At 72.9% G+C, this 57,671-nt stretch carries 51 protein-coding genes (1 of these 51 running past the window's edge); 31 read left to right on the top strand and 20 right to left on the bottom strand.

Annotated features, from left to right (window positions below; all coding sequences use genetic code 11):
• Both FB462_RS00260 and budC read left to right on the top strand, forming a co-directional pair.
• On the top strand, window positions 1–2,333 hold the 3' portion of the coding sequence (locus tag FB462_RS00260; RefSeq protein ID WP_141859403.1) for a glycoside hydrolase family 65 protein. 178 nt of this gene lie to the left of the window's left edge; the window shows 2,333 of its 2,511 coding nt (coding positions 179–2,511); the start codon falls outside the window, past its left edge; it ends in the stop codon at window positions 2,331–2,333.
• A 196-nt stretch (window positions 2,334–2,529) separates the two neighbouring features.
• Window positions 2,530–3,297 (top strand): meso-2,3-butanediol dehydrogenase, encoded by a 768-nt coding sequence (gene budC / locus FB462_RS00255; RefSeq protein WP_141859401.1) that lies wholly within the window; start codon window positions 2,530–2,532, stop codon window positions 3,295–3,297.
• Between the two features lie 10 nt (window positions 3,298–3,307).
• Here budC and FB462_RS00250 read toward each other — a convergent pair whose 3' ends face one another.
• Window positions 3,308–3,823, bottom strand: coding sequence for a DUF1697 domain-containing protein (locus FB462_RS00250; RefSeq protein ID WP_141859399.1), 516 nt, complete (start codon window positions 3,821–3,823; stop codon window positions 3,308–3,310).
• A gap of 97 nt (window positions 3,824–3,920) precedes the next feature.
• Here FB462_RS00250 and FB462_RS00245 point away from each other — a divergent pair, with 97 nt between their 5' ends.
• The 3 genes from FB462_RS00245 to FB462_RS00235 all read left to right on the top strand — a co-directional run bounded on the left by FB462_RS00245 (window position 3,921) and on the right by FB462_RS00235 (window position 6,395).
• On the top strand, window positions 3,921–4,493 hold the full coding sequence (locus FB462_RS00245) for an ArsR/SmtB family transcription factor (RefSeq protein WP_141859396.1): 573 nt from the start codon (window positions 3,921–3,923) through the stop codon (window positions 4,491–4,493).
• Window positions 4,490–5,764, top strand: coding sequence for an MFS transporter (locus FB462_RS00240; RefSeq protein WP_167509947.1), 1,275 nt, complete (start codon window positions 4,490–4,492; stop codon window positions 5,762–5,764). The genes FB462_RS00245 and FB462_RS00240 overlap by 4 nt, the downstream gene beginning before the upstream one ends.
• Before the next feature lie 166 nt (window positions 5,765–5,930).
• A complete protein-coding gene (locus FB462_RS00235) occupies window positions 5,931–6,395 on the top strand; it encodes a hypothetical protein (RefSeq protein ID WP_141859391.1) in 465 nt (154 codons plus the stop codon).
• 145 nt (window positions 6,396–6,540) lie between these two features.
• Here FB462_RS00235 and FB462_RS00230 read toward each other — a convergent pair whose 3' ends face one another.
• Window positions 6,541–8,013: an NCS2 family permease gene (locus FB462_RS00230; RefSeq protein WP_058740738.1), complete on the bottom strand. Its 1,473-nt coding sequence runs from the start codon at window positions 8,011–8,013 to the stop codon at window positions 6,541–6,543.
• Window positions 8,014–8,163: 150 nt separating this feature from the next.
• On the opposite strand from FB462_RS00230, the gene folE reads away from it, so the two are divergent.
• The 5 genes from folE (at window position 8,164) to FB462_RS00205 (ending at window position 11,906) form a co-directional block, all read left to right on the top strand.
• Window positions 8,164–8,787 (top strand): GTP cyclohydrolase I, encoded by a 624-nt coding sequence (gene folE / locus FB462_RS00225; protein WP_141859389.1) that lies wholly within the window; start codon window positions 8,164–8,166, stop codon window positions 8,785–8,787.
• Window positions 8,784–9,722, top strand: a complete 939-nt coding sequence (gene folP, locus FB462_RS00220; RefSeq protein ID WP_141859387.1) for a dihydropteroate synthase — start codon at window positions 8,784–8,786, stop codon at window positions 9,720–9,722. The genes folE and folP overlap by 4 nt, the downstream gene beginning before the upstream one ends.
• The gene (locus FB462_RS00215) at window positions 9,719–10,462 is read left to right on the top strand and encodes a pyrimidine reductase family protein (protein WP_229666842.1); all 744 of its coding nucleotides are present in this window, start codon (window positions 9,719–9,721) and stop codon (window positions 10,460–10,462) included. Before folP ends, FB462_RS00215 begins: the two co-directional genes overlap by 4 nt.
• A gap of 131 nt (window positions 10,463–10,593) precedes the next feature.
• Window positions 10,594–11,247 (top strand): HAD-IA family hydrolase, encoded by a 654-nt coding sequence (locus FB462_RS00210; RefSeq protein WP_141859385.1) that lies wholly within the window; start codon window positions 10,594–10,596, stop codon window positions 11,245–11,247.
• A gap of 113 nt (window positions 11,248–11,360) precedes the next feature.
• Window positions 11,361–11,906: a type 1 glutamine amidotransferase domain-containing protein gene (locus FB462_RS00205; protein ID WP_141859383.1), complete on the top strand. Its 546-nt coding sequence runs from the start codon at window positions 11,361–11,363 to the stop codon at window positions 11,904–11,906.
• Window positions 11,907–11,923: 17 nt separating this feature from the next.
• Here the strand turns inward: FB462_RS00205 and FB462_RS00200 are convergent, their stop codons facing one another.
• Window positions 11,924–12,463: an MOSC domain-containing protein gene (locus FB462_RS00200; protein WP_141859381.1), complete on the bottom strand. Its 540-nt coding sequence runs from the start codon at window positions 12,461–12,463 to the stop codon at window positions 11,924–11,926.
• Between the two features lie 104 nt (window positions 12,464–12,567).
• Here FB462_RS00200 and FB462_RS00195 point away from each other — a divergent pair, with 104 nt between their 5' ends.
• From FB462_RS00195 to FB462_RS00175, 5 genes are all read left to right on the top strand, one after another.
• Window positions 12,568–14,133, top strand: coding sequence for a DNA-3-methyladenine glycosylase 2 family protein (locus tag FB462_RS00195; RefSeq protein ID WP_141859379.1), 1,566 nt, complete (start codon window positions 12,568–12,570; stop codon window positions 14,131–14,133).
• Between the two features lie 19 nt (window positions 14,134–14,152).
• Window positions 14,153–14,665 (top strand): methylated-DNA--[protein]-cysteine S-methyltransferase, encoded by a 513-nt coding sequence (locus FB462_RS00190; RefSeq protein WP_141859376.1) that lies wholly within the window; start codon window positions 14,153–14,155, stop codon window positions 14,663–14,665.
• A gap of 135 nt (window positions 14,666–14,800) precedes the next feature.
• Window positions 14,801–15,796 (top strand): alpha/beta fold hydrolase, encoded by a 996-nt coding sequence (locus FB462_RS00185; RefSeq protein ID WP_141859374.1) that lies wholly within the window; start codon window positions 14,801–14,803, stop codon window positions 15,794–15,796.
• 29 nt (window positions 15,797–15,825) lie between these two features.
• Window positions 15,826–16,698 (top strand): HAD family hydrolase, encoded by an 873-nt coding sequence (locus FB462_RS00180; protein WP_141859372.1) that lies wholly within the window; start codon window positions 15,826–15,828, stop codon window positions 16,696–16,698.
• A 349-nt stretch (window positions 16,699–17,047) separates the two neighbouring features.
• Entirely contained in the window at window positions 17,048–18,517 is a 1,470-nt protein-coding gene (locus tag FB462_RS00175; protein WP_058740747.1) for an APC family permease, read from the top strand.
• A gap of 134 nt (window positions 18,518–18,651) precedes the next feature.
• Here the strand turns inward: FB462_RS00175 and FB462_RS00170 are convergent, their stop codons facing one another.
• Window positions 18,652–19,479 (bottom strand): LysE/ArgO family amino acid transporter, encoded by an 828-nt coding sequence (locus FB462_RS00170; protein WP_229666841.1) that lies wholly within the window; start codon window positions 19,477–19,479, stop codon window positions 18,652–18,654.
• Window positions 19,480–19,549: 70 nt separating this feature from the next.
• Between FB462_RS00170 and FB462_RS00165 the strand changes: the two genes are divergently transcribed.
• Window positions 19,550–20,476, top strand: coding sequence for a LysR family transcriptional regulator ArgP (locus FB462_RS00165; RefSeq protein ID WP_141859368.1), 927 nt, complete (start codon window positions 19,550–19,552; stop codon window positions 20,474–20,476).
• Window positions 20,477–20,482: 6 nt separating this feature from the next.
• Here FB462_RS00165 and FB462_RS00160 read toward each other — a convergent pair whose 3' ends face one another.
• Window positions 20,483–21,028: a TetR/AcrR family transcriptional regulator gene (locus FB462_RS00160; protein WP_141859366.1), complete on the bottom strand. Its 546-nt coding sequence runs from the start codon at window positions 21,026–21,028 to the stop codon at window positions 20,483–20,485.
• Between the two features lie 153 nt (window positions 21,029–21,181).
• Between FB462_RS00160 and FB462_RS00155 the strand changes: the two genes are divergently transcribed.
• From FB462_RS00155 to FB462_RS00140, 4 genes are all read left to right on the top strand, one after another.
• On the top strand, window positions 21,182–22,216 hold the full coding sequence (locus FB462_RS00155; protein WP_114849323.1) for an aldo/keto reductase: 1,035 nt from the start codon (window positions 21,182–21,184) through the stop codon (window positions 22,214–22,216).
• Between the two features lie 446 nt (window positions 22,217–22,662).
• Complete coding sequence (locus tag FB462_RS00150) at window positions 22,663–24,621, top strand: glycosyltransferase family 2 protein (RefSeq protein WP_229666840.1); 1,959 nt, start codon at window positions 22,663–22,665, stop codon at window positions 24,619–24,621.
• On the top strand, window positions 24,618–25,358 hold the full coding sequence (locus tag FB462_RS00145) for an efflux RND transporter periplasmic adaptor subunit (RefSeq protein WP_141859364.1): 741 nt from the start codon (window positions 24,618–24,620) through the stop codon (window positions 25,356–25,358). The genes FB462_RS00150 and FB462_RS00145 overlap by 4 nt, the downstream gene beginning before the upstream one ends.
• A gap of 75 nt (window positions 25,359–25,433) precedes the next feature.
• On the top strand, window positions 25,434–27,419 hold the full coding sequence (locus FB462_RS00140; RefSeq protein ID WP_141859362.1) for a glycosyl hydrolase: 1,986 nt from the start codon (window positions 25,434–25,436) through the stop codon (window positions 27,417–27,419).
• Window positions 27,420–27,476: 57 nt separating this feature from the next.
• On the opposite strand, the gene FB462_RS00135 is transcribed toward FB462_RS00140, so the two are convergent.
• Both FB462_RS00135 and FB462_RS00130 read right to left on the bottom strand, forming a co-directional pair.
• Window positions 27,477–28,256 carry an Fpg/Nei family DNA glycosylase gene (locus FB462_RS00135; protein WP_058742898.1) on the bottom strand — a complete coding sequence of 260 codons (780 nt, stop codon included), beginning with the start codon at window positions 28,254–28,256 and terminating at the stop codon, window positions 27,477–27,479.
• A gap of 41 nt (window positions 28,257–28,297) precedes the next feature.
• The gene (locus FB462_RS00130) at window positions 28,298–33,112 is read right to left on the bottom strand and encodes an ATP-dependent helicase (protein WP_141859360.1); all 4,815 of its coding nucleotides are present in this window, start codon (window positions 33,110–33,112) and stop codon (window positions 28,298–28,300) included.
• Between the two features lie 160 nt (window positions 33,113–33,272).
• Between FB462_RS00130 and FB462_RS00125 the strand changes: the two genes are divergently transcribed.
• Window positions 33,273–33,935 carry a PadR family transcriptional regulator gene (locus FB462_RS00125; RefSeq protein ID WP_373286855.1) on the top strand — a complete coding sequence of 221 codons (663 nt, stop codon included), beginning with the start codon at window positions 33,273–33,275 and terminating at the stop codon, window positions 33,933–33,935.
• Window positions 33,936–34,159: 224 nt separating this feature from the next.
• Here the strand turns inward: FB462_RS00125 and FB462_RS00120 are convergent, their stop codons facing one another.
• On the bottom strand, window positions 34,160–34,780 hold the full coding sequence (locus FB462_RS00120) for an alpha/beta hydrolase (protein ID WP_229666988.1): 621 nt from the start codon (window positions 34,778–34,780) through the stop codon (window positions 34,160–34,162).
• Between the two features lie 73 nt (window positions 34,781–34,853).
• Here FB462_RS00120 and FB462_RS00115 point away from each other — a divergent pair, with 73 nt between their 5' ends.
• Window positions 34,854–35,396: an NUDIX hydrolase family protein gene (locus tag FB462_RS00115; RefSeq protein ID WP_058742808.1), complete on the top strand. Its 543-nt coding sequence runs from the start codon at window positions 34,854–34,856 to the stop codon at window positions 35,394–35,396.
• 110 nt (window positions 35,397–35,506) lie between these two features.
• On the opposite strand, the gene FB462_RS00110 is transcribed toward FB462_RS00115, so the two are convergent.
• Both FB462_RS00110 and FB462_RS00105 read right to left on the bottom strand, forming a co-directional pair.
• Complete coding sequence (locus FB462_RS00110; protein ID WP_058742809.1) at window positions 35,507–35,710, bottom strand: CsbD family protein; 204 nt, start codon at window positions 35,708–35,710, stop codon at window positions 35,507–35,509.
• Between the two features lie 139 nt (window positions 35,711–35,849).
• Window positions 35,850–37,472, bottom strand: coding sequence for a DEAD/DEAH box helicase (locus FB462_RS00105; RefSeq protein WP_141859355.1), 1,623 nt, complete (start codon window positions 37,470–37,472; stop codon window positions 35,850–35,852).
• 271 nt (window positions 37,473–37,743) lie between these two features.
• Between FB462_RS00105 and FB462_RS00100 the strand changes: the two genes are divergently transcribed.
• Window positions 37,744–38,637, top strand: coding sequence for an endo alpha-1,4 polygalactosaminidase (locus FB462_RS00100; protein WP_141859353.1), 894 nt, complete (start codon window positions 37,744–37,746; stop codon window positions 38,635–38,637).
• 157 nt (window positions 38,638–38,794) lie between these two features.
• Here FB462_RS00100 and FB462_RS00095 read toward each other — a convergent pair whose 3' ends face one another.
• From FB462_RS00095 to FB462_RS00080, 4 genes are all read right to left on the bottom strand, one after another.
• The gene (locus FB462_RS00095; RefSeq protein ID WP_229666987.1) at window positions 38,795–39,154 is read right to left on the bottom strand and encodes a GntR family transcriptional regulator; all 360 of its coding nucleotides are present in this window, start codon (window positions 39,152–39,154) and stop codon (window positions 38,795–38,797) included.
• Between the two features lie 34 nt (window positions 39,155–39,188).
• Complete coding sequence (locus FB462_RS00090) at window positions 39,189–39,758, bottom strand: DUF1684 domain-containing protein (protein WP_058742824.1); 570 nt, start codon at window positions 39,756–39,758, stop codon at window positions 39,189–39,191.
• Window positions 39,759–39,915: 157 nt separating this feature from the next.
• The gene (locus tag FB462_RS00085) at window positions 39,916–40,383 is read right to left on the bottom strand and encodes a hypothetical protein (protein WP_141859349.1); all 468 of its coding nucleotides are present in this window, start codon (window positions 40,381–40,383) and stop codon (window positions 39,916–39,918) included.
• A 70-nt stretch (window positions 40,384–40,453) separates the two neighbouring features.
• Entirely contained in the window at window positions 40,454–41,086 is a 633-nt protein-coding gene (locus FB462_RS00080) for a GNAT family N-acetyltransferase (protein WP_141859347.1), read from the bottom strand.
• A 110-nt stretch (window positions 41,087–41,196) separates the two neighbouring features.
• On the opposite strand from FB462_RS00080, the gene FB462_RS00075 reads away from it, so the two are divergent.
• Complete coding sequence (locus FB462_RS00075) at window positions 41,197–41,817, top strand: hypothetical protein (protein ID WP_141859345.1); 621 nt, start codon at window positions 41,197–41,199, stop codon at window positions 41,815–41,817.
• 50 nt (window positions 41,818–41,867) lie between these two features.
• Complete coding sequence (locus FB462_RS00070) at window positions 41,868–42,170, top strand: DUF427 domain-containing protein (RefSeq protein WP_058742825.1); 303 nt, start codon at window positions 41,868–41,870, stop codon at window positions 42,168–42,170.
• A gap of 26 nt (window positions 42,171–42,196) precedes the next feature.
• Here the strand turns inward: FB462_RS00070 and FB462_RS00065 are convergent, their stop codons facing one another.
• The 6 genes from FB462_RS00065 to FB462_RS00035 all read right to left on the bottom strand — a co-directional run bounded on the left by FB462_RS00065 (window position 42,197) and on the right by FB462_RS00035 (window position 47,610).
• Window positions 42,197–43,450, bottom strand: coding sequence for an Nramp family divalent metal transporter (locus FB462_RS00065; protein ID WP_141859343.1), 1,254 nt, complete (start codon window positions 43,448–43,450; stop codon window positions 42,197–42,199).
• 73 nt (window positions 43,451–43,523) lie between these two features.
• Entirely contained in the window at window positions 43,524–44,219 is a 696-nt protein-coding gene (locus FB462_RS00060; RefSeq protein WP_058742815.1) for a CGNR zinc finger domain-containing protein, read from the bottom strand.
• 47 nt (window positions 44,220–44,266) lie between these two features.
• Window positions 44,267–44,728 (bottom strand): SprT-like domain-containing protein, encoded by a 462-nt coding sequence (locus FB462_RS00055; RefSeq protein ID WP_058742816.1) that lies wholly within the window; start codon window positions 44,726–44,728, stop codon window positions 44,267–44,269.
• Window positions 44,725–45,567 (bottom strand): hypothetical protein, encoded by an 843-nt coding sequence (locus tag FB462_RS00050; protein ID WP_058742817.1) that lies wholly within the window; start codon window positions 45,565–45,567, stop codon window positions 44,725–44,727. The genes FB462_RS00055 and FB462_RS00050 overlap by 4 nt, the downstream gene beginning before the upstream one ends.
• 168 nt (window positions 45,568–45,735) lie before the next feature.
• Window positions 45,736–46,473, bottom strand: coding sequence for a hypothetical protein (locus FB462_RS00045; protein WP_141859341.1), 738 nt, complete (start codon window positions 46,471–46,473; stop codon window positions 45,736–45,738).
• Between the two features lie 294 nt (window positions 46,474–46,767).
• The gene (locus tag FB462_RS00035) at window positions 46,768–47,610 is read right to left on the bottom strand and encodes a spermidine synthase (RefSeq protein ID WP_141859339.1); all 843 of its coding nucleotides are present in this window, start codon (window positions 47,608–47,610) and stop codon (window positions 46,768–46,770) included.
• A 132-nt stretch (window positions 47,611–47,742) separates the two neighbouring features.
• Here FB462_RS00035 and FB462_RS00030 point away from each other — a divergent pair, with 132 nt between their 5' ends.
• The 6 genes from FB462_RS00030 to rpoC all read left to right on the top strand — a co-directional run.
• Window positions 47,743–48,243, top strand: coding sequence for a hypothetical protein (locus FB462_RS00030; protein ID WP_114849334.1), 501 nt, complete (start codon window positions 47,743–47,745; stop codon window positions 48,241–48,243).
• Window positions 48,240–49,409 carry a sensor histidine kinase gene (locus tag FB462_RS00025; RefSeq protein ID WP_141859336.1) on the top strand — a complete coding sequence of 390 codons (1,170 nt, stop codon included), beginning with the start codon at window positions 48,240–48,242 and terminating at the stop codon, window positions 49,407–49,409. Before FB462_RS00030 ends, FB462_RS00025 begins: the two co-directional genes overlap by 4 nt.
• On the top strand, window positions 49,406–50,059 hold the full coding sequence (locus FB462_RS00020) for a response regulator transcription factor (protein WP_141859335.1): 654 nt from the start codon (window positions 49,406–49,408) through the stop codon (window positions 50,057–50,059). The genes FB462_RS00025 and FB462_RS00020 overlap by 4 nt, the downstream gene beginning before the upstream one ends.
• A gap of 296 nt (window positions 50,060–50,355) precedes the next feature.
• Window positions 50,356–50,901: a hypothetical protein gene (locus FB462_RS00015; protein ID WP_141859333.1), complete on the top strand. Its 546-nt coding sequence runs from the start codon at window positions 50,356–50,358 to the stop codon at window positions 50,899–50,901.
• Window positions 50,902–51,237: 336 nt separating this feature from the next.
• Complete coding sequence (rpoB, locus tag FB462_RS00010; RefSeq protein WP_058741132.1) at window positions 51,238–54,726, top strand: DNA-directed RNA polymerase subunit beta; 3,489 nt, start codon at window positions 51,238–51,240, stop codon at window positions 54,724–54,726.
• 47 nt (window positions 54,727–54,773) lie between these two features.
• The coding region (gene rpoC / locus FB462_RS00005; protein WP_141859331.1) for a DNA-directed RNA polymerase subunit beta' at window positions 54,774–57,671 on the top strand (2,898 nt) is incomplete at its 3' end.

The following is a 57,671-nucleotide window of genomic DNA, read 5'->3' as shown; positions in this document are numbered from 1 at the left end:
ACGGCACGTACGTCAACGGCTTCCACGAGACGTGGCCGATCCGACACGCCGAGGACGCGTTCGGCTTCGCCAAGACCGGGCAGACCATCATCAACGCGCCGGACGCCAAGGTGATCCGGCTCTACGTCGACGACGAGCCGCTCGTCCTGGCCGAGGCCGACATCCTGCGGCACACCCGGCGCCTCGACTTCCGCGGCGGGTACCTGTACCGCGAGACGGAGTGGTCGACGCCGTCCGGCAAGCGGGTGCTCATCCGCTCCCGCCGGCTGGTGTCCTTCACCGACCGGCACCTCGCCGTCATCGAGTACGAGGTGACCGTGCTCGACGCGGACGCCTCGCTCCTGCTGTCGAGCCAGATCCTGAACCGGCAGGACGTCCAGGACGAGTACCACGCGGGCATGCGCGCCGCGGCGAACGCCTTCGACCCGCGCAAGGCCGAGGCGTTCACCGAGCGGGTGCTCGAGCCGAAGCTCAAGCGCAGCACCGCCGGCCGATCCCTGTTGGGCTACCAGGCCGCGAGCTCGGGCATGACCATCTGCGTCGGGGTCGAGCACCACCTGGAGACCGACAACCACTGGGACGAGAGCTCCTCGATCGAGGACGACCTGGCCAAGCACGTCTACCGGGTGCAGGCCCGCCGTGGTGTCCCGACGCGGCTGGTGAAGCACCTCGTCTACCACACGTCCCGCGGCGTGCCGGCGCGTGAACTCGGCGACCGCTGCGACCGGACGCTCGACCGGGCGCGCGCCGAGACGGTCGACCAGACGTTCGACAAGCAGCGCGCCTGGATGGACGACTACTGGACCCGCAGCGACGTCGAGATCCCCGGGCAGCCGGAGATCCAGCAGGCCGTCCGCTGGAACCTGTTCATGCTCGCGCAGGCGACCGCTCGGACCGACGGGCACGGCATCGCGGCGAAGGGCGTCACCGGGTCCGGGTACGGCGGGCACTACTTCTGGGACATGGAGATCTACGTCCTGCCGTTCCTGTCGTACACGGCACCGATCGCCGCCCGGAACGCGCTGCGCTTCCGCTACAACATGCTCGACGCCGCCCGCTCCCGGGCCCGCGAGCTGAACCAGCGCGGGGCCCTGTTCCCGTGGCGGACGATCAACGGCGAAGAGTCCAGCGCGTACTACGCCGCGGGTACCGCGCAGTACCACATCGACGCGGACATCGCCCACGCGCTCATGCAGTACGTGCGCGCCTCGGGGGACCGCGACTTCCTCAAGCGCGGAGCGATCGACATCCTGGTCGAGACCGCACGGCTGTGGGCCGACCTGGGCTTCTGGCGTTCGAACGGCGACAAGAAGTTCCACATCGACGGCGTCACCGGGCCGGACGAGTACACGACGGTCGTCGACGACAACCTCTACACGAACGTCATGGCCCGGGCGAACCTGTGGTTCGCCGTCAACGCCTGCCACGAGCTCGCCGTCGACGACCCGGAGGAGTACGGCCGCATGGTCCGGCGCACCGGACTCGACCCGGCCGAGGTCGTCGAGTGGGAGCACGCCGCCGAGTCGATGGAGATCCCGTTCGACCCGCACCGCGGCATCCACCCCCAGGACGCCCAGTTCCTCGACAAGGAACTCTGGGACCTCGAGAACACGCCCGACTCCAAGCGCCCCCTGCTGCTGCACTACCACCCGCTGGTCATCTACCGGTTCCAGGTGCTCAAGCAGGCGGACGTCGTGCTCGCGCTGTTCCTGCAGGGCCACGAGTTCACCGCGGCCGAGAAGCGCCGGGACTTCGACTACTACGACGCCCTGACGACCGGCGACTCGACCCTGTCCGCGGTCGTCCAGTCGATCATGGCGGCCGAGGTCGGGTACCACGACCTGGCGGCGCAGTACTTCCAGACGGCGCTGTACGTCGACCTCGCCGACCTGCACGGCAACACCGCGGACGGCGTGCACATCGCCTCGACGGGTGGCATCTGGGGTGCGCTCGTCAACGGCTTCGGCGGTATGCGCGACCACGGCGGACGGATGTCGTTCAACCCGCGCCTGCCGAAGGACTGGGACCGCCTGACCTACCGCCTGACGGTGCACGGCTCGCGGATCCGCGTCGACCTCGAGGAAGAGCAGATGACCTTCACGGTCGAGACCGGCGACGGCTTCACCGCGTGGGTCCACAACCAGCAGTGGGAGGTCCCGGCCGGCGAGCCGACCGTCGTCCCGCTGCCGCACCACGGGCCGCGGATGAGCGGGCACGCGCCGACGACCAGCGACATCCAGGGCACGCTGCGGGCGGACGGCTCGGTCATCACCGCGTCGATCCCCACCATCTCGCTCGACCGCGCGTTCGAGATCGACGAGACCACCGCCTGACGACGGCCGGCGCGACGGCGGCCGGCACGACGGCGGCCGGACCGGAGGCACGGTGCGGGTCCGTCCCGCACCGCGCCTCGTCCGTCGTGTCCGGCTGGCAACGCCCCCAGCCGTGCCCGGGCACCGTGGTCCCCCGTGCCCGCCCGGGCCGACGGCGTCTCCTGCGGCACTGACCGTGCAACGAGAGGAGACACACATGGACGAGCGGTTCGCACGCAAGGTCGCGATCGTCACCGGAGCGGGATCGGGGATCGGGGAGGCCACCGCGCGCGCCTTCGTCGACGAGGGCGCCGCCGTGCTCCTGGTGGACAGCGTCGAGGAGAAGGTCCGGGCCGTCGCCGACTCGCTGCCGCCGGGCCGCGCGGTCGCCGTGCGCGCCGACGTGGCCGACCCGGCAGCGTGGGAGACGATCGTGTCCGCAGCGGTCGACCGCTGGGACCGGGTCGACGTCCTCGTGAACAACGCGGGGACCTTCACCTCGGGCGACATCACCGACATCGAGCCGGACGAGTGGCGCCGGGTCATCGACACGGACCTGTCGAGCGTGTTCTACGGCACCCGTGCGGCGCTGCCGTTCCTCCGCGAGACGAAGGGCTCCGTCGTCAACACCTCGTCGGTGTCCGGGATGGACGCGGACTGGCGGATGAGTCCGTACAACGCGGCGAAGGGCGGCGTGACGAACTTCACGAAGGCCGCGGCGCTCGACAACGGGCAGTTCGGCGTGCGGGTGAACGCCGTCGCGCCCGGGCTCGTCTGGACGGACATGACCCAGCAGCAGGCGGAGGACGAGGAACTCCAGCACGCGTTCGCCGAGCGGGTGTCGCTCGGTCGCGGTGGGCGGCCCGAGGAGGTCGCCGCCGTGATCCTGTTCCTGGCGAGCGACGCCGCGAGCTACGTCACGGGAGCCGTGCTGCCCGTCGACGGTGGCACGACCGCGAGCAACGGGCAGCCCGCGCAGTCCTGACCGCGGCGGGTCACAGGAGCTTCCGGAGGGTGTTCGTGTTGCGGGTCGTCGTCGTGCGCTTGAAGCGTGCGGCGGCGGCCCGCTTCGCGAACGCGGTGTCGGTGCTGGAGCCCTTCGGGCACGACCAGTACACGACGCCGTCACCCCGCGCGACCCGCTCCGTCGACTCGTCGACGATCAGGTCCACGAGCAGGGCGTCGAGCGCCGGGGCCGCTGAACCGAACACCACGTAGTCGTGCCGGTCGGGACCGGACGGGAACGGGAAGTCGTCGACGATCGCGGCGAGCCGACCGTGCGGGACGAGCACGATCCAGGCGTCGTAGCCGAACCGGTCGCGCAAGGCCTGCTCGACGGCGCCCGTGACCGTGGCAGCGTCCCCGTCCGCCGTGAACACGACGTTGCCCGACGCGAGCACGGTGCGCACATCCTCGTACCCGAGCTCGCGGAACAGCGCCGCGAGCTCCGCGCTCCGGATCGTGATCCCGTTGACGTTCACCCCGCGCAGCAGCGCGACCCACCTGGCCATGTCGGCACCGTAGCGCGCGCGACCGACGCGGGGCGATCCTCCTGTCCGATCCACAAGAAGTGTTGCGCAACGATTCTTGTGGATCTATCGTCGAGTCATGGACGTCCAGCGACTCGACGACGCAGCCCACATGCGGGCGCTCGCCCACCCGACCCGGCTGCGCATCGTCGGGCTGCTGCGCTCCGGCGGTCCGCAGACCGCCGCGATGCTCGGGGAGCAGGTGGACGAGGCGCCCGGGACGATCAGCTACCACTGCGGACGACTCGCGACCGCCGGCTTCATCGAGCCCGCTCCGGAACTCGGCACCGACCGACGTGAGCGTTGGTGGCGGGCCACGGCGCAGCACACGTCGTGGAACCTCGCCGACGCGTTCGACGACCCCGACCGGATGCTCGCGGCCACGGCGCTCGACCACACCGTCGCCCAGGCCTACGCCGACGAGTACCGGGCGTTCATCGACCACGTCCCGGCACTCGGCCGCGAGTGGGTCGCGGCCTCGAACAGCGGCGACCGGGTGCTCCGGCTGACGGTGGACGAACTGCGGGACCTCGGCGCCGAGCTGCAGGGCGTGCTCGACCGGTGGGAGGCCGTCAGTGTCGACCACGTGGCGGGCGACGGCTCCGAGCGTGTGACGGCGGTCGTGCAGAGCTACCGGTCGGCACGGCCGTGAACGCGCGGTGGCGGCTGCGGTCGCTCCTCGCGGTGCAGGTCGTCTCGCGCACGGGCAACGTCGCGACGACCATCGCGGTGCCGTTCGTGGTGCTCTCGCGCGGTGGGTCCGCGACCGACGTCGGCATCGCGGCGTTCGCGGCGACGGTGCCGATCGTGCTCGGCGGGGCGTTCGGCGGCGTGCTCGTGGAGCGGTTCGGGTTCGTCCGGTCGAGCGTGGTGTCGGACCTCGTCAGCGCGGTGACCCTCGCCGCGATCCCCCTCCTGGCCGGGACGGTCGGGCTGCCGTCATGGGGACTGCTCGTGCTCGTGTTCCTCGGCGGGTTGTTCGACACTCCGGGGGAGTCCGGGCGGCGGGTGCTCCTGCCGGGGCTCGCGACGGCCGCGGGCATCCCGCTCGAACGGGCGGTCGGGCACTTCGAGGCGTCCGTCCGGTTCTCCGTGCTGCTCGGTGCGCCCGCTGCCGGACTGCTCGTCGGCGCCGTCGGACCGCTGCCTGCGCTGGCGGTCACCGCGTCGGTCTTCGCGGCGGCGGCGGTGCTCGCGGTGCTGACGCTCCGCGGTGCGACGGTGCACCCGGCGCCGGACGCGGCGCCGGCCGAGCCGTCCGCGGGCTACTGGCGGGACCTCGGGGCCGGGCTGCGGTTCTGCGTGCGGGACCCGCTGTTCCGGCTCGTGATCGCGCTCGTGCTCGTGACGAACCTGCTCGACGCCGCGCGGTCCACGGCGCTGCTCCCGCTCTACGCCGACCGGGTGCTCGACGGCGCGCAGTCGCTCGGCATCGTCAGCGGGACCTTCGGCGGGGCGGCGTTCCTCGGGTCGCTCGCGTTCGGGTACGTGGCGCACCGGGTGCCGCGCCGGATCACCTTCGTGGTCTGCTTCGTGCTCGCCGGCGGTCCGTCGCTCGTGGTGCCGGCACTCGGGCTCGGGCTGCCGTGGGTGCTCGGTGCGTGCGTGCTGTCCGGGTTCGCGGCCGGGGCGCTGAACCCCATCCTCGGCGCGGTCGAGCTCGAGCGGATCCCGGCGCCGATGCGGGCCCGGGTGTTCGGGTTGCTGTCCGCGGGGTCGTGGGCGGGCATCCCCCTCGGCGGGCTCGTCGGCGGGATCGCGGCGGACGGCATCGGCGTGACGGCGACGTTCGGGATCGTGGCGGTGGTCTACACGGTGGTCACGCTGTCGCCGTTGCTCGGGGGGTCGTGGCGGTTGATGGAGCGGCGTGCGGCCGAGCCCCCAGCGCGGCTGCCGGTGCCGGTCTCGACTCCGTCGGCGTGAGGCGGAGCGGGGCTGTGCCGGGCCGGCTGCGCTCCGCACAACCGGAAGCACGGCGCACCACGGACTCCCGCGGCGCGGCGTGCTTCCGGTTGTGCGGGAGCACTCCGCACCACCGGGCGCCGACCCGCTCGGAGTGCCCCGAGCATCGCTCCGGTAGACGGGGTGCATGACTGACGAGCGATACGACGACGGCCAGGGTCCCGACGACGCGCACCAGGTACCGGAGGGGGTGTCCGAGGCGACCGTCGAGGCCCTCGGCACGCTGTCGGCCGCCCTCGAGGTGCTCGAGCACGCCCGTGGCCTGCTCTACGGGTTCCACCGCTTGACGGGGACGGCGGACCTCAACCTCGGGGACGCCGTCGAGCAGCTCCGGAAGGCGGGTCACACCGAGCTCGCGGAGCGGATCGACACCGAGCTGGTGGGGCGGAACGTCATCGACGGGCGGTGGACGTTCCAGATCGTCGAGGACTACGACGACAACTACTACGCGCTCGCCAAGGAGCTCGAGCAGACCGCCCGCGACCAGCTCGTCGGTGGGAAGCGCCACCTGTACGAGGCGAGCATGAAGGAGGACCGGCGCACGGACGGCCGTCGCCGCCACGAGGCCAAGCCGGCGGACCTGCGGGACTGATCCCGAGCCTCCAGGCCGGTCGGTCCCTTCGCGAAACGCAACGTGGGCGGCTCCGCACAGCGGAATGTCGCTGCGAGGAACCGCCCACGTTGCGTCTTGCGGGACGAGCGGGAACGAGCCGGGACGAACCGGTGAGCCGGCCCTGCTACCCCACCCCGAGCAGGGCCTCGAGCGGGCCGCGCGCGAAGTACAGCAGGAAGCCCGCGGCGACGACGTAGAGCAGCCACGAGACCTCGCGCCCGCGGCCGGACAGCAGCTTGATGAGCACCCAGCTGATGAAGCCCGCGCCGATGCCGTTCGCGATCGAGTACGTCAGCGGCATCACGACGATCGTCAGGAACGCCGGCAGCGCCGCCCCGAAGTCCGTCCACTCGATGTCCTTCACCTGCGCCACCATGAGCGCACCGACGACGACGAGTCCGGCGGCCGCGACCTCGAGCGGCACGACCTGCGTCAGCGGGGTCAGGAACATCGACGCCAGGAACAGCAGCCCCGTCACGACCGAGGCCATGCCCGTGCGGGCGCCCTCGCCGATGCCCGACGCGGAGTCGATGAACACCGTGTTCGACGACACCGAGGCACCACCGCCGGCGATCGCCCCGGCACCCTCGACGACGAGCGCGGACTTCAGGCGCGGGAAGGTCCCGTCGGGCTTCGCGACCCCGGCGGCCTTCGCCAGCCCGGTCATCGTGCCCATGGCGTCGAAGAAGTTCGTGAACACGAGCGTGAAGACGAGCATCGACGCGGCGACCGGACCGATGCGGGTGAACGCCCCGAACACGTCCGCGTGCCCGACGAGCGACAGGTCCGGCAGCGCGAAGAACGCACTCGGCAGCCCCGGTGCGTTGAGGTTCCACCCGGTCGGCGAGTCCACCGAGGTCGGGACCTTGAAGATCGCCTGCAGGATGATCGCGACGATCGTCGTGCCGATGATGCCGATGAGCAGCGCACCCTTGACCTTGCGCGCCATGAGCGTGCCGATGACGACCAGGCCGATCAGGAACACGATCGTCGGCAGGGCCGCGACGGAGCCGTCCTCGCCGAGCTGCAGCGGCGGCGACGCGTTCTTCGTGGTGCGCACGAAGCCCGAGTCGACGAGCCCGATGAAGGCGATGAACAGGCCGATGCCGACCGTGATCGCGGCCTTGAGCTGCGCGGGCACCGCCGTGAAGATCATCGTCCGGATGCCGGTCAGCGCCAGGATGACGATCACCACGCCGTTGATGACGACCAGGCCCATCGCCTCGGCCCACGTCACCTGGTGCACGACGCTCACGGCGAGGAACGAGTTGATCCCGAGCCCCGCTGCGATGCCGAACGGCAGATTCGCGACGAGTCCCATCGCGATCGTCATGACCCCGGCCACGAGGCCGGTGGCCGCGGCGACCTGGGCGTTCTGCAGCCAGCCACCGAGGACGTCGTGCGGTGCCTGGTCCTGGCTGAACCCACCGAGGATGAGCGGGTTGAGGATGACGATGTACGCCATCGTCACGAACGAGACGAGGCCACCACGGACCTCGCGGGGGATGCTCGACCCGCGCTGCGTGATCGAGAAGAAGCGGTCGAGGCCGGATGCGAAGCGGTTCCGGGGCGGGGTGTCGGTCTGCTGGGCGCTCACCGAAGGAGTTTACAGAACGCTGGGAGTGCGGCGGGTCGCGCTGGTACGGCGGTCACCGATCCGGTCGGGAGGCGCGCCCCACCTGGACGGGGTACGGCACCCCGGGTGCCGGGTCGCGTTCTGCGGCCAGACACGGTGTTGGATGAACAGGTGAACGAACGTCTGGACCGCGCGCGCATCGAAGCCGCCGTGCGCGAGCTCCTCCTCGCCGTGGGCGACGACCCCGACCGCCCCGAGCTCGAGCGGACGCCGGCCCGCGTCGCCGACTCCTACGCCGAGTTCTTCGCCGGCATCGGGGTCGACGCGACCGCGATCGCCCTGGACGGCGCCGTGCACTCCGAGGACGGCGAGCGCGGCCAGCTCGTGGTCGTCCGCGAGGTCCGGTTCCGCTCGATGTGCGAGCACCACCTGCTGCCCTTCATCGGGGTCGCGCACCTGGCGTACGCGCCGGGGGAGCAGCTCATCGGCCTCGGCACCCTGTCCCGCGTCCTCGACGCCGTGGCCTCGCGCCCGCAGCTGCAGGAGCGGCTCGGCGAGCAGGTCGCGGCGGCCGTGGCCGAGGGACTCGACGCCGCGGGCGTGCTCGTCGTGCTCGACGCCCGGCACCAGTGCGTCACCGCGCGGGGCGAACGGCAGTCGGGGTCGTCGACGGTGACCGTCGCGGCGACCGGCAGCCTCGCCGAGGCCGCGGGCCGTGCCGAGGCGATCGCGCTCATCGGCGCGGGCCTCGGCGCTGCCGCGGGTACCGGGAACGACCACGGGGCGGACGCATGACGACCGAGCAGCCGGCCACGAGCCTCCCGGCCGTGTCCACCGCACCCGGCTGGGTGGTGCCGGACCTGCGCGATCCGGTCCGCACCATCGGCCGCCGCGCCTTCGACTTCGACCACCGCGTCGCCGTCATGGCGATCGTCAACCGCACGCCGGACTCGTTCCACGACAAGGGTGCGACCTTCGCGCTCGACCGGGCCGTCGAGGCGGCGGTGCGCGCCGCCGACCAGGGTGCCGACTGGGTCGACATCGGCGGCGTGAAGTTCGCCCCCGGCCCGGAGCTGTCCGCCGCGGACGAGCTCGACCGCGTCCTGCCGGTCGTGTCCCAGCTCGCGCAGCAGTCCGACGTCGTCATCTCGGTCGACACCTTCCGACCCGAGGTCGCGGCGGCGACGATCGCGGCCGGCGCCAGCGTCGTCAACGACACCACCGGACTCTCCGACCCGCGGATGGCGTCCGTCGTCGCGGACTCCGACGCGACCATCGTCATCACGCACTCGACCGCCCCGCCCCGGCAGCACCTGCCGGAGCCGCCGACGTACGCGGACGTGACCGCCTCGGTGGTGACGTTCCTGCAGGAGCGCGTGGACCGGGCACTCGCCGCGGGCATCCCCGAGTCGCGGATCATCGTCGACCCGGGGCACGACCTCAACAAGAACACCGTGCACACGCTCGAGGTCACGCGGCGCCTGCCCGAGGTCGTCGCGCTCGGCTACCCGGTGCTCGCCGCGGTGTCGAACAAGGACTTCGTGGGCGAGTCCCTCGGACGCCCCCGTGGTGAGCGCCTGCCGGGGTCGCTCGCCGCGGCCACCGTCAGCGCGATGCTCGGCGCCCGGATCGTCCGGATGCACGACGTGGTCGAGAGCGTCGACGCCATGCGCATGGTCGAGGCGGTCCTCGGCTGGCGCGAACCCGTGGAAGCGAGGCACAACACGTGACCGTCCTGCCCCCGTCCGTCGCGGACCTGTCCGACGACGACCTGCTCGAGCTCTACACCGCCTCCGTGCCCGAGGGGCCGTGGCTGCGCGTGAACTTCGTGGCGACGCTCGACGGGTCGGCCTCCGCCTCGGGCCGCACCGCTTCGCTCGGCGGGGACGACGACCTGCGGGTGTTCGACCTGCTCCGCCGGACCGCCGACGTGGTGCTGGTCGCCGCGGGGACCGTGCGCGACGAGGAGTACGGCCCGATGGTGCTGCACGACGCCGATGTGGCGTGGCGCCGGGCGCACGGGATGCCCGACCACCCGGTCTTCGCGATCGTGACGAACTCGGCGTCGATGGACGCGTCGTCGCGGGTCTTCACCGAGGCGCCGGTGCGGCCGATCGTGCTGACCTCCGGATCGGGAGCCGCGTCGTCGTCCGGGAAGGCCCTGGCGTCCGTCGCGGACGTGGTGGAGTGCGGCTCCACCGCTGTGGACGTGGATGCGCTGCGGGACGCCCTGGCCGCGCGGGGGCTGGACCGGATCCACTGCGAGGGCGGGCCGTCGTTCCTCGGGGCGCTCGTGGCGGCCGACGCGGTGGACGAGCTGACGCTGACGATCGACCCGTCGCTCGAGGGCGGGGAGGGGCCGCGGATCGCCACCGGGTCCTCGCCGGAGCTGCGGCGGATGCGGCCGGCGCACGTGCTGCTCGGCGACGGCGGGGTGCTGCTGACGCGGTGGGTGCGGGCGCGGGGCTGACGCGGTGCGGCGCGCGGGTCGCGCGGGCGGGGCGGCGTGGTGCCGAGTCTCGCGCTGGCGGACACGACTCGCGCTCCGGGACGCGAGTCTCGTCCGCCAGGCCGAGTCTCGGCGCGGCTAGGGTCGACGGTGTGATCGACGTCGTGGTGTCCGGGGTCCTGTTCGACATGGACGGGACGCTCGTCGACTCGACCACGGTGGTCGAGGCCGCGTGGGGTCGCTTCGGCGCCGAGCACGGCATCGACCCGGCCGAGATCCTCGCCTTCTCGCACGGTCGGCAGACGATCGACACCGTGCAGCGCTTCCTGCCGCACCTGTCGCCGGAGGACCAGCGCGCGATCGTCGCGACGATGATCGCCGCCGAGATCGACTCCACCGACGGCATCGTCGAGGTCCCCGGCGCCGCCGCCTTCGTCCGGCGCCTGCTCGACGCGGGGGCCCCGATCGCGCTCGTGACGAGTGCCCCGCGGGACCTCGCCGTGAAGCGCATGGTCGCGGCCGGGGTCCCCGTGCCCGACGCCCTCGTGCCGTCGGAGGACGCTGAGCGGAGCAAGCCGCACCCCGAGGGGTACCTGCGCGGTGCCGCCCTGCTCGGGCTCCCCGCCGAGCGGTGCCTGGCGTTCGAGGACGCCCCCGCCGGGGTCGAGGCAGCGCTCGCGTCGGGCGCCACCACGGTCGTCGTCGGGACCCTCTCGGCGCCGGTGACCGAGGGGCTGCCGCGCATCGCGGGGTACGACGGGCTCACGGTCGAGCGCGAAGGGGCCGCTTTCCGCGTCCGCGGCTGAACGTCGGCTCCGGACTGCGAACGCGTCCAGCGCTCCCCGACGACGGTGGTCGTTGCGGTCAGGACCCTCGACCGCAGGTGTGGCCGGACGATCCCGGCCCGGAAGGAGCGACCATGGCAGCCCTCGACGGCAAGAAGATCCTCGTCATCGCGACGAACTACGGCGTGGAGCAGGACGAGATCGTCGTCCCCACCGACCAGCTCCGTGAGCGCGGTGCGGACGTGACCGTCGCCGCGCAGGAGTCGGGCTCGATCGAGACCCTCGTCGGCGACAAGGACCCGGGCAAGTCGGTGTCCGTCGACACCACCATCGGCAAGGTCAGCGGCGCGGGCGACTACGACGCGCTCGTCGTCCCCGGCGGCACGATCAACGCCGACACCATCCGCCAGGACAAGGACGCGGTCGCACTCGTCAAGGCGTTCGCCGAGGCCGGCAAGCCCGTCGCGGCGATCTGCCACGGCCCGTGGACGCTCATCGAGGCGGGCGTGGTCTCCGGCAAGACGATCACCTCGTTCCCGTCGCTCCAGACCGACGTGCGGAACGCCGGTGCGGAGTGGGTCGACCAGGAGGTCCAGGTCGACGGCGGCCTCATCACCTCGCGGAACCCCGACGACCTGCCCGCGTTCGTCGACGCGATCGAGCAGGCGCTCACCGCCTGACGCCGCCAGCACGCGGTTCAGGGCAGCGGCACGGGGCGGGTCGTCCGGAGCACCGCGGGTCCGAGGGTCAGCACCCCGTCGGACTCCGGGTCGCACCGGACCCCGCCCCGTCCCCGCATCGCACGGAACGCCCCCGGTGCGACCTCGTGGTCCATCCAGGCGCACGGGTTCGCCGGGCGGTACCCGCGGAACAGCACGGGCTCCTCGCCGGGGACCTGGAGCGAGAATGGCTCCCCGCGCAGCGCCTCCACGTCCGCGCCGCGGAGCACCACGTTCCGCCGGGTCGCCGCCGGGTCCACCGCCGCGCCGAGGGAGCGGGCGACCTCCTCGAGCCCCTCGACGCCGATGACCGTCACGGTGGCGTGCACGTGGGCCCGGGCGGCGAAGTACCGGTCGCCGACGATGCCGAGTCCCGCCCGGAGCTCGATCCGATCGCGGAGCTCGGGACCGTCGGCCGGCAGCGCCCCGTCCGCCGGGCGCCCCTCGTAGCGGTGCCGGGGTGACGCGAGGAGCAGGACGACCTCCACGGGTGTCTCGACGCGCAGGTCCTCGGCCACGCGCCCACCGTAGTCGTCGTGGCAGTGGCGAGCGCTCCAGCGGCCGTCGCTGCCGTGTCCGATTCCCGCCAGTCACTGTCGCCGGCCCGTGTCAGGGTTGCCGCATGACCAGCACCGCGGACAACACCCTGCACGCCGAGCGCTACCGCGTCGTCGCCTCCCGCGACGCGCGGTTCGACGGTCAGTTCGTCACCGCCGTGCACTCGACGGGCATCTACTGCCGACCGTCCTGCCCCGCCCGCACCCCGCGCGCGTCGGGGGTCACCTTCTTCCGCACCAGCGCTGCGGCGCACCTCGCCGGGTACCGCGCGTGCAAGCGGTGCCTGCCGGAGGCGACGCCGGGCAGCCCCGAGTGGGACCTGCGCGAAGACGTCGCCGGCCGGGCCATGCGGCTGGTGCTCGACGGGGTGGTGGAGCGCGAGGGCGTCCCCGGCCTCGCCGCTCGCGTCGGCTACTCGCAACGGCAGCTCGGTCGCATCATGACGACCGAGCTCGGTGCCGGACCGAAGGCGCTCAGCCGGGCGCACCGCGCGCAGACCGCCCGCGCGTTGCTCACCTCGTCCGACCTCTCCGTTGCGGACGTCGCCTTCGCGGCGGGCTTCGCGAGCGTCCGACAGTTCAACGACACCATCCGCGAGGTCTTCGCCGTCACCCCCTCGCAGCTCCGCGCTCGCCGCGTGCTCCGCCCGGTCGAGGACGGCTGGCTGCACGTGCACCTGCCGGCCCGTGCACCGTTCGACGCACAGGGCCTGCTCGACTGGCACGCGCTCCACGCGCTCGCCGGGCTCGAGCAGGTGGAGCGGGACGACACGGGGCGGGTCACCTCGTACGGGCGGCTGGTCGACCTGCCAGGAGGCCCGGCTCGCTTCACGGCGTCGGCCTCGGCCACGCGGACGGCCGGCCCCGCAGCGGGTCGGACCGGCATCGACCTGCGGGTGCGACTCACCACCCTGTCCGACCTGCCGACGCTCGTCGCGCGGGTGCGCTCGCTGTTCGACCTCGACGCCGATCCGGAGGCGGTGGACGCGGTCCTCGCGGCCGTCCCGGAGCTCGCACCGGCGGTGGCCCGTGTCCCGGGGATCCGGCTGCCGGGGCACGCCGACGCGGACGAGGTCCTGTTCCGCACCCTCATCGGCCAGCAGGTGTCGGTCGCCGCCGCACGCACGGCGCAGACCCGACTCGTGGCCGCGCTCGGCGCACCGGTGCCCGACGACCTGGTGCCGGGCGGTCGACTGTTCCCGACGGCTGCGGTGATCGCGGAGCACGGTCGCGAGGTCCTCCGGGGCCCGGCGGCGCGCGTGGACACCATCATCCGAGTGGCCGAGGCGCTCGCGGTCGGCACGCTCGTCGTCGACGCCGGGCAGTCCCTCGACGAGCTCCGGGGCGGGCTCCTCGCGGTGAAGGGCATCGGCCCCTGGACCGCCGACTACGTGGCACTGCGGGTCCGGCACCACCCCGACGTATTCCTCCACAGCGACCTCGCCGTGCGGAACGGTGCACAGGAACTCGGACTGCCCGGTGCGGCGCGCGAGCTCTCCGTACGGTCGGAGCAGGTGGCGCCGTGGCGGAGCTACCTGACGATGCACTGCTGGCGGCCGATCGTCGACCGGGCGGCCGCCGTCGCCGAGACGAGCGCGCGGGCCGCGGCGGCAGCCGCCCAACGAAGCTGATCAACGAGGAGGACGACCGATGACCGACGCCATCATCCAGACACTGGACACGCCAGACGGGCCCTTCACCGTGCTCGAGGACTCGGAGGGCCGCGTGCTCGCCTCGGGGTGGACCGACGACGCCGAGCGCATCGTCGCCCGGCTGGCCGACCGACACCGACCCGAGCGCGTGGTCGACGGCACCGTCCGCGCTGCCGAGGCGGTGGACGCCTTCTACGACGGGCAGGTCGAGCACGCCATGCAGGTGCCCGTGCGGCAGTTCGGCACGGACCTCTTCGCCGAGGGGTGGCGACAGCTCCGGGCGATCCCGTCCGGGTCCGTGCTCACCTACACCGAGCTCGCGAGTGCCATGGGCCGGCCCGACGCGATCCGAGCTGCCGCGAGCGTGTGCGCACGGAACGCCCCGGCGCTGTTCGTGCCGTGTCACCGGGTCCTCCGGTCGGACGGCACCCTCGGCGGGTTCGCGTGGGGCCTCGACGTCAAGCGGTCCCTGCTCGAGCGGGAGTCGGTGGGCGCGACGGCGCTGGTGTGACGGGTACTGGCCGTCCTCCCCCTGCTTGCGGGTGGTGACGCGGACCGGGGCGCCTGCCATGCTCTCGGTACCGACACCAGCACGGTCCGTCCCGAGGACCCGACGCAGCGCCGTCGCACCACCCCGAGGACACCCATGCACGACGACCGTTCCCGCACCCCCGAGCACGCGGTGGGGCCTCCCGGAGTGCCCGGCGCCCCGGAGAGCGCCATCGCGCCGGCCCCGCTCCCGGCCGGGCACCTCTCGGCCGGGCAGCCCTCGGCCGGGCAGCCCTCGGCCGGACACTTCTCGGTCGGGCACCTCGACCGGATCGTGCACTCGGCGGACGGCACGCCGCTCGCCGTCTCCGAGGCCGGCTCCGGTCCGACCCTGCTCGTCGTCGGCGGCGCCTTCGACCACCACGGCACGCCGACGGTGGACCGGCTCGTCCGGGCACTCCGCGACCGCTACCGGGTCGTCACGTACGACCGGCGCGGCCGGGGCGCGAGCGGGGACACCGCCCCGTGGTCGATCGAGCGCGAGATCGAGGACATGGCGGCGGTCGTCACCTCGGTCCCCGGTCCCGTCGACGCGCTCGGCACGTGTGTCGGTGCGGGCCTCGTCCTCCGTGGACTCGCGGCCGGCGTCCCGCTCCGGCGCGCGGTGCTCTGGGAACCGCCGTACCGCGCGACCGTCGACCCGCACGCCGACGACGTCCTGCTCGCGGACGTCCTCGACGAGCACGTCGCCGCGGGCCACCGCGGGCAGGCGGTGCGGGCGTTCCTCGCCCAGGTCCTCGGCCTGCCGATGGGCCAGGTCACCGCCGCGCGACTCCGACCGCGGCTGTGGCGGGCCCTCCTCGCCGACGCCCACGTGCTCTCCCGCGACGTCCGGGTCCTCGGCGGACTGGCGGTCCCGCAGCGCGTCGCCGAAGCGGTGGGCGTCCCGGTGCTCGTCGCCGCGGGGGACGCCGGGGTCGAGTGGATGCGTGCAGCGGCTGCGGCGCTCGCCGAGGCCGTGCCGGGTTCGCGGTCCCTCGTCGTCCCGGGACAGGGGCACGTGCCCGACCCCGTGGTCCTCGGGCACCTGGTCGACCGCTTCACGGGAGTCGACGCACCGAGCGTCGATCCAGGGGACACCGACGCGCACTGACCGACCGGCTGCTGCGAGAGGATGGTGCGGTGACTGCTCCCCGCCTCGGCCTGCTGCTCGACGTCGACGGACCGATCGCCAGCCCGGTGACCCGGACCATCGCGATCCCGTCCATCGTCGAGGACCTCGTCGCCCTCGCCGCCGAGGGCATCCCGATCGTCTTCAACACCGGTCGGAGCGACGCCTTCATCCGGCAGGAGGTCGTCGGTCCGCTGCTCGCCGGCGGTCTGGCCGAGGGCACCCGGGTGCACGCCGTGTGCGAGAAGGGCGCCGTCTGGTGCTCCATCGGACCGCAGTACGACGGCGGCACGGGTGAGCTGACGGTCGCCGAGGACCTCGCGCTCCCACGCGACTTCGCGGACGAGATGCGCGAGCTCGTCCGGGCCGAGTACGCCGACCTGGTGTTCTTCGACGAGACGAAGCGCGCGATGGTGTCGATCGAGCAGCGCGTCGAGGTGCCGAACGCGACCTACCTGGCACGCCAGGCCGACTTCGACGCGCAGGCGATGGCGGCGCTCGTGCGTCGGGGCCTCGGCGTGCGCCGCCTCGACGACGTCCGGCCGGACGCCGACGGTGCCGTGCAGTGGCGCATCGACCCGACGATCATCTCGACCGACGTCGAGTCGGACCGGTCCGGCAAGGACCTCGGCGCGGAGCGGTCGCTCGAGCTGCTGTCGGCGGACGGCGAGCTGCCGGTCACCTGGCGCACGGTCGGGGACTCGCGCAGCGACTACGCGATGGCGGACTGGCTGCACGCGAACGGCCACGACGTCGCCCACGTCGACGTCCGACCCGCTGACGGGGTCCTCGCGACGCCGTACCCGGTGCTCACCGCTCCGGACGGGATCATCCACGACGAGGCGGGCGCACGCTTCCTCACGGACTGGCGCCGCGCCGCCTGACCCGCTCCGCGACCGGCGCCGCGCCGCCTGACCCGCTCCGCGACCGGCGCCGCGCCGCCTGACCGGTCCCGCGTGGGGCCGCAGCCGACGCGCCCAACCGGCCCCGTGCCTCCCGTCCGAGACGCCATCGTCTCCGCGAGACGCCCCGCTCGAGCCGAGACGCCGCCCCGTCCCACGGCGTCTCGCCGGCTTGGCGGCGTCTCGCCGGCACGGCGGCGTCTCGCCGGCCGGGGGCGTCCCGCCGTTGCGGCCCGAGCCCCGCCCCGCGCCGCCCGCACCGTTTGCGGACCGGGGTGGTACACCAGTACCCTTCCGGGGTCCACCGCCAGACCGATGACGGGAACCCCCCATGGCACTCCGCACCAAGTCGATCGAGGCCTCGCTGGCCGACTCCGAGGAGCAGGGCCGGTCACTCAAACGGTCCCTCAAGACGTTCGACATCGCCGCGATGGGCATCGCGGTCGCGGTCGGCGCCGGCATCTTCTCCGTCGGCGCGAACGCCGCCGCCAACTTCGCCGGACCGAGCGTCATCATCTCGTTCCTGCTCGCCGCCGTCACGTGCGGCCTGGCGATCATGTGCTACGCCGAGTTCGCGTCGACGATCCCGGTCGCCGGCTCGGCCTACACGTTCACCTACGCGACGATGGGCGAGCTCCTCGCCTGGATCGTCGGGTGGGACCTGATCCTCGAGACCCTCACCGCGAGCGCCGTCATCGCGAAGTACTGGGGGATCTACCTCAGCACCGCGTTCGGGGTGTTCGGCATCGACCTGCCCGACACGATCCAGCTCGGCCCGATCGGCTTCACGTGGGGTCCGGTGCTCATCGTCGGCCTGTTCACCGTGCTGCTGGCGTTCGGCACGCGCCTGTCGAGTCGGGTGTCCGCCGTCATCACGGTCATCAAGGTCGCGATCGTCGTCTTCGTCATCGTCGCCGGGGCGTTCTTCGTCAAGGCCGCGAACTTCGCGCCCTTCGTCCCGCCGGCCGAGCCGACCAAGGGTGCCGAGGGCGGCGTCCTGACGCAGTCGCTCGTGTCCTTCGTCACGGGCTCCGCGCCCGCGCAGTACGGGGTGTTCGGCCTGCTCGCTGCGGCCTCGCTCGTGTTCTTCGCGTTCATCGGCTTCGACGTCGTCGCGACGAGCGCCGAGGAGACCGAGAACCCGCAGAAGACCCTGCCCCGCGGCATCTTCATCGGGCTCGGCATCGTCACGCTGCTCTACGTCGGCGTCAGCATCGTCATCACCGGCATGGTCTCGTACCGGCGCCTCGCGGAGGAGGACGCCCCGTCCCTCGCCTCGGCCTTCGACATCGTGGGCCTGCCGTGGGCGGCGGGGATCATCGCCATCGGTTCGCTGATCGGCCTCACCACCGTCGTGATGGTGCTGCTGCTCGGCCTGTCGCGCATCGTGTTCTCGATGAGCCGTGACGGCCTGCTGCCCCGCTGGTTCTCGAAGACGAACCCGAAGACGCAGACGCCGGTCCGGGTGCAGGTGGTCGCGGGTGTGGTCGTGGCCTTCATCGCCGGGTTCACCGCGGTCGAGCGCCTCGAGGGCATGATCAACATCGGCACGCTCTCCGCCTTCGTCCTCGTGTCGATCGGCATCGTGGTGCTCCGCAAGACCCGTCCGGACGCGCCCCGCGCCTTCCGGGTGCCGTGGTCGCCGGTGCTCCCGATCATCTCGGCGGTGCTGTGCTTCTGGCTCATGCTCAACCTCGAGGTCGAGACGTGGCTGCGGTTCATCGTGTGGCTGGCGATCGGCTTCGCGATCTACTTCGGGTACAGCCGTCGGCACAGCCGGGTGGGCAAGGGCCTGCAGTAGGCCCGACGGTCGGAGCGGCTGCGACTCGTCCTCGGCGCAACGCGAAGCACTCCGCGCCACGGGTTTCCGTGGCGCGGAGTGCTTTCGGTTGTGCGGGCGCACGACACGGCGTCACCGCGCCGCCCCGCCGCGCGCTACGCGCCGACGGCCAGCGCGACGCCGAACGACAGCATCACCACGGCGACCAGCCCGTCGAACACGCGCCAGGTGAGCGGCCGGGCGAACAGCGGCCGCAGCAGCCGCCCGCCGAACCCGAGCGCACCGAACCACAGGCAGCTCGCCGCCACGGCCCCGGCGGTCCACCACCAGCGGTCGTCGACGCCCTGCTGGTTCGCCACCGACCCGAGGAACACGAGCGTGTCGAGGTACACGTGCGGGTTCGCCCACGTGAACACGAGCATGGTCAGGACCGCGGCCCGCATCGTCGGTGCGGCCGGGCGCGTGGTCACCCCACCTCGGCCGGGAGGCACGACCTCCGTCCGCCCCGCCGGCCCGGCCGTCGTGCTGGGCGCAGTCGCGCTGGGCGCGGACGTGCTGGGCGCAGTCGTGCTGGGCGCCGGCGCGCTGGGCGCCGGGATGCTGGTCCGGGTCTGCCCGGCGGGTGCCGCTGCCGGTGCCGGCACCCCGTCGTCGTCCGCTGCCTGCTCGACGCGCATCGCGTCCGCGGACGGCCGCAGCGCCCGCTTCGCCGCGAGGACCCCGTAGGTCAGCAGGAACGCCGCCCCCACGAACCGGATCACGACGACCGCGAGCGGGAAGCGCTCGACGACCACCCCGACGCCGAGCACGCCCGCCAGGATGAGCACCGCGTCCGACGCCGCGCACACGACGACGGCTGCAACGACCACCCGGACCGACGCGGTCACCGCCAACCGGAGCAGGTACGTGTTCTGGACGCCGATCGCAACGATCAGCGCGAGTCCGGTGCCGAGGCCGGCGAGCAGGGGGAGGAGCGCGTCCACCCGTCCGACGCTAGGGCCGACACGACCTGCAGGCCAGCTCAGGTTCCTGCAGCACCGTAAGCTCAGCTGCATGCTCCGGCTGCAGCGCGACCACCTCGAGACCCTGCTCGCCGCGGTCGACCACGGCACCCTCGACGCCGCGGCCCGGGCGCTGTCGATCACGCCGTCCGCGGTGTCGCAGCGGATCAAGGCCATGGAGCAGCAGCTCGGCCGGGTCCTGCTGCAGCGGACGACCCCGGTGGCGCCGACCGCCGACGGCGAGGTGGTCCTCCGGCACGCGCGTCAGGCGCGGCTGCTCGACGACGAGACCGCACGGGCGCTCGGGGTGGGTCCCGGCGGGGACGCAGCGCTGCCGGCGGTGCCCTCCGTCGCCCTCGCCGTGAACGCCGACTCGCTCGGTACGTGGTTCCTCGACGCGCTCGCCCTCGTCCGGGCGGGAACCGAGGTGGTGTTCGACCTGCACCGCGAGGACCAGGACCGCACGGCCGAACTCCTGCGCGCCGGCACCGTGATGGCCGCGGTCACCGCCGAGGCCGACCCGGTCCAGGGCTGCTCGTCCGTGCTGCTCGGCGTCGACCGGTACCGCGCCGTGGCGTCCCCGGCCTTCGTCGCCCGGTACCTGGACGGCGCGGACACCGAGCGACGGATGACCGACCGGCTCGACCGGGTCCCGCTCGTCGACTACGACCGCGACGACGACCTGCAGCAGGGGTACCTCCGCCGGGTCCTCGGGCACGCCCCCGGCGGTCCGCGCCACTTCGTCCCGACCTCGGCCGACTTCGCCCGCGCGGTGACGCTCGGGTTCGGCTGGGGGATGCTCCCCGAGGCGCAGTGCCTGCATGGCCTGCGGGAGGGCTCGTTCGTCGAGCTCACCCCGGGCCGACGGGCCGACGTGGCGCTCTGGTGGCAGCGGTGGAACCTGACGTCCCCGTTGCTCGAGCGCGTGACGGACGCCGTGCGGACGACCGCGCGGGAGTGGCTGCACCAGCCCGCCTGACGGGGCTCAGGCGGTCGCGCGCCAGCGGAGCCCGTCGACGAGCAGGCCGACCAGGTTCTGGCTCTGCTCGACGGTGGGGGCGCCGTGGCACAGGTCGGCGACCGCGCGGAGCAGCTGGGTCGCGTCAAGGTCGCTCCGGATGGTTCCAGCGGCCGAGGCGGCGTCGAGCAGCCCGGTCAACGCGCCGCCGAGCCGGTCGATGAACCACGGGTGCAGGCCCTCGAACGCCGGGTCCCCGGACTGCAGGGCGGCCGCGAGTCCGCGCTTCGTGGCGACGAACCCGGTGAAGCGCAGCAGCCACCGGGCGAGCGCCTCGTCCGGCTCGTGCTCGGCGCTGAGTTCAGCAGCAGCGTCCGCGCAGTCCTCGACGGCCTGCCGGAACACCGCGACGACCAGGTCGGACCGCTGGGGGAAGTGCCGGTAGAGCGTGCCCACACCGACCCCGGCGCGTTCGGCGACCACCCGGGCGGGGGCGTCGACGCCCTGCTCGGCGAAGACCGCACGGGCGGTGTCCACGAGGGCGTCGAGGTTGCGACGGGCGTCGGCGCGCACGGGGCCTCCGGTCGGTGGGTGTCGGGGTGCGCGGTCCGACCGCGCGGGGCTTGCGGAAACGGAACAGCGTTCCGTATGGTTCCGGAAGAGCGTTCCGGTTCCGTCCACGATACGGCACGGGAGCACCGGGCGCCACGGACAGGAGGCACTCCCATGCAGTACCGCACCCTCGGCCGCACCGGCATCCAGGTCAGCCCCTTCGCACTCGGCGCGATGATGCTCGGCACGGACGGCCGGATCGGCAACGGCGACGAGCAGGACTCGATCCGCATCGTCCACCGCGCCCTCGACGCCGGCATCAACCTCATCGACACCGCGGACCGCTACTCACAGGGCGGGTCCGAGACGCTGATCGGCAAGGCGATCGCGGGCCGCCGGGACGACGTCGTGCTCGCGACGAAGTTCAACGGCCCCATGGGCGACGACCCCAACCGGCGCGGCAACTCCCGACGCTGGATCACCCGCGCGGTCGAGGACTCGCTCCGCCGACTGCAGACCGACCACATCGACCTGTACCAGGCGCACCGCCCGGACGACACGGTCGACCTCGAGGAGACCCTGTCCGCCCTCACCGACCTCGTGCGGAGCGGCAAGGTCCGGGCGATCGGCAGCTCGGACTTCCCGGCGTCGATGCAGGTCGAGGCACAGTGGACCTCGGAACGCCGCGGCCTCGAGCGCTTCCGCTCCGAGCAGCCGACCTACTCGATCCTCAACCGCGGCATCGAGCGCGAGGTGCTGCCCGTCGCCCAGCGGTACGGGATGGGCGCGCTGGTGTGGAGCCCGCTCGCCGGCGGCATGCTGACCGGACGCTTCCGGAAGGGGCAGCAGAGCGACCTCGCCCGCGTCGGGATGTTCCGGCACAACCAGGACGCGCGCCGGATCGACGCCGTGGAGCAGGTGGCGGCGCTGTCCGAGGACACCGGCATCCCGATGACGCACCTGGCGCTGGCGTTCGCGATCGCCCACCCCGGGGTGACGAGCGCGCTGATCGGCCCGCGCTCGACGGAGCAACTCGACGACCTGCTCGCCGCGGCCGACGTCGCACTGTCCGACGAGGTCCTCGACCGCATCGACGCGATCGTCCCGCCCGGAGCCGACGTCTCCCGGCTCGACCAGCAGTACGAGCCGCCGGCGATCACCCGGCAGGAGCTCCGGCGCCGCCCGCTCGCCGAACGCTCCGCCGCCTGACCCCTCCCTCCCCCCCTCGCAAGACGCAACGTCGGCGGATGCTCGCAGCGCGATACCGCTGCGAGGATCCGCCGACGTTGCGTTTCGCGGAACGCGCCGCCGCGGAACGCCGCCCCGCCCCGACACGCGCGCCCGGCGCCGGGGCGTGCGGGAATGCGGGAAACCGCAAGGATCGGCGCTCCGGTGCCGAGTTCACCCGCTGGACACACGGCGCGGCCGACCGGCTCGTAGTGTCGACCAGACCGACGGCGACGGGCCGTCGCCGCACGACCGCTCACGACACACCGAACAGCGCGTCCGCACCCTCGGACGCCGTCCCCCCGATGCCGGGTCCCTAGCCCCGGCACCGAACCCATGTCGCCACAGTCGCCGACGCCCGTCTCGCGTACCGTCGGCGTCCCCGCCTGCCGGTCGCGAGTCTCTCCCGACCCGACAGGAGAACCGCCATGTCCGCACCCACGGACCTCCGCCGCCCGCGCCCGGACGCGGTGCCGAACCCGCCGTACCGGCGGAACTCGCCCCCGCGATCGCCCGACGTCGGCGAACCCACGGACACGGCCGCGGCCCCGAGTGTGGGCGCGACCGCCGCGCCGAACCAGTCGCGCACGACGGGTGCTCCGTTCCTGTCCAGCACGCCCCGCGACCGGGTCCGCCGGCGCGCCCAGGGCGAAGCGGTCCCGCACGTGCGACCCCGCTCCGAGAGCCGCGCGCACAGCCCGGTCATGGTGCTCATCGTGCTCGTGGCGACGCTCGGCGTCATGGCGTACGCGGTGTTCCTGCTCGACCCCGCCAACCGCGGCGACTTCCTGCCGTACGGCCTGGTGATCGTCGCGGAGAGCGTCCTCGTCGGCCAGGCCCTGCTGTCGATGTGGACGATCCTGTCCGGCGGCGCCGACCCCCGCGACTTCGCGTTCCACCACACCCAGGACACGCTGTTCGACCGCGACGCCGTCGCCCGCGACGGCCTGACCGACCAGCCGCACCGCTGGCCGATGCACGTCCGCGGCCGCCGGGTCGAGGTCGACGTGTTCATCACGGTCTACGGCGAGGAGCTGTCGAAGATCGCCGCGACCGTGCAGGCCGCCCTCGCGATGCGCGGCGAGCACCGCACGTGGGTGCTCGACGACGGCCGGAGCGACGAGGTACAGGCGCTCGCCGCCGAGCTCGGCGCCCGCTACGTCCGCCGCCTGTCCTCGCACGGCGCGAAGGCCGGCAACATCAACCACGCCCTGACCCTCGCGAAGGGCGACTACTTCGCGGTGTTCGACGCCGACTTCGTGCCGAAGCCCGACTTCCTGTTCGAGACCGTCCCGTTCTTCGCGGACGACGGCATCGCGTTCGTGCAGACGCCGCAGACCTACGGCAACCTGCACAACCTGGTGTCCCGTGGCGCCGGCTACATGCAGACCGTGTTCTACAAGTTCATCCAGCCCGGTCGGAACCGCTTCAACGCGGCGTTCTGCGTCGGCACGAACGTCGTCTTCCGCCGCAGCGCGATCGACGAGGTCGGCGGCATCCACACCGACTCGAAGTCCGAGGACGTCTGGACCAGCCTGATGCTCCACGAGCGCGGGTGGAAGTCCGTCTTCATCCCGATGACCCTGGCCGTTGGTGACGCCCCGGAGACCATCGAGGGCTTCACGAAGCAGCAGCTCCGCTGGGCCACCGGCGGGTTCGAGATCCTGCTCACGCACTTCCCGTTCAACCCGAAGCACCGGCTGTCGATGGACCAGCGGCTGCAGTACCTGGTCACGGCGAGCTTCTACCTGACGGGCATCGTCCCCGGGCTGCTGCTCCTCGTGCCGCCGCTCGAGATCTTCTTCGACCTGCGCCCGATGAACCTGTCGATCGGCCCGGGCGAGTGGGTGCTGTTCTACCTCGGCTTCTACCTGATGCAGGTGCTGCTCGCGTTCTACGCCCTCGGGTCGTTCCGGTACGAGACGCTGCTGCTCGCGGCGGTGTCGTTCCCGATCTACGCGAGCGCGCTCTGGAACGTCCTCTGCGGCAAGGAGCAGGCCTGGCACGTCACGGGCGCGAACCGCGGCCGGACCCCGTCGCCGTTCAACTTCATCGTGCCGCAGGTCCTGGTGTTCGTCTTCCTCTCGCTGACGAGCGTGGTCGCCGTGTGGCGCGACCTGCACAACGGACAGCTCACGCTCGCCACGGCCTGGAACATCACGAACACCCTCGTGTTCCTCGCCTTCATCGTGGCCGCGTTCCGCGAGCAGGCCCGGAACCGCGTCGCCGACCGCGAGCGCGCCCGTGGCGGCGTCGCCCGCCCGGCCCTCCCGCTGGCGCAGGCACCCGCCAGCCCGATCCGGACGACCGTCGTCCGACCCGACACCCTCGAACCCCAGCGCGCCGCGATCGCCGGCGTCGCGACGCAGGACGGACACCGCGCATGACCTGGACCAACCGACTCCGACTCTTCGGCGGCCTGCTGGTCGTCCTGGTGGTCGTCGCCGCCTGCACGCTGGTGTTCAACCAGCGGCAGAGCGCCGTCGCCAGCACCTCCGCCGCGATCGCCGCGCAGGAGTACGCCGTGGGCACCGACTACGGCGGCACCGTGACGCAGGAGTACGTCGAGGAGGGCGACACCGTCCAGAAGGGTGCCAAGCTCATCCAGGTGCAGAGCCTGCAGCTCGCACAGGACATCCGGAAGGGCGTCGTCGGGGCGGACACCCAGACGAGCGCCTACGACATCGGCGAGGACGGGCTCATCACGTTCAAGGCCGAGGTCTCCGGCACGATCGCGAAGATCGACGTCAAGACGGGTGGGTACGTGCAGGCCGGTTCCGAGCTCGGCACGATCCACAAGGCGGACAGCCTGTTCGTGACGTCGAACTTCACCGTCACGCCCCGCGACTACGGCCGCATCCGCAACGGTGCCGAGGTCGAGCTCCGCCTGCCCGACGACCGCACCGTCACGGGTCGCGTCAAGAGCGTCAGCGTCGAGACGAACGCCGACGGCCAGGCGAAGACCACCGTCGACGTGGAGAGCCGCGAGCTGTCCGCCTCGCCGTCCTCGGGGATCACGAGCCCCGGCACGCCGGTCGACGCGACGCTGCACCTGCAGGACGACGGCGAGCTCGCCGGGGTCACGGACATGGTCCGGGACTTCTCACGCCAGATCGGGCTGTAGCCGGTGCGCCCCGCGTCCCGGACCGACGGGGCGGGCCCGACCCGTGCCTCCCGTCCGGTCCTGCTGGTCACCCTGGTGACGGCCGTCACCCTCCTGGTCACCGCGTGCACCGGGCCGGGAGGCACGGATCACCCGACCCCGTCCGCCTCTGCCACCGACGCGGCGGCCCAGGCGCGCGCGGTCGCCGCCCTGGGTGACGTCACGTCCTCCACCGCGGGGACGATGCGCCTGGCGGACGGGCTGTTGCCCCCGACGAACCGGTGGTTCTCCGGGCTCGTGTTCGGCGCGGCACCGCAGCCGGTGTTCCCGTCACCGATCTCGTGGCAGGTCACCAGCGGCGGGTTCGCCGCCGGGCTGCCGGACGTTACCGCGACCGAGAAGACCATCGCGGGCGGCGCCGTGCCGCAGGTCGGCTTCGACCTCGGCGCGACGAGCACCCTGGTGTCGGCGTACGACGCCGTGTCGGTGACCGTCGAACACCGCGACGGCGACACCGTGCTCGGCCACTCCGTCGTCGCCGAGGGCTCACCGCTCGTGTCCTACACGGCCGCACGCGACGAGCAGCTCCGCGCCACCACGCCGCTCACCCGCACCGGTGACGGCACCGCGACCATGACCGGCGGCGGCCGCACCTGGCAGGTCGTCGTCCGCGACGGCACCGTCGACGCCTCCGGGATCGCGCTGCGGGAGGGCGGCTCGGTCGTCCTGCTGCCGACCCCGGACGGGGCGAGCGCGTCCCAGGTCGCACGGCTCATCGCAGCCGCGCGACCCCTCGCCGGCACGACCCTCGAACGCAGCGCGACCCGGTCCACGCAGCGCACCACGCTCGGCTACGACTTCGGCGGCGGTGCGGGCGTCCTCGTCCCGCAGGCCGGTCAGGGCACGTCCGGTCTGTCCTGCACCGGGCTCGAGGTCGCGACCATCACCGGGCCCGCCTCGGTCTGCACCGGGACCGCCCTCCGGTTCGCAGCGAAGACCGTGCAACCCGACGACCGTCTCGACCTGTCCGGGCTCTCCGCGGCGGACCGCACCACGCTCTCCGAGCAGGTCCGCGAGGACGCCGCCGGGGTCGACCCGTCGTCGTACGCCGCCGACACCTACGGCGGCGGCAAGGACCTGTACCGCGTCGCGACGCTGTACCGGCTCGCGGTCGGGCTCGGTCTCGACGACCAGGCCGCCGCGCTGAAGTCGTCCATCGTCAGCGAGCTCGACCAGTGGTTCGACGCGTCCGGCTGCGGCGACCGCAGCGCCCGGTGCTTCCGGTACGACCCGACCGTGCACGGGCTCGTCGGGCAGCAGCCGTCCTTCGGGTCCGACGAGTTCAACGACCACCACTTCCACTACGGCTACCTGCTGTCCGCGGCGGCGATGGTCGCGGACAGGGACGACGCGCTCGTGTCCCGGTGGCGGACGGTCGCCGACCTGGTCGCGGCGGACATCGCCTCGCCGACGCAGACGACGTCCTTCCCGGCGCTCCGCGTCTACGACCCGTACGCGCAGCACTCGTGGGCGTCCGGGTACTCGCCCTTCGCGGACGGCAACAACCAGGAGTCCGCGTCCGAGGCGGTGTCCGCCTGGAACGGCGTCGCCCGCTGGGGCACGGTGTCCGGGTCGGCGCCCCTGCGCTCGGTCGGCACCTGGCTGCTGTCGAACGAGGCGGCGTCGGCGCAGCGCGACGTCCTCGACCCGGACCTGTCCGCGTTCCCGGGCTTCACGCACCGGGTGGTGTCCCTGAACTGGGGCGGCAAGCGCGACCACGCGACGTGGTTCAGCGCCGCGGCGGCGGCCCCAGCCGGGATCGAGCTCATCCCGATGCCGGCGATGGCGGGGGAGTACGCCGGCGCCGGTGGTCGGGCGCAGATCCAGCGGGTCCTCGACGAGGCGGTGCCGGACGGCCGCTACGACGTGCAGTTCGGCGACTACCTGCTCATGTACCGGGCGCTCGGCGGGAAGTCGGACGCGGCGGCGGCGCTCGCGGACGCGAAGCGGTTGCCGGACGCGGTCGTCGACGCGGCGAACTCGCGGTCGTACCTGTACGCGTGGATCATGATGCGGACGTGATGCGCGGACCCGCTCTGCGGGCGCTGCTGGCCGCTCCGGCGCTGCTGGCTGCTCCGGCTACGTCTGGCAGCGTGGGCACCAGTAGGTGTCGCGCAGGGTCAGCTCGGAGTCGCCGAGCTCACCGTGCCGGATCGGCGTCCCGCACCGCAGGCAGGGCTTGCCGGCCCGTCCGTACACCCAGAAGCGCCGACCCGGGCGGTCGACGCCCGTCGTCACGCGGGCGTTGCGGTCGCGGTTCGCCAGGATGAGCCGGCTCGCGAGCGCGATCGTCCGCGCCGGGTCCTGCACCTGCCCGACCGACCGCGTCGGCAGCACACCGCGCAGGAAGCACAGCTCGTTCCGGTACACGTTGCCCAGGCCCGCGAGCACCCGTTGGTCGAGCAACGCCAGTCCGACGGGGCGGTCCGGTTCGGCCGTGAGGTTCGCGAGCGCCCGGTCGGCGTCCCAGTCCGGGCCGAGCAGGTCCGGCCCCAGGTGTCCGACGACCTCGGACTCCTGCTCGCGCGGGACCACCTCGAGCACCCCGAGGGTGAAGCCCACGGTGGACACGTCCTCGGCGTCCAGCACCACGCGTGCCTGGTGCGCCGGCCGTCGCCAGCGCTCACCCGGGGCGTAGACGTCCCACCGGCCCTCCATCTTCAGGTGCGAGTGCACGGTCAGGTCGCCGATCCGGTGGAGCAGGTGCTTGCCGCGCGGGACGACCTCGTCGACCGTCCGACCGACCAGGTCGAGCGTCGCGAACGCGGGCACCCGGAAGTCGGAGCGGGTCAGGACCTTGCCGGCGAGGGCGGTGTGCAGGCGTCGGGCGGCCCGGAAGACGGTGTCACCCTCGGGCACGGCACACCGTCCCGCTCGGAGTCGCGCCGGTCGTGCTCGGTTCAGACACGGAGCCGCACCCCCTGCGGGGTCGCGGTGAAGCCCGCCTCGCGCAGGGCGCTGCCGAGCGGGCTCTCGAGGACGAACTCCCCGTCCACGCGTTCGACCGCGAGCTTCCGGAGCCCCGAGCGCACCACCGCGGCGATGGACCGGGCCGCCGCGAGCAGGTCCGCCGGGTCGTCGGTGAACGTCAGGACGGACTTCCCGCCCCGTTCGACGTAGACCACCAGGCGGCCGTCGACGGTCGTGACCAGCGCGCCGGCCTTCCGCCCGGGTCGGTGCCCGCGGGTCTTGGCCGTGCCGGTGGAGGCAGCTGCGGCTCGCACCGTGCTGGTGCTGGTGCTGGTGCTGGTGCTGGTGCTGGTGCCGGCGGCCGCGACGTCGGAGCCGTCGGCCGCGCCCGTGGTGTCCGCCGGGTCGCCGTCGGACGGCCACGGCAACGCCGCACCGTACGGGTTCGCGGGGTCGGTCGCGGCGAGGGTCAGCGCCTGGCGCTCCCGGTCGGCGTCGGCGCGCTCGTCGTCGTCCAGGTCCCGCGCGTACGTCCGGAGCCGGTCGACCGTGGGGCTCGTCGCGAACTGCGCCGCCCCGAGTCCCTCGACGAAGTACCCGCGGCGGGCCCGACCGGACTCCTCGAACCGGCTGAGCACCCGGTACACGCCGGTGAATCCGCCCCGCACGCCCTCGACCTGCACGGCACCCCGGGTCACGACGCCGTACCGCTCGAGCAGCTGCTCCGCGGTCGCGGCGGCGCGGACGGTGCCGTCGGACTCCGCGAGCGGCAGCAGCGACCACCGGCCGCCGACCGACGGCGGTCCGGACTGGGTCGGGAGCGTCGGTCGTCGCCGGCCGCGGTAGGGCCGGGAGCGCGGCGCACTCGTGCTCTTCGCCTTCCCGCCGAGCATCGCGCGGAGCGGGGCGAAGGTGTCGTTCGTGATCTGCCCGGCCCAGACGAGGTCCCACAGCGCCGTCGCCAGGGCGGTGTCGTCCGTGCTGCCGACCGCCTGGCCGAGCTGCCGGAAGAAGTACGCGCCGCCGCCGGCGAGTGCGCCGAGCACGTCGCGCTGGAGCTCGGTGGTCTCGTCGCCCGAGGGCTCGGCGAGCGTCGTCTCCGCCGTGTCCGCCAGGTGGAGTCGGACCCACCCGTCGTTGCCGGGGAGCGTGCCACCGCCGGACCACAGGACCTCGCCCGTGGCGGTGAGCTCGTCGAGCATGCTCGTCGAGTAGTCGCTGACCCGGGCGGGCAGCACGAGGGTCTCCCACGCGCTCGCGGGCAGGGCGACGCCGGCGAGCTGGTCGATCACCTGCAGGACACCGTCCACGCCGCGCAGCCCACCGCGGGTCCCCGGGGTGTGCACGTGCTGCCACGCGGGCAGGAAGCGCGCGAGGGTGTCCGGCGACACCGGCTCGACCTCGTGCCGCAGGGCCGCGAGCGACTTCGTGCGGATGCGGCGGAGCACCTCGGCCTCGCACCACTCCGCGCCCTGTCGGTCCGGCCGGAACTCGCCCTCGACGACCCGGCGGTCGGCGACGAGTCGGCGCAGGGTGTCCTGGACGACCGCGACGCCGAGCCCGAGGCGTCCGGCGGCGTCCTGCAGCGAGAACGGTCCGTGCGACCGCGCGTACCGGCCGACCAGGTCGCCGAGCGGGTCGGCGACGGGCTCGACGAACGCGGTCGGGACGCCGATCGGCAGCGGGACCCCGAGGGCGTCCCGCAGGCGCGAGGCGTCCTCGATCACCGCCCAGCGGGTCGTCCCGGCCTGGCTGAAGGAGAGCACCCGCCGGTCGCGCTCGAGTGACTCGAGGGCGGTCCGCACCGTGGCTTCCGCCGCCTGCTGGTCGGCCGCGTCGGCGAGCCAGCTGCGCGCCGTCAACTCCGGCAGGTCGAGCGCCCCGACGAGCCGGAGCACGTCGACGATGCCCTCGGCGTCCCGCGCACGGCGGTCGGGCGACAGCCGCTGCAGGTCGCGTTCGACGGAGGCGATCACCTCGGGGTCGAGCAGCTCCCGGAGCTCGGCGCGCCCGAGCAGCTCGCCGAGGAGCGTCGAGTCGAGCGACAGCGCCGCGGCCCGGCGCTCGGCGAGCGGGGAGTCGCCCTCGTACATGAACGCCGCGACGTACCCGAACAGGATCGACCGGGCGAACGGTGACGGCTGCTCGGTCTCACGCTCGACCAGGCGGATGCGGCGCTCGCCGATCTGGTCCGCGATGCCGAGCAGCGCGGGGACGTCGTACACGTCCTGCAGGACCTCGCGCACGGTCTCGAGGACGATCGGGAACGTCGGGTACTTCTGCGCGACCTCGAGCAGCTGCGAGGCGCGCTGCCGCTGCTGCCAGAGCGGTGACCGCTGCCCGGGGTTCCGGCGCGGCAGCAGCAGGGCGCGCGCCGCGCACTCGCGGAAGCGCGCGGCGAACAGCGCCGAGCCGCCGACCTCGTCCGTCACGACGGCCTCGAGGTCGTCGCGCTCGAACACGAACAGGTCGGCCCCCGGCGGCTCGGCGTCGGTCTCCGGGATCCGGACGACGATCCCGTCGTCGGCGGCCATCGCGTCGCCGTCGATCCCGTGTCGTTCGCGGAGCCGGGCGCCCACGGCCAGGGCCCACGGGGCGTGCACCTGCATCCCGTACGGCGAGTGCAGGATGAGCCGCCAGTCGCCGAGCTCGTCACGGAACCGCTCGACCACCAGGGTCGTGTCGTTCGGGACGTGTCCGGTGGCCTCGCGCTGCTCGCGGAGGAAGGTCAGCAGGTTCGTGACGGCGCGGTCGTCCAGCCCACCGGCGGCCACCCGTGCGCGGGCGTCCTCGTCAGAGGCGCCCTCGACCTCGCGGACGAACGCACCCGTCGCCTTGCCGAGCTCGGCGGGCCGGCCGATGCCGTCACCCTTCCAGAACGGGACGCGTCCCGGCTGCCCGAACGCCGGGCTGACGAGCACCCGGTCGTGGGTGATCTCCTCGATGCGCCAGCTGGTCGCGCCGAGGGCGAACACGTCGCCGACCCGGGACTCGTAGACCATCTCCTCGTCGAGCTCGCCGACGCGGGACGCCTTCTCGCCGACCATGAACACGCCGAACATGCCGCGGTCGGGGATCGTGCCACCGCTCGTGACCGCGAGCCGCTGCGCTCCCGGTCGCCCGGTCAGGGTGCCGTGCACGCGGTCCCACACCAGGCGCGGCCGGAGCTCGGCGAACTCGTCGCTCGGGTAGCGCCCCGTCACCAGGTCGAGCGTCGCCTCGAACGCGGAGCGCGGCAAGGAGCTGAAGGGGGCACTCCGCCGGACGAGCTCGAACCAGTGCTCGACGTCGACGGTGTCGATCGCACCGGCGGCGACGGTGTGCTGGGCGAGGACGTCGAGGGGGTTCGCGGGGACCGAGATCGACTCGATCTGCCCGGACACCATGCGCTCGACGGTGACCGCGCTGTTCACGAGGTCGGCGCGGTGCTTCGGGAACAGCACACCGCGGGAGATCTCGCCGACCTGGTGTCCCGCGCGGCCGACGCGCTGCAGGCCGCTCGCCACGGACGGCGGGGCCTCGACCTGCACGACGAGGTCGACCTCGCCCATGTCGATACCGAGCTCGAGCGAGCTCGTCGCGACGACGCAGCGCAGGCGCCCGGACTTCAGGTCGTCCTCGATGATCGCGCGCTGGTCCTTCGACACCGAGCCGTGGTGCGCCCGGGCGAGCACCGGGACCGCCGGGTCGGACCCGCCGCCGTCGGTCTGCCCGGACTGGCCGATCACCTGCGCCGGCGGCCGCTTCGGCTGGGCGACCGGAGCGTGCGCGGACGCGCGACCGGGCGACTGCCCGACCGGTCCGGCCCCAGCACCGCCCGGTCCGGACCCGGCACCGGCAGCACCGACGGCCGCCGGTTCTCGGACGTCCCGCGCCGCCAGCACCCGTTCCTCGTGGATCTCGTTCAACCGCGCGGTCAGGCGTTCGGCGAGTCGTCGGGAGTTCGCGAAAACGATCGTCGACCGGTGCTCCTCGACCAGGTCGACGACCCGTTCCTCGACGTGGGGCCAGATCGAGCCGTTGGTCGGCGACTCGGTGGCGTCGGCACCGACCGGGGGTGCGCCGAGCTCGGTCATGTCGTCGACCGGCACGACGACCCGTAGGTCGAAGGTCTTCTGCGCGGGCGGCGCGATGATCGTGACGGGTGCCCGGCCGCCGAGGAACCGAGCGACCTCCTCCGCGGGCCGCACGGTGGCGGAGAGACCGATGCGCTGCACGGGCGCGTCGAGCAGGTCGTCGAGCCGCTCGAGCGACACGGCGAGGTGCGCCCCGCGCTTCGAGGACGCGACCGCGTGCACCTCGTCCACGATCACGGTGTCGACGTTCACCAGGGTCTCGCGCGCCGCGGAGGTGAGCATGAGGTACAGCGACTCGGGCGTCGTGATGAGGATGTCGGGCGGCTGGCGGAGCAGGCGCTGCCGGTCGGCGGACGGGGTGTCCCCGCTCCGGACCCCGACGGTGACCTCGGGCGGCTCCGTGCCGAGCCGCCGGGCCGTCTGCGTGATGCCGACCAGCGGACTGCGGAGGTTCCGCTCGACGTCGACCCCGAGGGCCTTGAGCGGCGAGACGTAGAGCACCCGCGTGCGCTGCTTGGCGGGTGGACGGTCCGTCGCGCTGATGAGCCGGTCGATCGACCACAGGAACGACGCCAGGGTCTTGCCGGACCCGGTCGGGGCGATCACCAGCGCGTGCTGACCGGTCGACACGGCGTCCCAGGCGCCGGCCTGCGCGGCGGTCGGGGCGGCGAACGCGCCGCGGAACCACTCCGCGGTCGCGGGGGAGAAGCGCTCGAGGACGTCCGTCATGGTCCGTCCCATCCTGCCCGCGGCCACCGACAGCGGGCCAAGGAAGACCGATGCTTGACATCGCGATAGTTAGCGATCTATCGTTGACGCATCGCGACACGCACACAACAGGTCGCGAGCCCACTTCACCCGACACACAGAAGGAGTCCTCATGCACACCATGCACGACGACCAGATGCACGACCGCCGCGACCAGCGCGGCACCGGTCCGCGCGGCCCCCGCTTCGGCGGCGCGCGGCAGCACCACGGGCACGGCTTCCCCGGCCGCGACCGCGGTGACCACGACCACGGCGGACGCGGTGGCTTCGGTCCCGGGTTCGGCGGACGCGGCTTCGGCCCGGGCTTCGGTCCCGGGTTCGGCGGCGGCCCTGGCTTCGGCCGCGAACGCCGTCGTCGCGGCGACGTCCGTCTCGCGATCCTCGGCCTCCTCGCCGAGGGCCCGCAGAACGGCTACGCCGTGATCAAGACCATCGCCGAGCGCACCGGCGGCGCCTGGAAGCCGAGCCCCGGCTCGGTCTACCCGACGCTCCAGCAGCTCGTCGACGAGGACCTCGTCGTCTCGACCGGCGACGGGCGCAAGACGCTGTTCGAGCTCACCGAGGCGGGCAGGGCCGAGGCCGCGGCCAAGGCGGACGAGATCGCCGCGGCGTTCGACGCCGCCCCGGGCATGCCGGACACGCAGCGTGAGTTCGTCGAAGCACTCCGGAAGACCATGGGCGTGCTGCACGTGTACCGGTCGAGCGCGACCGACGAGCAGACGAAGGCGGCCACCGCGAAGATCGACCAGCTCCGCAAGGACCTGCTGCAGATCCTCGCGGACTAGCGGCTCACGTCCGACGCGACACGACGACGGCCGGGAGGCACGTGGCGGGCCCGCCACGTGCCTCCCGGCCGCTTTCCTGCCACCCCCGCAACCCGTCACCCCCTCGCCCCGTCACCCCCTCGCCCCGTCGATGGAGCAGAAGCCGTCGCGTGCACGGAGGCGACCCGACGTCGTCTGCTCCATCGACGGGGCGGACGGAGGGGCCGCGACCTCCGCTGCCCGCGTCAGTCGGCGTCGACGAAGGCGGCGACGTCGGCGAGCTCCGCGGACGACACCGCGTGTGCCAGTCCCGCGTACGTGCGGTCGGTGACGTCCGTGTGCGCGGCGGCCCACGCCTGCGTGCGTGCGGTCGCCTCCGCCGGGATCACCGGGTCCAGGTCGCCGTGCCCCAGGAACACCCGGGGGCGGATCGTCGCCACGGCCTCGTCGCGGGAGTCCGCGACCCCCGGCACGACGAAGCCGGACAGCGACACCGCGAACGCGAACGCCCCCGGTCGCGCGCGCAGGAGCTGCAGCGCCATCGAGCCACCCTGCGAGAACCCGAGCAGTCCGATACGGGGATGGTCGGCCGCGACGTCGTCGATCCACGCGAGGACCTCGTCGACGGCATCGTCCACCGGACCGACCGCGGGGGACCCCGGCGTCCCGAGCGGGTACCAGGAGAACCCGGGACCCCACGGCATCGGGGCGCGCAGCGACGCGGCCGTCCACGCGGGCGGGAGCGCGGGTGCGATCCCGAGCAGGTCCCGCTCGTTCGAGCCCACCCCGTGCAGCAGGACGAGCAGCGGCGTCCCCGCCCGCTCGTCGGCCGGCCGGGTCCACTGCACGACGTCCGCATCGATCACGTGGACGACGCTAGCCGTCCACGGCGACCGCGGCGTGCGCCGAACTCGCCGGGGCGACTGGTAGACACGGTGCATGGCCTCGCTGCGCACCCCCGACCCCGACTCCGGCTGGCTGTCCGACGAGGAGCTCGCGAACATCCGCCGGCGCCTGCCGATCTGCTACGTCGAGGCGCTGCCCGTCCGCACCGACGGCCTCGGCGTGGTGACCGAGGTGGGCGTGCTACTGCGCGTCTCGCCGAGCGGGTCGATCGCCCGGACGCTCGTCTCCGGCCGCGTGATGTTCGGCGAGTCGATCCGGACCGCGCTGTTCCGGCACCTCGAGAAGGACCTCGGTCCGATGGCGTTCCCGCAGCTCCCCGCGAGCCCGACGCCCTTCACGGTCGCCGAGTACTTCCCGCTCCCCGGCGCCTCGGTGTTCACCGACGAGCGGCAGCACGCGATCTCCCTCGCGTACGTCGTGCCCGTGACGGGGACGTGCGAGCCGCGTCAGGACGCCCTCGAGCTCACGTGGATGAGCCCGATCGAGGCGGCCTCCGACGCCGTCGCCGAGGAGATGGAGGGCGGTCGCGGCGCCCTGCTCCGTGCGGGCCTGGCGTCCGTCGGGGCCCTGCACTAGCGGGACCCGCCCGCTGCCCGCGCGGCCTCCGCCCGCCGCACCTGCACACGACGAAGCCCCCGGGACCGATCGGTTCCGGGGGCTTCGCAGCGCGGTCGCTGGGACCGGCTTCAGTGCTTGTCGTTGCGGAGGCTGTCCGCGACGCCGTGCGCCGCGTCCTTGACGTCGTCGACGCCCTGCTTGGCCGACGCCTTGGCCTGGTCGGTCTGACCCTCGGCCTTCAGCTTGTCGTTGCCGGTCAGGTTGCCGAGGCCCTCCTTGACCTTGCCGACGAGCTTCTCGCCGGTGTGGTTGTTGTCTTCGCTGCCAGCCATACGGTCTCCTTCCAACGACGGACGATTCCCCGTCAGCCGCTCGCGCGGCGTCCGGTGCAGGAGAACCTACGCCGCCGGACGACCAGGCTCGCACCCGGCGTCCAGGTTCGGACCGGACGGGCCGGTCAGCCCTGGCAGATCAGTGGCGGTCGGCCGACCCCGCCGGACGCGAGGCCCGACGCGAGCCGCTGCGACGCCGCGCGCCGCCCGACTCCGAACCGGCGCTGCGCCCGCCGACGTACCCGCCCTCGGACGACCACACGGCGCTCGACCCGCCGCGCACGACGTCGCTCGAGGCACGACGGCCGGAGCCGCCGCGACGCTGTCCACCGGTCGCCGGGGCCGCGGTCGCCGGAGCCGCGGCGGCACCGCGACCCGAGGTCGACCGGCCGCCGCGCCCGTTGCCGGACCGGGCCGACGTGCCGGACGCACCGGTCGAGGCGGGCTGGGCCGCGCCTCCCGACCGTCCGCCGCGACCACGGCGACGACCGCCGCCCTCGCTGCCGGAGCCGGCCGACTCGGCACGCGGCGCGCGCTGGCGCTGCTGCTGCTGGACCGGCTGCTCCTCGACGTGCCGGATCGGTGCGACCTCGCCGACGAGCTCGGTCACCGCCGGGGACGTCGCCGTCACCTGCTGCGGCTTCACCGAGATCGCGGCGGCGCGCATCATCTGCGCGACGTCGCGGCGCTCGGCCGGCAGGGTCACGGTCACGACGTCACCGGAGGAACCGGCACGCGCGGTGCGGCCCGAGCGGTGCAGGTACGCCTTGTGCTCGGTCGGCGGGTCGACGTGCACGACGAGCTCGACGTGGTCGACGTGCACGCCACGGGCGGCGACGTCGGTGGCGACGAGCACGAGGGCCTCGCCGGACGAGAACTTCGCGAGGTTCCGCTCCCGGGCGCCCTGCGACAGGTTGCCCTGCAGGTCGACGGCCGGGATGCCCTGGCTGGTCAGCTGCTTCGCGAGGCGCTTGGCGTGGTGCTTGGTGCGCATGAAGAGGATGCGGCGACCGGTGCCCGAGGCGAGCGTGCGGACGAGGTCCTTCTTCGCGTCGGCGTCGGCGACCTCGAACAGGTGGTGGGTCATCGCCTCGACCGGGCTGGTCTCGTCGTCGACGGAGTGCATGACCGGGCTGTGCAGGAACTTCTTGACGAGCTTGTCCACGCCGTTGTCGAGCGTCGCCGAGAACAGCAGGCGCTGCCCCTGCTCCGGCGTCGCCTGCATGATCTTCGTCACGCCGGGCAGGAAGCCCATGTCGGCCATGTGGTCGGCCTCGTCGAGGACGGTGACCTCGATGCCGTCCAGGTGCACGTGGCCCTGCTGCATGAGGTCGGCGAGGCGACCCGGGCAGGCGACGACGACGTCGACGCCACCGCGGAGCGCGTCGACCTGCCGGCCCTGGCCGACACCGCCGAAGATCGTGGTGGTGTTCAGGCCCATCGCCTTCGCCAGCGGTGCGAGGGTCGCGTCGATCTGCGTCGCGAGCTCCCGCGTCGGGGCGAGCACGAGCGCACGGGGGCGACCGGCGCGACGCTTGCGGGTCGAGGCCGCCAGACGCGCGGCGAGCGGGATCGCGAACGCGATCGTCTTGCCGGAACCGGTGCGGCCGCGGCCGAGCACGTCCTTGCCCCGCAGGGAGTCGGGGAGCGTGTCGACCTGGATCGGGAACGCCGTCTCCTTGCCCTGCTGGACGAGGACGTCGACCATCGGCGCCGGGACGCCCAGGTCGGAGAAACGGACGGAGGAGGGGGATGCGGTCATGGTGACCTTTCGGGCCGGCACGTGCCGGCCGTGGGCGCGCTCGTGGTCGGCGCGCGGGCGGGATCCCCGCATCAGCGTGGCTGACGCGGTCGCCGCAGCAGAGAGCCTGGCACCGGATGTGACGGTGCGTGATCATCGACCGGATGAGGGTCGGGAGTCCGGGGCGTCCGTACGACGCACGAGGCGATCGGCGCCTCGAGTACCCCCAGCATAGCGGGCGACCCGTGATCGCGGGGATGGCCGTTCGCCGAGCGCGTGCGATGATCCCGGAGTGCGCCCCCGCAGGACCCCGCTGACCCCGACCAAGGCCGCCGTCGCCGCGGTGGTGACTGCCGTCCTCGTCGCCCTCGGTGCGACGGCCTGTGCGGGCGGTGGTGCCCCGACCGCGACCGCGCCCGTCGGTCGGGCCCCGGCTCCCATCGGGTCCGCGGCGGTCCGGGCCTTCCCGGTGTCCGGCCTGCCGGACTACCAGCTCGGCGGTCCCTACGCGCCCCCGGCCGGCGTGACGATCGTCGAGCGCGACAGCACCGCGCACCCGGCGGCCGGCACGTACTCGATCTGCTACGTGAACGGCTTCCAGACCCAGCCCGACGAGACCGACGCCTGGCTGTCCGACCACCCGGACGCGGTCCTCCGCGACGACGACGGCGAGCCCGTGTCGGACCCCGGCTGGCCGGACGAGGTGCTCCTCGACACCACCACCGCCGCGAAGCGTGCCGAGGTCGTGGGCGTCCTGCGGCGTGACGTCGCGCGGTGTGCCGACCGCGGGTTCGACGCCGTCGAGTACGACAACCTCGACTCGTGGACCCGCTCCGGGAAGCGCCTGACGCGGGCGGACAACCTCGCGCTGGCGTCGGCGCTCGTGCGGCTCGGGCACGAGCACGGCCTGGCGGTCGGGCAGAAGAACACCCCGCAGCTCGGGACGTCTGGCCGCACGGCGACGGGCTTCGACTTCGTCGTCGCCGAGGAGTGCGTCCAGTACCAGGAGTGCGGCGCGTACACGGCGGCCTACGGGGACCGCGTGCTCGACGTCGAGTACGCGGACACACTCGACCGGTCGTGGTCGTCGGTGTGCGCGATGCGCGACCGTCCGCCGATGACGATCCTGCGGGACCGCGACCTGGTCACCCCCGACGACGACGCGTACGTCTTCGAGCACTGCTGACCGCGCCGGTCCCGTCCGCTTCCGTCCCGCAAGACGCAACGTCGGCGGTTCGGCGCAGCGCGATGTCGCTGCGAGAATCCGCCGAGGTTGCGTTCCGCGGTCGGGAGTGCGGGTGACGGCCGGGAGGATCGGGGCCGGGTCGCGCGGACCGGTCGCGTCAGGCGGGCCAGGCCTCGCGCAGGGCGACTGCCGCCTGGTCGGCGGACAGGCCCGCCTCGCGCGCCGCGGCCACGAGGGCGCGTGCGGCCTCGGCGACGCTGTCCGGCACGGCCGCCGGGCGCACCACCCGGGTCCCGGCGCCGCGAGCGGTGTGCACGAGACCCGCCTCCTCGAGCATCTGGTACGCCCGGGCGACGGTCCCGGAGGCCAGCCCGAGCTCCTCGGCCAGCGCCCGGACACTCGGCAGCCGCTCGCCGTCCACCAGGTAGCCGGCCCCGATCTGGGCCGCGATCTGCGACCGCACCTGCTCGAACGGCGGCACCCGGCCGCCGGCGTCCAGGGCCACGAGTCCCGTCATGCGCTCCACCCTTGCGTCCCGTCCCTGCGTTCGGTCAGAAGTCGTACTGCTCGCCGACCGGGATCGGCACGGCGACGGTGTTCCCGGGCGGCGCGAGCGGGCACGCCCACGCCGGGTCGTACGCGCACGAGGGGTTGTACGCGAAGTTGAAGTCGAGCACGAGCTCGCCGTCGTCGCCCCCGAGGTCGGCGCCCTTGATCGTGTCGAGCAGGTACCGGCCGCCGCCGTAGGTCCCGCGCGCACGACCGGCGCTCGCGTCCTTGACCGGGACGAACACACCGCCCGCGTAGCCGCCGTGCGACCACACGTCGAGCGACCCGATGCCGGGGAGCCGGACGACGCCGAGCCGGTCGAAGTGCACCGTGCCGTCCGTCCCCGTCTCGACGTCCATCGCCAGTGCCTCGGCGGGCTCGATGCGGGCCCGGAAGCGCCACTCGGGGTCGTAGTCCGGCACGGGCAGGGCCTCGAAGTCGCGGGCGTCCTCGTCCAGCAACGGACTCGCCGGGTGCTCGCCGAACATGGCGTCCCGGGTCTCCCGCCACATCGCGTGCGCGGTCTCCGGGTCCGAGGTCGCGCGGACCCGTCGGTACAGGTCGAAGGTCATCCGCCGCCAGTCCACGGTGGCCAGCGTGCTGTGCACGCGGTCACGGGCCCTCGGCTCCTGCGTCTGGCTCACGGGTCGAGCGTACGCCGCGGTCCGTGGACGGTGCCAGCGGCGCGGCGGTCGTCGGTGCTCCCGGGTCTGGGCGCTCGGGTCCGGGCTACCAGGTCGGTGCGAGCTGTCGCATCCGGAGTGCCCGCCACTGCCAGATCACCCACATGCCCGGCCAGAGCGCGAGCCCGAGGACCGCCGGACGCATCCGGTAGGTCAGGCGGTCGAGCAGCAGGGTCCGGCCGTCGCCGAGGTCGACCGTGGCCATCCGGTGTGCCATGTCCATCCGGCCGAACAGTCCGGAGACGCCGCCGCCGTTGTCCCGCTGCACCGGGACGCCCTGGACCTCGTACAGGTCGATGTCGACCTGCGTGTCCCCGCTCGGCAGGACGCCGAACGCCGCGGCCGTGATCGGCTCGGCCCTGCCCGGGGTCCAGCGCTCCGGGAACCCACCAGCCGCGCGCGACCGGTAGACGAGGAACGGCTTCGTGACGGCGACCATCACCGACGGCGACAGCAGGGCGTCGCGGACGGCGTCGACCGGGGCGTCGAGGACGATGCGGAGACCGACGTGCATGCCGGTGACGGTACGCGGCGACGCTGGGACGCCGGGGTCGGGCTGGAACCGGCCTGTGGGGGAGCCGGGGTCAGGCGTGTCGGGCAGCGCGGCGACGCGAGCCCTCGGCGCGGTCCCGGGTGCGCAGCCGCTCGGACAGGGCGAGGCGCACGGTCGGCCACTCGGCCGCGGTGATCGAGAACACCACGGTGTCGCGGAGCGTGCCGTCGCGACCGATCGAGTGGCTGCGGAGGACGCCGTCCTGCTTCGCCCCGAGCGAGGCGATCGCCGCGCGTGACTGGTGGTTGTGCCAGTGCGTGCGGAACTCCACCGCGATGCACTGCCAGGCGTCGAACGCGTGCGAGAGCAGGAGCAGCTTCGCCTCGGTGTTGATCCCGGTGCGCTGGGCCGCCCGGGCCAGGAACGTGTGGCCGATCTCGACCCGGCGGTTCACGGTGTCGACGTTCATGAAGGTCGTCGCCCCGACCACGCGCCCGGTCGGCCGGTCCCGCACGGCGAAGGGCAGCATCCGCCCCGCGGCGTGCTCGGCGAGACGGCGGTCGATCTCGGCGTCGACCGCGTCGGGGGCGGGCACCGACGTGTACCAGGTGCGCCAGAGGTCGCCGTCCGAGACCGCCGTCCGCAGGTCCTCCGCATGCTCGGCCTCGAGGGGCTCGAGGGTGACGCGGTCGCCGTGCAGGGTGGGGACGGTGGCGATCTCCATGGTCACCGATCCTACGGTCGGGCGATGGGTGCCGAGGTTGCTCGACCGCACCTGTGGAGACCGGGCCTGTGGGAACGGACAGCCGGGTCGCGGCCACTATCGTGTCGCGGGTGGCAGCACGCATGCAGGAGCAGTACCAGGTCCGGTTCGCGTGGGGGACGACCGGCGCCGATCGCATCGCCCGCGACGCGCACCTCGTCGTCTGGGTGGACGTCCTCCCGGACCGCCGCGGCACCGCACCCGCCGACCGGCTGCGCGCCCTGCGCGCCACGGTGACCGGCGTGCCGGACGGTCCGGAGGTCGTGCTCGGCCACCTCGGCGACGCGACCGCCGTCGCGGAACGCGTGACGCGCCTCCAGGCCGAGCGTGGTGACCGGTGCGTCGTCGCGGTCGTCGCCGCCGGGCGCACGCACGCGCATCCCGATGCCGCCGACGACGCGGGCGAGACGGCGGACCGCGCTGATGCACCCGACCAGGCCGTCGAGGACCTGCTGGCCGCCGGTGCCGTGGTCGACGCCCTCGTCGCGGTCGGCATCGACCACACCTCACCGGAGGCCGCCGCGGCCTGCGCCGCGTTCACCGGACTGCGCCGAGCGGTCCGGCACCTCGTCAGCGCGGCCGAGGGGGCCGCGGTCCTGGACCCGGAGGACGTGCGGACGGCGCTCGCCGCCGGACCGGACCTCGTCACGCTGCGAGCGGCCGCGCAGCGGGAATCGGGTCCGCGCGCGTAGCGTTCCCGATCGCAGGCGTCGACCGGGCGCCGTGAGTGGAGGAGCACGTCATGAAGGCAGTCGTCGGCGACACCGTGATCGCGGAGGCCCCGCAGGAGGACCTCATCCAGATCGAGGGGAACTGGTACTTCCCGCCGTCGAGCGTGAAGCCCGAGTTCTTCAGCGAGAGCGACACCCAGTACCACTGCCCGTGGAAGGGCGACACGCAGTACTACACGGTCACCGTGGACGGGCAGCCGCTGCCGGACCGCGCCTGGTCGTACCCGACGCCGATCCCGTCGTCCTTCGACCGCGTCGGCAAGGACTACTCCGGGTACTACGCGTTCTGGAAGGACGTCCGCGTCGTCGACTGACGCGGTGTCCGACCCGCTGGTCGCGCTCAGCCGGTGACGGTGAGCGCGACCAGTGTCACGTTCAGGGCCACGATCACGAGCGCGATGACCGCTGCGACGACCCGGGTCACCACGGCGTTGACGTCGGTTCCCATGACGCTCCGCCGCGAGGTGTAGACGACCAGCGGCACGATCGCGAACGCGATGCCGAAGCTCAGGACGACCTGGCTCACCACGAGCAGCATCGTCGGGTCCACCCCTGCCGTGAGCAGGACGAGCGCGGGCACCAGCGTCACGAGCCGACGGACCAGGAGCGGCACGCGGACGTGCAGCAGTCCGTGCATGATCTCGGCACCGGCCATGCAGCCGACCGAGGTCGAGGCCAGCCCGGACGCCAGGAGTCCGACCGCGAACAGCACGCCGACGACCGGGCCGACGTTCGTCTCGATCGCCCGCTGTGCACCGGGGATGGTGTCCGTGCCGGCGACCCCCGGCAGCGTCGCCGCGGCGAGGACGAGCATGCAGATGTTCACGCCGCCGGCGACCACGAGCGCGAGGGCGACGTCCCACCGCGTCGCGACGAGCACCCGGCGTCGCTCGGGTCCGGCCGGGACGTCGCCGTGGCGGTCCCGGGCGAGGGCCGAGTGCAGGTACACGGCGTGCGGCATCACGGTCGCGCCGAGCATCGACGCCGCGAGCAGCACCGAGCCGGAGCCCTCGAAGCGCGGGACGAGCCCGCCGAGCAGCTCCGTCGGGGACACCGGCGCGACGAGCAGCCCGGCGCAGAAGCCGACCGTCAGGATCGCGAGCATCGTCGTGACGACGGCCTCGAAGGTGCGGGTGCCGCGGCGGCTGTGCAGCGTCAGGATGAGCATCGACACGATCCCGGTGACGAGCCCGCCGGCGACGAGCGGCAGCCCGAAGAGCAGGTGCAGGGCGAGTGCCCCACCGATCACCTCGGCCACGTCGGTCGCGGCGGCGACGACCTCGGCCTGGGCCCAGAACAGCAGCCGAGGGGTGCGGCGCATCCGGAGGCCCAGGTGCTCCGGGAGGGATCGCCCGGTCACGACGCCGAGCTTCGCGGACAGGTACTGCACGACGACGGCACTCGCGTTCGCGGCGACGAGCACCCAGAGCAGCAGGTAGCCGTACTGCGCCCCGGCCGTGAGGTTCGCTGCGACGTTGCCGGGGTCGACGTAGGCGATGGCGGCGACGAACGCGGGGCCGAGCAGCGTCAGGCCGGCGGCGCGCTTCGCGGGCGTGCGCTCAGCGGCACGCGGCGGGGTCGAGACGTCGGACATGCCCCCAGCATGCCAGAGGATTCGGCATGCCGAATCTTTTTGTTCGGACTGCGTTCTGGTGGCTCGGGCCGGGTCAGGCCGCCGCGCGCCGTGCCCGGTGCGCCCGCACCTTCGCCCGGTTGCCGCACCGCTGCATCGAGCACCAGCGCCGGGTCCCGCCGCGCGAGGAGTCGTAGAAGACCAGGCCGCAGTCGTCGGCCGAGCACCGGCTCAGCCGGGTGGCCTGCCCGTCCGCCGCGAGGTCGTCGAAGCCCACCTCGGTGAACAGGGCGACCGCATCCCGCGCGACGCTCGACAGCGCCTGCGCCAGTCGGACCCGGTTCGCGCCGGCGCGACGACGCCCGCCGGGCAGGCTCGGCGGCACGTCGGGCAGCGCGGCGAACAGGTTCACGGTGTCGATGTCGTCCGGGGCCGGACGGGTCCGACCGGTGCCCGCGCGGAGGCCGGCGCCGATCGCGGTCCGCTCGGCGGCGGTGGACGCGGGGGCCGGAGCGGCGGCGACCGCGAGGCGGCCGATCGCGGCCCGGAGTGCCCGGGCGTCCTGCAGCTCCCGCGCGGTCGCGCCGACGTCGATCGGCTCGGTGTGGTCGCCGAGCCACTCGTCCAGGTCGGCCGGGGTCACGAGCAGCTCGCCGAGCCGGGCACGGGGGCGCCGGGCGTCGGGGTCGTCCGCGAAGCCGCCGGTGTGCGCGAAGTCCAGGGCGATCCGTCCGGCGTCGAAGAACCACGACGACCCGCTGTCCGTCCGGATGTGCTGCCCCGTGTGCATCCGTCCAGGCTAACGGCTCCCCGGCGCGCCTCCACCGGTGGACCCGATCATGCGGTAGCCGCGCGGCGCTCCCAGGTGATGAGGTTCCGCGGGTCGAACCGCCGGGAGCACGTCGCGCACGCGAGCGGCCGGGTCGGGGTGCGGTACCGGAAGTGCTCGTGCCCGGCGGGGCACGTGCCGACCCACGGCGCGAGTTCCGAGGCCACGGGCCCGGCGTACAGCCGCGATCCGGTGTACCCGATGCCGGCGGCCGTCCGGCGCCAGGTGGGGCCGTGCCCGGCCCGGGGTCCCGCCAGGGCGTGCGCGACCTCGTGGAGCAGGACCTGCTCGACGTCGGCGTCCGACACCCGTGCGGTGATGTGCCGGCTCACGGTGATCCGGTGCCGGCCGAAGTCGCACTGTCCGGCCCGGGTCTTCGCATGGTCGAACGCGAACGTCCACGTGCCGTGCCCGAGGTGGGCGGCGATGAGCTCCTCCGCCCGCCGTCGGACGACGTCGGGCGCGGTCACCGCAGGTCGTCGCCGCGGTCGTCCCGCGGTGCCTGGCCCTTCTGCGCGGCCTTCGCGGCGATCCGGCCCCAGATGTCGTCGGCGTCGGTCCGGGCGGCGTCGGGGGCGCCGAGCACCCGGCGGCGCACCGGGGGCACCTGCTTCACGGGCTCGGCGACGCGCGTGGTGGGCGTCTCGTCCTCGGCCCGGCGTGCGGCGACCTCACGGGCCGTGCGGGGCTGCTCCGTCTGCTCCCGCGGCTGCGCGGCGACCGCGCGGAGCGCCGCCTCGATCGCCGTCTGCAGGGCGTCGGTGCGCTCGGACGGGGCACCGGCCTGCCGGAACGCCTGGTACGCCCGGGACAGTGCGGACCGGGCCTCGTCGAACCGCGAGAGCTCGAACAGCGACCAGCCCTCGAGCTCGGCGGCGGCGCCCTCGAGCTCCGGCCACTCCTCGGTCCTGGCGGTGTCCCGGGCCATGGCGGCCTCGGACGCGGCACGCTCGTAGCGCCCGAGGTCGTGCAGCACGTGGGCACGTCGGATCCGCGAGGCGACCTTGTCGGACCGCTCCCCGGTGAACATCGTCAGCCGGAAGACCTCCTCCGCGACCACGAGGGACTCGTCGAGCCGCCCGAGCAGCCGGAGGAGCTCGGCACGCTCGGCGAGCGCCTCGGTGCTGCGGCTCTGCCCGAGGTCACGCAGGCGCTGCTGCACGGCCTCGGCGTCGACGGCGGGGCGCAGGCTGATCGGCGCGAAGGTGCTCCCCGGGCTGACCCCGGCGGTCACCGGAGCGGCATGGCGGGGCTCCCGGGCGCTGTCGGCGCGGTCGGGCTGCTGGCGGTCGTCGGGCGGGAGGGACATCGGTTCGAGGGTAGCCGCGGCACCCCGTGAGCGGGCGGTGCCACGCGCACGGGGGCACGAGACACGACGACGGCCCGCCCTGCGCGCGCAGGACGGGCCGTCGGTCCGGAGACCAGGTCTGGGCTCAGCCGTGACCGGGGGTGGGCTCAGCCGTGACCGGGGGTGGGCTCAGCCACCCATCACCGAGGCACCGGCGACGACGGAGTACGTGACGACGAAGGCGAACACGCCGACGACGGCGATCACGAGGGCGAGCACACCCCAGACGCGGCCACGCCCGGTCGCCATCGCGACGATCGCCTGGATGATCGCCCACAGACCGAGCACGGTGCCGAGGACGAACAGGAGCGCCGCCGCGATGATGCTCGCGTTGCCCTGCAGGTCGCGGAACGCGTCGGGGCCGAGCGCGTTGGCGTCGCCGCCGTTCCGCAGGACCTCCTCGAAGGCCTGGCTGGTCGCGATGGCGGACCCGAACAGGAACCCACCGATCACGCCGACGACGAGTGCGACGATCGCGACCACGAACGCGACGACGCCGGCGGTCTTCTTCTTGCGCTTCGGCTCGTCGTAGGACTGCCACGCCGGGGCGTTCGCGCTCGTCGGTGCGGCCGCGGCGGCGTAGGGCTGGTGCGACCCGTGCTGCTCGCCCCACGTGGGGGAGTCGGCCGGGCGGCCGTCACGGTCGCCGTGCTGCTCGCCCCATCGCGGCGCATCGGACCGCTCGCCGTACCGCGGAGCGTCCGCTCGCTCGTCGCTGCGCTGCCCGTACCGCGGGGCGTCGTCGCGCTCGCCGTGGCGGGGCAGGTCCCCGGCGCGGTCGGCCGACCCGTGCTGCGGTGCCTCGCCCCAGCTCGGTGCGCGGCCGTCACCCGTCCGGTCCTCGTTGCTCCGGTCGTCGTTCGTCATCAGGGGACTCCCTTGCTCGGTCGCGCTGCTGCGCGGTCGTGTCCCCCATCCTGGCAGCCGACGTCCGCCCGCGACCGGATCCGCCCGACCGGACGCGCGGACCGTGTCCCCCGGGTGGACCGGCCGGTACCGGTCGCGCGCGTGCGGCTCGCGCGTCATCGCGGACGTCGTACGACAGCGGCGGTGACGCACGACAGCGGCACCCGCTGCACCGCCACCCGCCGCAGCGGCATCCGCCGCCCCGGCCTGGAGGATCGTGGCCGCGCCCGCCCCGCCCCGCGCGCCCGCCCGGCGTCAGCCCCCGAACACGCTCCGGTTCGGCTCCGGCGACGCCACCGCCGTCTGGTCCGTGACGACCGGCGCCCCCGCCGTGAACGCCCGGAGCTCGGCCCCGTGCACGACCTTCGACGGCAGCGGGTCGGACGAGTAGAGGCGGGGCATGTCGGCCACGGGCAGGTCGGACGGCGACCCGAGCAGCACGATGTTCCCGAACCGCCGGCCCTTGAGCATCCCGGTGTCCGCGACGGCCGCCACCGAGGGCAGCACCGCCTGCAGGGTCGCCGCCTGCCCCCGGGCGAAGGCCAGCCCGGCGCCGTCCGCGACGTTCACCGCGACGATCCCGATGGGCGACAGGAACTCGGCGACCGACCGGTAGAACTCGACGCTCGTCACGTGCGCCGGGATCCGCGAGCCGCCGAAGACGTCGACGACCGCGAGGTCCACGGTGCCGCGGAGCCCGGCGGGCAGCTTGCCGAGGACCTCGCGGGCGTCGCCGTACCGGACCCGGATCGACGCCCCTCGGGGGAACGGCAGGGCCTCGCGGACGTGGTCCACCAGGTCCCGCTCGAGCTCGACGACCTGCTGCCGGGACCCCGGCCGGGTCACCGCGACGTACCGGGGGAGCGTCAGGGCGCCCGCGCCGAGGTGCAGCGCCGTGATCGGCCCACCGGGGAGCAGGTCGATCGCGTGCCCGATCCGCCGGATGTACTCGAAGGCCAGGTGCGTCGGGTCCTCGAGGTCGACGTGCGACTGCGGCGTCCCGTCGACGACGAGCGTGAAGGACCCCAGGCGGTGCCGGTCCGGCTCGACCGAGGCCCACCCAGCACCGATCCGGAACCCGTCGAACGCATCTGCCATGCCCCCATGGAACACCACCGCCGACCCCCACCCGGACCACCACCCACGGGTGGTGTGCCCGACGCCGTGCGCTCGCGAGGCTGGTGTCACCGGTCGGGGACCCCCGCCGGTCGACCACCGGAAGGGGACACCGTGTCCGTCCAGCTCCTCGCGAACATCGTCATCGGCCTCGCCCTCGTCGGGTTCCTCGCCTACCGCCAGGCCACCTGGCAGTACCTCGACCCTGCCCGGGTCTGGCGGACGCCGCTCGTCCTCGGCGTCGTCGGGATCGTGGTGCTCGCGCAGTCCGCCGCCGCGGTGACGACGCTCGACGTGCTGTTCCTGGGCATCGAGGCTCTCGTGAGCGTCGCCGCCGGTCTGGCGATGGGCGGCATGACGCGCTTCCGGACCGCCGGGGCGCCCGACGACGAGGGTCGCACCCTGCAGGCCCGCACGGGCTGGGCCGGGGCAGGGCTCTGGCTGCTGCTCATCGTCGTCCGGGTCGGTCTCGACGTGCTCGGCGGCCACCTCGGCGCGCACCTGCTGACCTCCACGGGTGCGATCCTCCTGGTCCTCGCGCTCAACCGGGCCGCCCGTGCCCTGGTCGTCGATCAGCGGATCCCGCGTGCCGCCCGCGGCATGATGGTCCGGTGACCGCCGGACCCGGACCCTCGAGGACCGCCGCCTGGACCGACCCCGTGCGGGGCCGGTCCGGCTCCGCGCTCACCCGCGTCCTCAACCTGTCCGGCATCGTGGTCGTCGGGTACTGGTTCGTCCGCGCCGTGCTCGACGACGGAGCCGCCGCGTGGGTGTGGACCCTCGGGGTGGTGGCGCTCGCCGCGTGGCTGCTGCGGGTCGTCGCCCGGACCGAGCGGGTGCTCCTCGTGGCGACCTGGGTCATGGTCGTCGCCGGCTCCGCGGTCGTCGTCCCCTCGCGCACCGTGATGGTCGCGATCCCGCTGGTGGCCGTCGTCGTGATCGGCGCGAGCCGCCTGCAGCCGGTGTGGGCCGGTCCGCTCGCGGCGGTCGTCGCCGTGGTCCTCGTCGCGGGGACAGCCGCGGCACTCGCCGCCCCGGTCTCGGTCGTCCTCGGCGCCGGCGCGGGCGTGCTGCTCGCCGCCGTGGTCGGCTTCAGCCGCCGGCAGCTCCGGATCGCCGAGGAGCGCACCCGTCAAGCCGAGGCCGAGCAGCAGCGCGCTCAGCTCCTGGCGGACCGGGCGCGCACCGCGCGGGACGTGCACGACGTGCTCGCGCACTCCCTCGGCGGGCTCGTGCTCCAGCTCGACGCGGTGGAGGCCCTGCTCGAGGCCGGCCGCGTCGACGAGGCCACCCGCCGCGCCGGAGCCGCCCGCGCCCTCGCCGCGAGCGGACTCGCCGAGGCGCGGCGGGCCGTGCACGCGCTGCGCGACGACACCGTCCCGCCCGCCCCGGAGCAGCCGACGGATCTGTCCGCGCTGGTCGCGGCGCACCGCTCCTTCGGCGGGACCCTCACCACGCACGGCGACCAGGCGCTCACCGCCGTCGACGCGGCCCACCGGCACGTCGTGGTCGCGGCCGTCCGGGAGGCACTGAGCAACGCCCGCAGGCACGCCCCCGGTCGTCCCGTGGTGCTGTCGGTCGACCGGGACGGCTCCGCCGTGCGGGTGACCGTGACGAACCCCCTCGACCCCGCCGGTGGAGCGGGTGGTCCCGGCGACGGGCACGGGCTCGCCGGGATGCGGGAGCGCTTCGCCGAACTCGGCGACGACTCGGGGGTCGAGGCCGGTACGGCTGGTCCCGAGTTCGTCGTCGCGATGCGGGTGCCGGCGGTGACCGCGTGACGATCCGGGTGCTCGTGGTGGACGACCAGGCGATCGTGCGGGACGGGCTGGTGACGGTGCTGTCGCTCGTCCCCGACCTGCAGGTGGTGGGCGAGGCGGCGGACGGCGCCGAGGCGATCGCGATGGTCGCGGCCGACCCGCCGGACGTCGTGCTCATGGACCTGCGGATGCCCGGGACGGACGGCCCGACCGCGACGGCGTCGATCGCCCGGTCGCACCCGGGCGTCGCGGTGCTCGTCCTGACCACCTACGCCGACGACGACTCCATCGTCGGCGCGCTCCGCGCCGGTGCGCGCGGGTACCTGACGAAGGACGCCGGGCGCGCGGAGCTCGCGACGGCGATCCGGGCGGTCGCGACCGGGCAGGCCACCTTCGACGCCGAGGTCGGCGCGCGCCTCGTCGCCCAGCTCGCCGCCCTGTCCCCGACCGCCCCGTCCCCGACCGCGCCGACCCCGCTGCGGGACCGCTTCCCGGAGCTGACCCCGCGCGAGGCCGACGTGCTCGAGCGCATCGCGGCCGGTCGGACGAACCCGGAGATCGCCGCCGAGCTGTTCCTGACCGTCCCCACCGTGAAGTCCTACGTCAACCAGGTCTTCGCGAAGCTCGGCGTCCGCACCCGCGCGGAGGCCGTCGCCCTCGTCCTGCGCTGACCCCGGCGCGACGCCACGGCCGACCCAGCCGACGTCAAGGGTCGTCACGTACCGTTCACCCGGTCGTCACCCGACAGGTGTCGAGCAATCCGCCTGTCGACGTGACCACGACGCGGCCAGGACCCCCACCGCACGCCACCCTCCCCACGCGGGTGCCGCACGGACCGGCCCTCCCCGCGCCGCCGGCGTGCGCCATGCGTGCGCCGCCCCCTCGACGTGCGACGGCGCACCGCCCCACGCGTGCGCCGACCTCCCCCTGCGCGGCACGCGACCGGCCCCACCCGCAGGAGTACCCCGTGATCGACACCGTGAGCGTCCCGACGTTCCGCCCCGCCGAGGCGACCCGACCCACCCGGACGACCCGTGCCTCCCGGCCGACCGCCACCCACGCGCCCGTGGCCGCCGACGGCGAATCGGCACCCACCTGGATGCGCGCGCTCGGCGCGGTCCTGCTGCTCGGCGGCGGTGCGCTGACCGCGGCCGTGCTCGGCTGGCCCGGAGACGCACCGGAGGTCGCGCTCCTGGTGCCCGGTGTCGTGGCGCTCGTCGGCGGTGCCCTGCTGCTCCTCGCGCGGACGCGCATCGCGGTGACCGACACCGACGTCGTGCTGCGTTTCCGGCCGCTCCCCGCACGCCGGATCGACCGCCGGCGGATCGCCGACGTCGCGGTCGTCGAGGCGGACGCGGCCACGTACGGCGGGCTCGGCCTGCGCGTCCGACGGGGCGTCCGTGCCCTCATCCTGACGCCGGGACGGGGCGTGCGCATCACGGACGACCGCGGCCGCGTGACGTTCGTGCGGGCCGAGGAGCCGGAGCGCGTCCTGCACGCGCTCGACGACTGAGATCGGTCCCGGCGCCGGGTGGCCGGCGCCTTATACACGCCTGCGACGAATCCGGTCAAGCCAGGACTGGACAGCGCGGGTCAGGGCGACCTATGATTGCAGTTCGCGCTCCCTGGCATTCGTGTGTCGTCATATTGCGGTCGAACACGCGCCCTGGTGCAGCCGGTCCCGTATATGGCGGCGGGTCCCGCTCACCGATCTTCGCACAAGTCCAACCGGACGCTCGTCCGGCTGTGCACCGTGTGTCGGTCCCGGGGTCGCGCCGAGCGATCAATCCACTCACCTACGTGCTGCTCGTCAGTACCGGCCCGACGGGGCCTACCGGAGGTCACACCCTTGGCTGCTGCGCCCAACGCATCCACCAACCCCAAGAACGGTCGCAACCACTCGCGACTCTCGTTCGCCAAGATCACGGACACGCTCACGGTCCCTGATCTGCTCGCACTCCAGACGGAGAGCTTCGACTGGCTCGTCGGCAACGACGTCTGGAAGGCCCGCCTCGCCGAGGGACAGGAGCAGGGTCGCACCGACCTCGCACTGCACTCCGGCCTCGAGGAGATCTTCGAGGAGATCTCCCCGATCGAGGACCTCGGCGAGACGATGCAGCTCTCGTTCACGTCCCCGGAGCTCGAGGACCCGAAGTACTCCATCGACGAGTGCAAGGAGCGCGGCAAGACCTACGCCGCTCCGCTCTACGTCAACGCCGAGTTCATGAACCACATGACCGGTGAGATCAAGACGCAGACCGTCTTCATGGGCGACTTCCCGCTCATGACCGAGCGCGGCACGTTCATCATCAACGGCACCGAGCGCGTCGTCGTCTCGCAGCTCGTCCGCTCGCCGGGCGTGTACTTCGAGCGCCAGCAGGAGAAGACGTCCGACAAGGACATCTACTCCGCGCGCATCATCCCCTCGCGCGGTGCCTGGCTCGAGTTCGAGATCGACAAGCGCGACCAGGTGGGCGTGCGCATCGACCGCAAGCGCAAGCAGTCCGTGACCGTCTTCCTCAAGGCCCTCGGCCTGACGAGCGAGGAGATCATGGAGGAGTTCCAGGGCTTCGCCTCGATCGAGTCGACGCTCGAGAAGGACGCCGTCCTGACGAAGGAAGAGGCGCTCAAGGACATCTACCGCAAGCTGCGTCCGGGCGAGCAGGTCGCCGCCGAGGCCGCGCGTGCGCTCCTCGACAACTTCTACTTCAACCCGAAGCGCTACGACCTGGCCAAGGTCGGTCGCTACAAGCTCGACCGCAAGCTCGGCATCGACGCGCCGCTGTCGGACTCGGTGCTCTCCGTGCAGGACATCGTCCGCACGATCAAGTACCTCGTCTCGCTGCACGCCGAGAAGACCACGCTCGACGGTGTCCGCGACGGCGAGCCCGTCCAGCTCCGCCTCGACGTGGACGACATCGACCACTTCGGCAACCGTCGCATCCGCGCGGTGGGCGAGCTCATCCAGAACCAGGTCCGCACGGGTCTGTCCCGCATGGAGCGCGTCGTCCGCGAGCGCATGACCACGCAGGACATCGAGGCCATCACGCCGCAGACGCTCATCAACGTGCGTCCCGTCGTGGCTGCGATCAAGGAGTTCTTCGGGACGTCCCAGCTGTCGCAGTTCATGGACCAGAACAACCCGCTCGCGGGTCTGACGCACAAGCGTCGCCTGTCGGCCCTCGGCCCGGGTGGTCTGTCCCGTGAGCGTGCCGGCGTCGAGGTCCGCGACGTCCACCCGTCGCACTACGGCCGCATGTGCCCGATCGAGACCCCGGAAGGCCCGAACATCGGCCTGATCGGCTCGCTCGCGTCCTTCGGTCGGATCAACTCGTTCGGCTTCATCGAGACGCCGTACCGCCGGGTCGTGAACGGTCAGGTCACCACCCAGATCGACTACCTGACGGCATCGGAAGAGGACGACTTCGTCGTCGCCCAGGCCAACGCGCCGCTCACCGACTCCTTCCACTTCGCGGACGACAAGGTCCTCGTGCGGAAGAAGGGCGGCGAGGTCGAGCTCGTCGGCAAGGACGAGGTCGACTACATGGACGTCTCGCCGCGCCAGATGGTGTCGGTCGCGACCTCGCTCATCCCGTTCCTCGAGCACGACGACGCGAACCGCGCCCTCATGGGTGCGAACATGCAGCGCCAGGCCGTGCCGCTCCTGCGTTCCGAGTCGCCGCTCGTCGGCACCGGCATGGAGGGCTACACCGCCATCGACGCCGGTGACGTCGTCACCGCCGACAAGGCCGGTGTGGTCTCCGAGGTCTCGGCCGACGCCGTGACCCTGCAGCTCGACGAGGGCGGCACGCAGACCTACTACCTGCGCAAGTTCGACCGCTCGAACCAGGGCACGAGCTACAACCACCGCGTCATCGTCTCCGCAGGCGAGCGCGTGGAGCAGGGCGAGGTCATCGCCGACGGCCCCGCGACGGAGAACGGCGAGCTCGCGCTCGGCAAGAACCTCCTCGTCGCGTTCATGCCGTGGGAGGGCTACAACTACGAGGACGCGATGATCCTGTCGCAGAACCTCGTGAAGGACGACACGCTCTCCTCGATCCACATCGAGGAGTACGAGGTCGACGCCCGCGACACCAAGCTCGGCAAGGAAGAGATCACCCGCGACCTGCCGAACGTCAGCCCGGACCTCCTGGCCGACCTCGACGAGCGCGGCATCATCCGCATCGGTGCCGAGGTCCGCCCCGGCGACATCCTGGTCGGCAAGGTCACGCCGAAGGGCGAGACCGAGCTCTCCGCCGAGGAGCGCCTGCTCCGCGCGATCTTCAACGAGAAGTCGCGCGAGGTGCGCGACACCTCGCTGAAGGTGCCCCACGGTGAAGAGGGCACGATCATCGGCGTCAAGGTCTTCGACGCCCAGGACGGTGACGACGAGCTCGGCTCCGGTGTGAACCAGCGCGTGGTCGTCTACATCGCCCAGAAGCGCAAGATCACCGCCGGTGACAAGCTCGCCGGTCGTCACGGCAACAAGGGCGTCATCTCGACGATCCTGCCGGTCGAGGACATGCCGTTCCTGGCGGACGGCACCCCGGTCGACATCGTGCTCAACCCGCTCGGCGTCCCCGGCCGCATGAACTTCGGCCAGGTCCTCGAGATCCACCTCGGGTGGCTCGCGAAGCAGGGCTGGAACGTCGAGGGCATCCAGGAGTGGGCGTCCGCCCTCCCCGAGGCCGCCCGCCACGCGGAGCCCGGCACGAAGGTCGCCACCCCGGTGTTCGACGGTGCGTACGAGCGCGAGATCGAGGGCCTCCTCGACTCCACGCTCCCGAACCGTGACGGGGAGCGCCTCATCGGCTCCTCCGGCAAGGCGCAGCTCTTCGACGGCCGCTCCGGCGAGCCGTTCCCGGAGCCCGTCTCGGTCGGCTACATGTACATCCTCAAGCTGCACCACCTGGTCGACGACAAGATCCACGCCCGTTCGACCGGTCCGTACTCGATGATCACGCAGCAGCCGCTGGGTGGTAAGGCGCAGTTCGGTGGCCAGCGATTCGGTGAGATGGAGGTGTGGGCGCTCGAAGCGTACGGCGCCGCCTACGCCCTCCAGGAGCTCCTGACGATCAAGTCCGACGACATCCTCGGCCGCGTGAAGGTCTACGAGGCGATCGTCAAGGGCGAGAACATCCAGGAGCCGGGCATCCCCGAGTCGTTCAAGGTCCTCATGAAGGAGATGCAGTCGCTCTGCCTGAACGTCGAGGTCCTCTCGGCAGACGGCCAGGCGGTCAGCCTCCGCGACACGGACGACGAGGTCTTCCGTGCCGCTGAAGAGCTCGGCATCAACATCTCCTCGCGGTTCGAGTCGTCCTCCGTCGACGACATCTGATCCCCGCCCGCACCGACACGTCTCGAACTCAGCAAGAGAGAAGAACATTGCTCGAAGCAACTTCCTTTGACGCCATCCGGATCGGTCTCGCGACCGCCGAGGACATCCGTCAGTGGTCGTACGGCGAGGTCAAGAAGCCGGAGACCATCAACTACCGCACCCTGAAGCCCGAGAAGGACGGTCTGTTCGGCGAGCAGATCTTCGGTCCGTCCCGGGACTGGGAGTGCGCCTGCGGCAAGTACAAGCGCGTGCGCTTCAAGGGCATCGTGTGCGAGCGCTGCGGCGTCGAGGTCACCAAGTCCTCGGTCCGTCGTGAGCGCATGGGCCACATCGAGCTCGCCGCCCCCGTCACGCACATCTGGTACTTCAAGGGCGTCCCGTCGCGCCTCGGGTACCTCCTCGACATGGCGCCGAAGGACCTCGAGAAGGTCATCTACTTCGCGGCGTACATGATCATCGACATCGATGAAGAGGGCCGTCACGCCGACATGCCCGGTCTCGAGAACGAGATGCGCCTCGAGATCAAGAACCTCGAGGGTCAGCGTGACTCGATCATCGCCGACCGCCTCAAGAAGCTCGAGGACGACCTCGCAGCGCTCGAGGAAGAGGGCGCCAAGGCCGACGTGAAGCGCCGGACCAAGGACACCGCCGAGAAGGAGATGTCCCAGGTCCGCAAGTCCTTCGACGAGGACATCACCCGCCTCGAGCGCGTGTGGGAGGACTTCCGCAACCTCAAGGTGGGCGACCTCAAGCCCGAGGACGCCGTCTTCCACGAGCTCCAGGACCGCTTCGGGATCTACTTCGACGCCTACATGGGCGCCGAGGCGATCAAGCTGCGGCTCGAGGCGTTCGACCTGGCCGCCGAGGCCGAGGCGCTGCGCCTGCAGATCGCCGAGGGCAAGGGCCAGAAGAAGATCCGCGCGATCAAGCGTCTGCGCGTCGTCAGCTCCTTCCTCGCCACCGGCAACTCGCCGGCCGCGATGGTGCTCGACGTCGTGCCGGTCATCCCGCCGGAGCTCCGCCCGATGGTGCAGCTCGACGGTGGCCGCTTCGCTACGTCGGACCTCAACGACCTCTACCGTCGTGTGATCAACCGCAACAACCGTCTCCGCCGTCTGCTCGACCTCGGTGCCCCCGAGATCATCGTGAACAACGAGAAGCGCATGCTGCAGGAAGCGGTCGACGCGCTGTTCGACAACGGTCGTCGTGGTCGTCCCGTCACGGGTACCGGCAACCGCGCCCTGAAGTCCCTGAGCGACATGCTCAAGGGCAAGCAGGGTCGTTTCCGCCAGAACCTGCTCGGCAAGCGCGTCGACTACTCGGGCCGTTCGGTCATCATCGTCGGCCCGCAGCTCAAGCTGCACCAGTGCGGTCTGCCGAAGCAGATGGCGCTCGAGCTGTTCAAGCCGTTCGTCATCAAGCGCCTGATCGACCTGTCGCACGCGCAGAACATCAAGTCGGCCAAGCGCATGGTCGAGCGTTCGCGTCCGCAGGTGTGGGACGTGCTCGAGGAGATCATCCGCGAGCGCCCCGTGCTGCTGAACCGCGCGCCGACGCTGCACCGTCTGGGCATCCAGGCGTTCGAGCCGCAGCTCGTCGAGGGCAAGGCCATCCAGCTCCACCCGCTCGTGTGTGCTGCGTTCAACGCGGACTTCGACGGTGACCAGATGGCCGTGCACCTGCCGCTGTCGGTCGAGGCCCAGGCCGAGGCCCGCATCCTGATGCTCGCCTCGAACAACATCCTCAAGCCGTCGGACGGCCGTCCGGTGACCCTGCCCGCACAGGACATGATCATCGGTCTGCACCACCTGACGACCGTCCGCGAGGGCGCCGTCGGTGAGGGCCGTTCGTTCTCCTCGGTCGCCGAGGCGATCATGGCGAAGGACCAGAACACGCTGGACCTCAACGCGATGGTGAAGATCCGCATGTCGGGTGTCCACTTCGCCGAGGGCGAGGCTCCCGAGGGCTACGAGGTGGGTCAGTCGATCCTCCTCGAGACCACGCTGGGCCGCGCGCTCTTCAACGAGACCCTGCCGGCGGACTACCCGTTCGTGCAGCGCGTCACCGACAAGGGCACCCTCTCCGCGATCGTCAACGACCTCGCCGAGCGCTACTCCAAGACCGAGACGGCCGCCGCGCTGGACCGGATCAAGGACGCGGGCTTCTACTGGGGCACGCGCTCCGGTGTGACCGTCGCGCTCTCCGACGTCGTCACGCCGCCGCGCAAGAAGGAGATCATCGCGGGCTACGAGGTCCAGGCCGCCAAGGTCCAGGGCGAGTTCGACAAGGGTCTGATCACCGACGCGGAGCGCCGCGCCGACCTGATCAAGATCTGGACCGAGGCCACGAACGAGATCGCGCAGGAGATGCGCGACAACTTCCCGATCGACAACACCATCAACCGCATGGTGTCGTCGGGTGCTCGTGGTAACTGGCTGCAGGTGCGCAACATCGCCGGTATGCGTGGTCTGGTGAACAACCCGAAGGGTGAGATCATCGCCCGCCCGATCATCAACTCGTACCGCGAGGGCCTGACCGTGGCGGAGTACTTCATCGCCACGCACGGTGCGCGCAAGGGTCTGGCGGACACGGCGCTCCGTACCGCTGACTCGGGCTACCTGACGCGTCGTCTCGTCGACGTCTCGCAGGACGTCATCATCCGTGAGGACGACTGCGGCACGACCCGTGGCCTCGAGCTGCCGATCGCGACCAAGGGCGAGGACGGCAAGCTCGTCCGCGACCCGCGCGTCGAGAACACGGTGTACTCGCGCACCCTGGCCGTCGAGGCCGTGGACGCGAACGGCACCGTGGTGGCCGAGGCCGGTTCGGACGTCGGCGACGTCCTGCTGGACACGCTGCTCGAGGCCGGTGTCGAGAGCATCAAGGTGCGCTCGGTCCTGACCTGCGAGTCCGCCGTCGGTGTCTGCGCGAAGTGCTACGGCCGT

It is taken from the genome of Curtobacterium citreum (genome assembly GCF_006715175.1).
Taxonomy (GTDB): domain Bacteria; phylum Actinomycetota; class Actinomycetes; order Actinomycetales; family Microbacteriaceae; genus Curtobacterium; species Curtobacterium citreum.
The sequence above is the reverse complement of the archived record's forward strand: the minus strand, read 5'-3'. Positions and strand labels throughout refer to the sequence as shown.

Coding starts and splice junctions, on each gene's coding strand:
- budC (WP_141859401.1), top strand. CDS start 2,530: ATGGACGAGCGGTTCGCACGCAAGGTCGCGATCGTCACCGGAGCGGGA.
- FB462_RS00250 (WP_141859399.1), bottom strand. CDS start 3,823: ATGGCCAGGTGGGTCGCGCTGCTGCGCGGGGTGAACGTCAACGGGATC.
- FB462_RS00245 (WP_141859396.1), top strand. CDS start 3,921: ATGGACGTCCAGCGACTCGACGACGCAGCCCACATGCGGGCGCTCGCC.
- FB462_RS00235 (WP_141859391.1), top strand. CDS start 5,931: ATGACTGACGAGCGATACGACGACGGCCAGGGTCCCGACGACGCGCAC.
- folP (WP_141859387.1), top strand. CDS start 8,784: ATGACGACCGAGCAGCCGGCCACGAGCCTCCCGGCCGTGTCCACCGCA.
- FB462_RS00205 (WP_141859383.1), top strand. CDS start 11,361: ATGGCAGCCCTCGACGGCAAGAAGATCCTCGTCATCGCGACGAACTAC.
- FB462_RS00195 (WP_141859379.1), top strand. CDS start 12,568: ATGACCAGCACCGCGGACAACACCCTGCACGCCGAGCGCTACCGCGTC.
- FB462_RS00190 (WP_141859376.1), top strand. CDS start 14,153: ATGACCGACGCCATCATCCAGACACTGGACACGCCAGACGGGCCCTTC.
- FB462_RS00185 (WP_141859374.1), top strand. CDS start 14,801: ATGCACGACGACCGTTCCCGCACCCCCGAGCACGCGGTGGGGCCTCCC.
- FB462_RS00175 (WP_058740747.1), top strand. CDS start 17,048: ATGGCACTCCGCACCAAGTCGATCGAGGCCTCGCTGGCCGACTCCGAG.
- FB462_RS00165 (WP_141859368.1), top strand. CDS start 19,550: ATGCTCCGGCTGCAGCGCGACCACCTCGAGACCCTGCTCGCCGCGGTC.
- FB462_RS00155 (WP_114849323.1), top strand. CDS start 21,182: ATGCAGTACCGCACCCTCGGCCGCACCGGCATCCAGGTCAGCCCCTTC.
- FB462_RS00150 (WP_229666840.1), top strand. CDS start 22,663: ATGTCCGCACCCACGGACCTCCGCCGCCCGCGCCCGGACGCGGTGCCG.
- FB462_RS00145 (WP_141859364.1), top strand. CDS start 24,618: ATGACCTGGACCAACCGACTCCGACTCTTCGGCGGCCTGCTGGTCGTC.
- FB462_RS00130 (WP_141859360.1), bottom strand. CDS start 33,112: ATGACGGACGTCCTCGAGCGCTTCTCCCCCGCGACCGCGGAGTGGTTC.
- FB462_RS00125 (WP_373286855.1), top strand. CDS start 33,273: ATGCACGACGACCAGATGCACGACCGCCGCGACCAGCGCGGCACCGGT.
- FB462_RS00115 (WP_058742808.1), top strand. CDS start 34,854: ATGGCCTCGCTGCGCACCCCCGACCCCGACTCCGGCTGGCTGTCCGAC.
- FB462_RS00110 (WP_058742809.1), bottom strand. CDS start 35,710: ATGGCTGGCAGCGAAGACAACAACCACACCGGCGAGAAGCTCGTCGGC.
- FB462_RS00105 (WP_141859355.1), bottom strand. CDS start 37,472: ATGACCGCATCCCCCTCCTCCGTCCGTTTCTCCGACCTGGGCGTCCCG.
- FB462_RS00095 (WP_229666987.1), bottom strand. CDS start 39,154: ATGACGGGACTCGTGGCCCTGGACGCCGGCGGCCGGGTGCCGCCGTTC.
- FB462_RS00090 (WP_058742824.1), bottom strand. CDS start 39,758: ATGACCTTCGACCTGTACCGACGGGTCCGCGCGACCTCGGACCCGGAG.
- FB462_RS00085 (WP_141859349.1), bottom strand. CDS start 40,383: ATGCACGTCGGTCTCCGCATCGTCCTCGACGCCCCGGTCGACGCCGTC.
- FB462_RS00080 (WP_141859347.1), bottom strand. CDS start 41,086: ATGGAGATCGCCACCGTCCCCACCCTGCACGGCGACCGCGTCACCCTC.
- FB462_RS00070 (WP_058742825.1), top strand. CDS start 41,868: ATGAAGGCAGTCGTCGGCGACACCGTGATCGCGGAGGCCCCGCAGGAG.
- FB462_RS00065 (WP_141859343.1), bottom strand. CDS start 43,450: ATGTCCGACGTCTCGACCCCGCCGCGTGCCGCTGAGCGCACGCCCGCG.
- FB462_RS00060 (WP_058742815.1), bottom strand. CDS start 44,219: ATGCACACGGGGCAGCACATCCGGACGGACAGCGGGTCGTCGTGGTTC.
- FB462_RS00050 (WP_058742817.1), bottom strand. CDS start 45,567: ATGTCCCTCCCGCCCGACGACCGCCAGCAGCCCGACCGCGCCGACAGC.
- FB462_RS00045 (WP_141859341.1), bottom strand. CDS start 46,473: ATGACGAACGACGACCGGAGCAACGAGGACCGGACGGGTGACGGCCGC.
- FB462_RS00035 (WP_141859339.1), bottom strand. CDS start 47,610: ATGGCAGATGCGTTCGACGGGTTCCGGATCGGTGCTGGGTGGGCCTCG.